The organism is Bradyrhizobium sp. AUGA SZCCT0160, assembly GCF_018130105.1.
GTDB lineage: Bacteria > Pseudomonadota > Alphaproteobacteria > Rhizobiales > Xanthobacteraceae > Bradyrhizobium.
In genome coordinates this window covers 1-53,325 of sequence record NZ_JAFCMD010000037.1, presented here as the reverse complement: position 1 = coordinate 53,325, position 53,325 = coordinate 1, and the positions used below count along the sequence as shown (strand labels likewise).

The window sequence follows — 53,325 nt, the reverse complement described above, 5'->3', positions numbered from 1 at the left end:
TGCACATGAGCATACAGGGCAGCGGAGAGCATCCGACATTCCCTGCGCAATGGCTTTACGGCTTATGACGCGCTCTCCCCGGTGAGACGGCCTCTATTGCCACCGTCACCCCTCGGAAGCGTTAGCTTCTTCAGAGCTTGACGCCGTTACGGGCGCCAGGACCACACGCTTTCGCCGTACGCCTCAGCCGCGACCGTCAATCGCAACGTCAGCGTCCACCGCAACCCGCCCCTCGTCGTGACGATGGCCAACGCCCCTTGTGTCCCGGGCGGTTGTTCCTGAGCAGCTCGTAGGATGGGTGGAGCGATAGCGATACCCATCAATTCCGGTTTGCGCTTGTGCGATGGGTTTCGCTTCGCTCTACCCATCCCACGCACTACGCTTACTGCGCTAACAGCCGCACGAAATCGATCACGCTGTACGCGGCCTCGCCAGAAAACGCGCGATGGCACGGCCGAGGTCGGCGCTGTCGAGGGGCTGCTCGAGCGAAGCCTTGGCCGCCGCGACCAACGGTTCGGGAGCGTTGTTCTGACCGGCTTTTTCGCAACAGAAATGCGCAAAGGCCGTGGTGAATTCGGGATGCGGCTGCACCGATAGCGTTACGCCGTTCGCATAGAGAAGGCCCGCGTGCGGCGTGAGCTGCGAATGGAATATGGTTGTTGCCCCCGTGGGTGGCGTGATGACCTGGTCCTGATGTGAGGCGGGAATTGCGATTCTATCGCCCTCGATCACGCCGTTGCCGGGCACGACGTCATAGACGTGACGCCCGATGCCCCAGCCCTTTTCCGATTTGCGCACCGTTCCGCCGAGCGCCTGCGCGATCAATTGATGGCCGAAGCAGATTCCGGCCATTGGAATTCTCGCCTCATATGCCGCGCGTACAAAGCGCTCGAGCGGTGCGATCCAGTCGAGATCGTCGTAGACGCCGGCTGGCGATCCCGTGAGCAGAATGGCTTCGAGGCCGGCGGGATCGGGCAACGCTTCGCCGTCAGCAAGCCGGACCGTCGCAAAGCTCGCCGAGGCATCCGCCTCGCCAAGCAGCCGTTCGAACATCTGGGGGAAGGAGCCGTGCCGCGCGCGATTGGCAGGCGAAATGACGCCGGTTTCGATGATCGTGATTTTCGGCATGAATGTTTTCCAGGGCACCAAAGCATAAAGGCACCACAACATGAAAGAGCCTCAGCTCCTTGGGGAAAGAGCTGAGGCCCGACGCGGCTTCTTGGGGTTCGCGGCCAGGATTTTGTCAGGGGGGCGATGTCCGGCAGCTTTTGAAAATGATGCCGAGATTTCGGGGTTTCCGCAACAGACATCGTGGAACGAACCCGCTTCTTTGGGGGTAGTCCGAATTGGCTTTCCCATCACATGCTTCAGCGCTTGACCAGGCAAAGATAAGGTTAATGCTTGGGGTGGGTTGCCACCGGATCCGCGCAACGCGCGGCCCGGTGATAAACTCCGCGTAACCCACCGCTGTTCGTATTCGCGTCGGCGGTGGGTTACGGCTTACGCCTTCTCTTTGCGAGCTATGGCGGACAAGTCACCTGACCCACCCCACGCAGCGACGCAGCCGCCGTCAGCCGACGACGACTTCGCTGATCTGCATGACCGGGGCGATGTCGGTATAGTTCTTGATGTCGCCCATGATCTCCTTGGCGTGAGGCCCGAAGCCGGCCTGGAACGACTCCACCGAGTCGGCGAAGATGTGACACATCCCGACATAGGTCGCGGGCGCACCGGGTGCGCCGCCGCCGATGCCCTTGTCCACCGTGTAGGATTTGCAGGCATCGCCCATGCGCGCCTTGACGAGCGGCATGTGTTTGTCGCGGTAATAATCGTGATCGAAGCGCGCCCCCGGCGTGTTCGGATACATAACGCTTACCTTGATCATGGCGTGCTCCTCGTTTGATATTCGCCGGTTGATTTCCGGCACGGAGCCAAACTGTGCGTCAGTTTTGCCGATCCCGCAACTCCGAAACACCGGGTTGCAGTTGCATTGGCCGCAAACTACCCCGGCGACACAAATTTGGAGTATTGTGCGAGCAGGTGGAGGAACAGCGATGCAATTGCGGGTTTTTGGGCGCACGGGAATGCAGCTCTCGGTGCTGGGCTTTGGGTGCGGCGCCGTCGGCGGCGTGATGGTGCGCGGCGATCCGGCCGATCAGGAGCGCGCCGTCGCGCGGGCGCTCGATGTCGGCGTGAATTATTTCGACACCGCGGTGCTGTACGGCGACGGCCAGTCGGAAAGGAACCTTGGCCGTGTCTTGCACAAGCTGAAGCCGGCCAACGCGATCGTCGGCACCAAGGTTCGAATAGCGCCCGATGCGTTCGGTCGCATTGCCGACGCCATTACCACGTCGCTCGAAGGCAGTCTGGCGCGACTGGGTCTTGAGCACGTCGACATCTTTCACCTGCACAATCCGATTACCGTTTCAGGCGGCGGATCGGCGCTGAGCGCGCGGCAGGTGCTGGACGAGGTGGTGCCGGCGTTCGAGCGGCTGCGTCAGCAGGGCAAGATTCGATATTTGGGGATTTCGGCGGTCGGCGACACCGCGGCGCTGCATCAGGTGGTCGATGCCGGCGTCTTCGACAGCGCGCAAATCGTCTACAACATGCTCAATCCATCCGCCGCCGAAGAACTGCCGAAAAATTATCCGGCGCAGGATTATGCGCGGCTGTTCGATCACACGCGCGCTGCCGGCGTTGGCGTCGTCGGCATCCGCGTGCTGGCCGGCGGCGCCCTCTCGGGCTCGGCCGCGCGTCACCCGATTGCAAGCCCGGCGCCCGAGCCGATCGGCTCAAGCATGAGCTATGACGCCGATATCGAGCGCGCCCGCCGTCTGATGCCGCTGGTGGAGGAGGGGTCTGCTTCCAGCCTGACCGAAGCTGCGACGCGGTTTGCGCTGTCGCATCCGGCGATGGGCACTATCCTGGTCGGCATGGCGACGCCGCAGGAGTTCGAGGGCGCATTCGCCGCGGTTGAGAAGGGGCCATTGCCGCAGGCGGCGCTCGAACGGCTGGCGACATTGCGGCAGGCGTTCTCCGGCGAGGCGCGGTGAATGGCGACGCGTAGGATGGGTAGAGCGCAAGCGAAACCCATCGCCTTTGTGCGTGGGTGCGATGGTGGGTTTCGCTTCGCTCTACCCACCCTACGCCACGCCGCTTGCTCACCGGCCCGGGCTGGAAATCAGCGGCGGTGCGGTTGAGCCGGCGGCAAGCGAACGTTGCACCATGACGGTGTCGGCCCAGCGGCCGTAGCGATAGGCGACGCCCGGCAGCAGGCCGGCGCGGGCAAAGCCGTACCTTTCGTGCAGCGCAAGCGACGCCGTATTGTCGGAATCGATATAGCCGATCATCTGCCGGAACCCGGCTGCGGCGCAGACGTCGATCAGCTCCTGCAACAACAGCCGTCCGACGCCGCGTCCCTGATGCTCGCGATGCACATAGATCGAATGCTTGACCGCGTAGCGATAGGCCGGCCGCTTGCGAAACAGCACGACGTAAGCGTAGCCAACCACCTCGCCGCCGCAAACAGCCACCAGGTGCGGCAGGCGCTGGCTGCGGAGGTTCTTGCGCCGGTCGCGCAGATCCTCGGGCTCCGGGGTGCCGCTGTCGTCGACGCTTTCCTCGACGCCGCGGCGGATATGATGCCGATAGATCGCCAGCATCGCCTCGACATCGCCGTCGCGCGAGGGTCGGACCAGCACCGGCGGCTGGTCGGTCACGGCCGGGTCTGTTGTTTCGACGGGCCGGTTCATTCGCAGACCACATAAGTATGCAGCCGGATGCGGCCGGACGGATCGACTTCCTTGTAGACGCCCTGAATCTCGACGTCGAAGCCGGGGAAGGTGTTGAAGCAGGTTTCGAACATTTTGAGGTAGTCGATCATCGGCTGCGCCCGTTCGGTCAATCGTTCGCCCGGCACGATGGTGGCGATGCCGGGGGGATAGACCACGAACGGCGTCGTGGCAATGCGGCCGGCGATGGCGTCGATCGGCAGGTAGTCGACGTCGTTGCGCACCAGATAGCGCGCGGCGTCGCGCGGCGACATTGCGATGTCGGGCAGATGCTCTGCGAGGAATTGCTTCGCCTGCAGCGCGCTGACGCCGGCTTCGCGGAAGAAGCCGTGCATGCCGGCGCAGAGATCGCGCAGGCGGACGCCGGCATAGCGCTTCGGCCGGCGCTGATGGAATTCCGGAATCACCTCTTCCAGCAGCGCGTTGTCGTCGTGCAGTTTCTTGAAGGCGACGAGGCCCGAGATCAAGGTGCCGGCCTTGCTGGCCTCGACGCCGGGGGTAAGCAGGAACAGCAGCGAATTGAGGTCGTTCTTTTCCGGCACGATGCGGTTCTCGCGCAAATATTGCGCGACGACGGGGGCGGGAATGCCGTGCTCGGCATAGCGGCCGGTGGCGTGGTCGAAGCCGGGTGTCAGAACCGTCAGCTTGTTTGGGTCGGTCATGGCAAAGCCCGCGGTCAGATCGGGAAAACCGTGCCAGCGGGCGTCCGGCGAAAGCTGCCAATAAACGGGGTCGGTGACCAGCATGTCGGTGGAGATGGTCTCCCAGGCCACATTGTGCACGGCGCCCGCGCGGGAGACGTCCGGGATTGCGACGCGGTCGGGCACGAACGGCTCGAAGAACCAGCGGCGTTCGGGCCGCGCCTCCTTTTCCTCGAATTCGCGGCGGACCGCGCGCATCTTCTTGCGCAGTTCGATGCCGAGCCGGATCGTGTCGTCCCACAGCACCTCGCCGGAGCGGCCCTTCATCATCTGCGCGCCGACATCGAGCGAGGCGAAGATCGGATAGAACGGCGAGGTCGAGGCGTGCTGCATAAAACTCTCGTTGAAGCGCCGATGCTCGATGCGGCGCTTCTGCCCGGTGATGTGGCGGTCCTTGATGTGGATCTGCGAGGCCTGCGAGAAACTCGCCAGCTGTTTGTGGGTCGACTGGGTCGCGATAATGCCCGGCGCGTCGGGACCGAGACCGGACAGCCCCATTGCGAAACGGCCGGCATAGAGCGGATGAAATTTCATGAAGCCGGCCCAGGCCTCGTCGAACAGGATGTAGTCGCAGAGGTGGCCGATGGCTTTGAGGATCATCTCGGCGCTGTGGATGGTGCCGTCGTAGGTGCACTGCTCGACCACGGCGACGCGGAACGGGCGCGGCTTGCGCCAGGCTTCCGGATCCTTGACCAGCGGATGGCTGCGGATGCGTTCGCGAAGCGCGGTTTCATCGATCGCGTCCCAGCGCATCGGGCCGATCAGGCCCCAGGCGTTGCGGACGGTGGGGATGTAGACCGGGATGCCGCCGGCCATCATCAGCGCGCCGTGATGCGCGGCCTTGTGGTTGTTGCGGTCGAACAGCACGAGATCGCCGTCGGTGACGAGCGCGCCCAGCACCACCTTGTTGGAGGTCGAGGTGCCGTTGAGCACGAAATAGGTCTTTTCGGCGCCGAAGATTTGCGCCGCTTCCTTTTGCGCCTTCAGCGCCGGGCCCTCATGAGTGAGGAGATCGCCGAGGTCGAGCACGGAATTGTCGAGGTCGTCACGAAAGACAGCTTCGCCGAGATGTTCGACGAACACCCGGCCGATCGGGCTGCGGCTGTAAAACACGCCGCCATTGTGGCCCGGGCAGGTCCATAGCTGGTTGCCCTCTTCGGCATAGTCGACCAGCGCGCCGAAGAACGGCGTCTTCAGGGTTTCGGCATATTGCTTCAGCCGGCTGATCAGGTTCTTGGCGATGAAGGGCGGCGTTTCCTCGGACAGGAAGACATAGCCGTCGATGAAATCCAGCACCTCGACCGGCAGGTCCTCGAACCGCTTGCGGCGGATCAGGAGGATGATCGGAAAATCGAGGCCGCGCCGGCGCATCAGATTGATCAGGGCCATGGTCTTGCCCTCGAGGCCCTTTTTACCCCAGTCGACCACCATGCAGCCGATCGCGGCATCGGTCTGAACCGCGATTTCCGCATCCTCCAGCCTGCGCGCCCGGACCACTTCGAAGCCGGAGCGCTCGATCTCGGTGATGATCTGATTGAAACGGAGGCCTTCGAGATCGTCGGTATCAAAGACGGGCGCGGCGAACAGAAAGGTGAAGCGTCGGAAATAGTCCATCGGGGTCCTCGAGTGTGTGTCCAGCAAGCTGTTGGCGCATTCGATGACATCTGGATGACGGATGGGTTCCGGCCGGCCTCCCAAAACTCTGCCGCTCGATCGAGGGGCTGCCCTTCAGCCCCGGTATCGCAACGCCTCCACCAGCACCGTAAACGCCGGCGACTGCTGGCGGCGGCTCGGGTAATAGAGGTGATAGCCCGGAAACGGCGCGCACCAGTCGTCGAGCACGCGGACCAGCCGCCCGTCGGCAAGGTGCGGCTTCACCTGGTCTTCGGGCAGATAGGCGAGGCCGTGCCCCGCCATGACCGCGTTCATGCGCAGCGCGATGTTGTTGAACACCAAGGGACCATCGACTCGCACCCTCAGTTCACGGCCGCGTTTCTCGAATTCCCAGGCGTAGATTCCGCCATAGGTCGGCAGGCGGATGTTGATGCAGTCGTGCGCAGTGAGATCCTGCGGTTTCTTCGGCACCGGCTTGCGTTCGAAATAAGCGGGTGCGCCGACCACCGCCATGCAGAAGTCCGGTCCGATCCGTACCGCGATCATGTCCTTGGCAACCTGCTCGCCGAGACGGACGCCGGCATCGTATCGCTCGGCGACGATATCGGTGAGGCCGTAGTCGATGATCAGTTCGACCTTGATGTCGGGATAATTCGGCAGCAGCGTCGTGAGCGCCGGCCAAAGAATGGCCTGCGCGGCATGTTCGCCGGCCGTGATCCGGATGGTGCCGGCGGGTTTTTCCCGCAATTCGGTCAACGCCGATAGTTCCGAGTCGATCTGCTCAAATTTTGGTCCGACGGTTCGGATCAGCCGCTCGCCGGCTTCGGTCGGCGCCACGCTGCGCGTGGTGCGGGTGAGCAAGCGCAAGCCGAGCCGTTCCTCCAGGCCACGAATGGTGTGACTGAGCGCCGATTGCGAAACCCCGAGCTGTGCTGCCGCCCGCGTAAAACTGCGTTCTCGCGCAACCGTGAGGAACGCCATGAGATCGTGCGTGTTTTTCCCGAGCATTATTGAGCCAGACTCATAAGTGTATGCGGATTAATAGGCCTAATCGAAACTCGCCGCACTCCCTAAATGCCCGAAGGCACGAGCTCGTTACCTGCCCGGGCGGGCGGCGCGCAACCCACGATCATGATCGGCGTTAGCAACCATGGATCATGGTCGGCGTTGGTGGGCGGGACGCAATCGAACGAAGCGGCAAAAGGATTTATGGCATGCGAAGCCCCGGTGATTTCAGATTCTCTCGGCGCGACCTGTTGATCGTCGGCGCCGCGTCTCTCACGGCGCCGGCCCTCGGGGTCACGACGTCGACCTTTGTGGCCAAGGCCGATGTCGCCCTGAAGCCTGCGGTTCCCGGAGCGCCCGTGATGTCCAAAGTTTCCTTCAACGTGAACGGCCAGGTGCGCGAGCTCGAGGTCGACACGCGGACCACGCTTCTCGATGCGTTGCGCGAGAATCTGCATTTCACCGGCACCAAGAAGGGCTGCGATCACGGCCAGTGCGGCGCGTGCACGGTGATCGTCGGCGGGCGCAGGATCAATTCATGCCTGACGCTGGCTGTGATGCACGAGGGCGAGAGCGTCACCACCATCGAGGGATTGGGTACGCCTGACAACATGCATCCGATGCAGGCGGCGTTCGTCAAGCATGACGGCTATCAATGCGGCTATTGCACGCCCGGGCAGATCTGCTCGGCGATCGCGGTGCTCGACGAGATCAAGGCCGGCATTCCCAGCCATGTCAGCGCCGACCTGACGGCGGCGCCGCAATTTTCGGCCCTCGAGCTGCGCGAGCGGATGAGCGGCAATATCTGCCGTTGCGCGGCCTATTCCAACATCGTCGATGCGGTCACTGAAGTTGCCGGGAGCAAGGCATGAAATCCTTTACCTATCAACGCGTCACCTCGCCCATCGCGGCCGCCGCCGCTGCCGTGCACACTCCCCACGCCAAGTTCATCGCCGGCGGCACCAATCTGCTCGATCTGATGAAGCTCGAAATCGAGACGCCGTCGCATCTGATCGACGTCAACCGCCTTGGGCTCGACAAGGTCGAGCCGACGCCGGACGGCGGCCTGCGCATCGGCGCGGTGGTGCGCAACACCGATCTTGCCGCCGACGAGCGGGTACGGCGCGATTACGGCGTGCTCTCGCGCGCGCTGCTCGCCGGCGCCTCGGGCCAGTTGCGTAACAGGGCAACGACCGCGGGCAATCTGCTGCAGCGGACGCGCTGTCCTTATTTCTACGACACCAACCAGCCCTGCAACAAACGCCAGCCCGGCAGCGGCTGTTCGGCGATCGGCGGGTTCAGCCGTCAGCACGCCGTGATCGGCGCCAGCGATTTCTGCATCGCGACGCACCCGAGCGACATGGCGGTTGCGATGCGCGCGCTCGACGCCACCGTGGAAACGGTGCGTCCTGACGGCGCCGTGCGAACCATCCCGATCGCGGACTTCCACCGGCTGCCCGGCGATACGCCGCAAATCGAAACCGCACTGGCGCCGGGTGAGCTGATCACCGCCGTGACGTTGCCGAAACCGGTCGGCGGCAAGCAGATCTATCGCAAGGTGCGCGACCGCGCGTCCTATGCGTTCGCGCTGGTTTCGGTCGCCGCCATCGTGCAGCGCGACGGCTCGGGGCACGTCGCGCTCGGCGGCGTCGCGCACAAGCCATGGCGCGTCGAGGCGGCGGAAGCCGCGCTGCCGCGCGGGGCGCGGGCCACCGTCGCGCAATTGCTCGGCGACGCCAAGCCGACCCGTGAGAACGCATTCAAGCTGACGCTGGCCGAGCGCACGCTCGCCGCGGTGCTGACAGAGGCGAGAGGCTGAGCCATGAAATTCGATTCCCCGGCCACATCAAATCCGATCGACCAGCTCAAGGTGATCGGCCAACCCGTCAGCCGTATCGACGGTCCACGCAAGACCACGGGAACCGCGACCTACGCCTATGAATGGCACGACGCGGCACCGAACCCGGCCTATGGCTACATCGTCGGTTCTGCGATCGCCAAGGGCCGCATCAAGTCGATTGATCTGACCGCGGCCAAGGCCGCGTCGGGTGTGCTCGCCATCGTCACGGCTGAGAATGCCGGCAAGCTCGAGAAGGGAAGTCTCAATACCGCTAAATTGCTGGGCGGGCCTGAGATTCAGCACTATCACCAGGCCATCGCGGTGGTGATTGCGGAAACGTTTGAGCAGGCGCGCGCGGCCGCGCAACTGGTCCGCGTCGATTATATCAGCGACAAGGGTGCGTTCGACCTCTCGAAATTGATGGAATCAGCCAAGCCTGAGAAAATCACGGGCGGTCCCGCCGACACCGCGGTCGGCAATTTCGCCCCGGCCTTCGCCGCGGCGCCGGTCCAGCTCGACGCCACCTACACCACGCCAGACGAAGCGCATGCGATGATGGAGCCGCATGCCTCGATGGCCGCCTGGGACGGCGACAGGCTGACGCTCTGGACTTCGAACCAGATGATCGCCTGGAACGTGGCTGACATCGCCAAGACGCTGAACATCCCGAAAGAAAAGGTTCGCCTGATTTCGCCGTATATCGGCGGTGGCTTCGGCGGCAAGCTGTTTCCGCGCGCTGACGCGCTGCTCGCTGCGCTTGGTGCACGCGCGGCCGGCCGGCCGGTCAAGGTGGCGCTGCAGCGTCCCCTGATGTTCAACAACACCACGCACCGTCCCGCGACGATCCAGCGCATCCGAATTGGCGCGACCAGGGAGGGCAAGATCACGGCGATCGGTCACGAGAGCTGGTCCGGCGATCTGCCCGGCGGCAAGGCCGACGGCGCAGTGAGCCAGACACGGCTGCTCTATGCCGGCGCCGATCGCATGACCACGACGCGGCTGGCGGTACTCGATCTGCCGGAAGGCAATGCGATGCGCGCGCCGGGCGAGGCCACGGGCATGATGGCGCTGGAGATCGCCATGGACGAGATGGCGGAGAAGCTCGGGCTCGATCCGGTCGAACTGCGCATTCTCAACGACACGCAGGTTGATCCGGAAAAGCCGGAGCGGCCGTTCTCGCAGCGCCGGCTCATCGAATGCCTGCGCACCGGCGCCGAGCGCTTCGGCTGGAGCAAGCGCAGCGCGCAACCGGGCAGGGTGCGCGACGGCCGCTGGCTGGTTGGCACCGGTGTCGCCGCGGCGTTCCGCAACAACTTGCTGACGAAATCGGCGGCGCGGGTCCGGCTCGACAACAGCGGCGTCGTCACGGTCGAGACCGACATGACCGATATCGGCACCGGCAGCTATACGATCATCGCGCAGACCGCCGCCGAGATGATGGGCGTTCCGATCGAGAAGGTGGCGGTGCATCTCGGCGATTCGAGCTTCCCGGTGTCGGCCGGGTCGGGCGGGCAATGGGGCGGCAACAATTCGACGGCCGGCGTCTATGCGGCCTGCATCAAGTTGCGCGAGGCCGTGGCGCAAAAGCTCGGCTTCAATTCCGCCGAAGCAGTATTTGCCGACGGCCAGGTCAAATCGGGCAATCGCAGCGTGCCGCTGGCGCAGGCCGCCGGTGGCGGCGCGCTCGCGGCCGAGGACGGCATCGAATATGATGGCGAGCTCGCCAAGAAGCATCAGCAATCGACCTTCGGCGCGCACTTCGTCGAGGTCGGCGTCGATACAGCGACTGCCGAGATTCGCGTGCGGCGCATGCTGGCGGTGTGCGCCGCCGGCCGCATCCTCAATCCGAAGACGGCGCGCAGCCAGGTAATCGGCGCGATGTCGATGGGAGTTGGTGCCGCGTTGATGGAAGAACTCGTGGTCGACAAGCGCCATGGCTTCTTTGTCAATCATGATCTCGCCGGCTATGAAGTGCCTGTTCATGCCGACATCCCGCACCAGGACGTGATTTTCCTCGACGAGACCGATCCGATGTCGTCGCCGATGAAGGCCAAGGGCATCGCCGAACTCGGCATTTGCGGCGTCGCCGCCGCCGTCGCCAACGCGATCTACAACGCGTCAGGCGTGCGGGTGCGTGACTATCCGATCACGCTCGACAAGCTGTTGCCGCGGCTGCCGGAAGTGGGATGAGCGTCAATCCCGCTCACAGCCTGCGATGATCACGCGCAGACATGTGCTTGCAGCCAGCAGTGGCGGCCTCGCCGTGCTGGCAGCGGGTGCTGCCGCCGCAACGACGGCAGCCACACCACGAAAGACCAGAACCATGGACATCAAACGAAGCGGCTCGCAGCCGTCCGGCAAGGGACCTCCAGATTATTTCACCGGTACCGTCCGCGTCGATCCGCTGTTCAAAGCGACCGAGCCGGCGCGCGCGGTTGGCGCCAGCGTCACCTTCGAGCCCGGCGCGCGCACCGCATGGCACACCCATCCGCTCGGACAGACCCTGATCGTCACGTCAGGTTTTGGCCTGGTGCAGCATTGGGGCGGGCGGATCGAGGAGATCCGGCCCGGCGACGTGGTCTGGTTTCCGCCCGGCGAGAAGCACTGGCACGGCGCGGGGCCCACGACAGCGATGACGCATCTGGCTATCCAGGAAGCGCTCGACGGCAAGACCGTCGACTGGATGGAAAAGGTCAGCGACGAACAGTACGCGCGATGATCTGCAGCTCCGACCGAGTTTTACCCGTGCGCCCTGTCCGTGGAACCGCGTGGAGTTCCCGCGGCCGCAACCTCTCCACCGTGCTGCCTTGCTTTGGTCAAACCGGAATGAGGTAAGGGGAACGACGTGTGGGGAATTCTGGGGGCTGGAAGTCGTCGATCTCACGCAAATCCGCCGGTCGCTCTTGGGGAAATCTTGGGCAGGGTCTTAGGCAAAGTCTTAAGACAGGCACTTGGGGCGCAGGCGACATTGGATCGAGTACGGAGCGCCGATGCAATCGATGCAGAAACCGAAGCCAACCGACGATCCGCACGATATCCTTGTGGTCGCACCCGATGCCATCAGGGTCGCAGCCGATGCCGTCAGGGTCGTACCCGATCCCGTCAAGGCGGCGCCCGCGGAGGAAGAGTTTTCCAGCCTGGCGCCGGATGCCGTGCGCGCGCCTTCGGGTCCGCAGCCTCACATCGAACCGGTCTTCCCGGCCGGAGTAGCAGTGCCGCCGGTCGACGCCACGTTTCGCGCAACCGCCGTCGATGAAATCACGTTTCGCGCCGCCGCCGTCGAAGATGCGCTGATCAAGAGCCGCCGCCGGCCGAGGTCGTCGATGGCGAGGCGCGCGATGCGTGCCGTCACGGCGTTGCTGCTGGCGGGCTGTATCGGCGGCGCCGCCATGGCCTGGCATTACCATGCCGAGGCGGCTCAACGGATAATCGCGGAATGGACGCCGCTGTTCGCACAAAAATCGTCGCAGGCGCCGGAAAAAACCGGGCTCACCGCGCAGCCGGTTCTGGCTGCCGCTGATGTCGATGCGTCGAATACTTCACCGGCTCAACCGGCGCCCCAGGCGCCAGCCGCAGCGCAAGCTGCTGCTGCGCCGGCTGCAGCGGAGGTTGCTGCGACAGCAGCGCCGGCCGCTGCAGCCCCGCCGGCCGCCGCCGCGCCTGATCAGTCGCAATCGCTCGACACGATGGCGCGCGATCTGGCCAGCGCAAGCCGGGAGATCGAACAGCTCAAGGCCAGCATCGAGCAGCTCAAGGCCAGCCAGCAGCAGCTCGTGGCGATGGTTGCGGAGAAATCTGCCGCGCAAAACGCGCCTTCCAAAAAACCGTCGCGGCCAGTCGCCGCGGTAGCGCCGGCGCGGACGCAGGCTCCGCCACCCGTGCCGCCACGGCCGGTCCGGCAGCAAGCCATGCCGTCGGCCGCCGCCGCGCCGTTGTCAGCGACTTCGGCACCTTACGTGCCGCGACAGCTTGAGGCGCAATCGCCAACCACCGCTGAAACGCTGAGCGATCCGGAGTTGGCGTCGGTGCCGCGGCCGCCGATGCCGCTGCGTTAGGACGGCTTCCGCAGCCTAAGCTCTGAGGTCTCGAAAGGCGTCGTCCAGCCGATCAAGCGCCTCGTTGAGAATCGGACGTGGCGTGGCAAAGTTGAAGCGCAGCCAGGTTTCACCGCCGGGCCCAAACTGCTCGCCGGGGCTGGCAAAAATGCGTGCCCGGTCCTTGACCCGCGCGGCCACGTCCGCAGCCGCCAATCCGGTTCCGGAGAAATCGACCCAGGCGAGATAGGTTGCATCGAGCCGCATCGAACGTGCGCCCGGCGCGGCATTTTCTATTCGTGCGGTGAGCGTATCGCGATTGCCGGCAAGATAGGGCAGCAGCGCATCGAGCCAGGCCTCGCCGGTTCGCCAGGCCGCCTCGGTCGCGATCATGCCGAAGGCGTTGTAGGAGGCGAGCCCGCTGGCCGCGATCCGCGCGTCGATCCGCTGCTTCAAAACCGGGTTCGACGTGACGCAGGCGCCGACATGGGCGCCGGCTAAATTGAAAGTCTTGGTCGCGGCGAGGCAGGTGATCAGGCGATCGGCGATCTCGGGTGCGGCTGACAGCGTCGGCGTGTGTTTGACGCCGCCCAGCAGCAGGTCGCAATGGATCTCGTCGGAAACCAGAATCAGATTGCGTTCGGCGCAGAAGGCGGCGAGGGCGCGGATTTCCTCTGATGACCAGACGGTGCCGCCCGGGTTATGCGGGCTGCAGAAGAAGACGATTTTGGTTTTCGGCGTGAGTTGTTTTCCCAGCGCATCGAGGTCCATCTCGTAACGGCCCTGGCGCTGCACCAGCTGCGCGTCGAGGATGCGTCGCTCATTGGCGAGAATGATCTTGCGGAAGGCATGATAGGCCGGTGGAAACACCACGACCTCATCACCCACTTCGGTGACGGCCTGCAGGATCAGACCGAGGCCCGAGACGACACCGGGCGTCGGGCTGACCCAGGCCGGGTCGATCGCGAGATCATGCCGGCGCGCCATCCATTCGGCGAGCGCTGCCGCCCAGCTGCCGGTGTCGGCATAATAGCCATGGACGCCGCGGGTAACGAGTGTGGACAGTGCTTCCGTGACGCCGGGAGGCGCCGCAAAATCCATGTCGGCGACCCACATCGGAATTCCGTCCGCTGCCGTGATCCCCGAATTCTTGGCCATCATGTCCCATTTCGACGCGTGCGTGCCGCGGCGATTAATAACGCGATCGAAATCAAACATCGGGACAGTGGCTCCTGCGTTGGTAGCTCTTGCGGCGCCTGATGCGCCTGGTTGGGTGGTGGGATGTGCTATGCCAGCAACACCGCATCTGCGCCGTTGACGGCGTCGGCGCTGTCGATGACGGTCTTCTCCAGCGAGGTGGCCTGCACCGAAATGTTTTCGGCAAAGAACCTCGCCAGCGTGACGTAGCGCTGCGGATCGCCGGCCTCGCCATTGCTCTTGGCGGCGAGCGCCTCGCCGGCCAGCATGCAGCCGCCGAGCGTCGAGCCGAACAGCCGCAAGTAGGGCGTCGCCCCCGCGAGCGCGTCGTTCGGCGCGGAGGCAACCTTCTCCAGCAACCATTTGCTGGAGCGTTCGAGCGAGCCGAGCGCGTCGCGCAATTTTGCCCCCGTGGTGCCGAAGGCCGGATCGTTCGATAGCTCGACCTGCTTGACGATGCCGGAGAGCTCGTCGATCAGGGCCCAGGCCGACGCGCCGCCATTGGCCGCGAGTTTGCGCGTCACGAGGTCGATCGACTGGATGCCGTTGGTGCCCTCATAGATCGAGGTGATGCGGGCGTCGCGATAATGCTGGGCCGCGCCGGTTTCCTCGATGAAGCCCATGCCGCCGTGAACCTGCACGCCGAGATAAGCCACCTCATTGCCGATATCGGTGGAGAAGGCTTTTGCAATCGGCGTCAGCAGCGCGCCGCGGGCAGCGGCATCGCTGCGCACCTTGGCATCCTTGGCGCGCACGGAGACATCGAGTGCGACCGCGGTGGCGTAGCAGATGGTGCGGGCGGCCGCCGTCATGCTGCGCATCTGCAGCAGCATGCGCTTGACGTCCGGGTGCACGATGATCGTGTCCATCCCGTCGCCCTTGGAGCCGACGGCGCGGCCCTGGCGGCGCTCCTGCGCATAGGCCAGCGCCTGCTGATAGGCGCGGTCGGCGATGCCGACGCCCTCGAGGCCGACGCCGAGGCGGGCCTGGTTCATCATCGTGAACATGCAGAGCATGCCGCGGTTTTCTTCGCCGATCAAATAGCCGATCGCGCCGCCCTTGTCGCCCATCGTCATGGTGCAGGTTGGCGAAGCATGCATGCCGAGCTTGTGCTCGACGCCGCTCGGATAGATGTCGTTCTGCGCGCCGAGCGAGCCGTCGGCATTGACGAGGAATTTTGGAATCAGAAAGAGCGAGATGCCCTTGGTGCCCGCGGGCGCATCGGGCAAACGGGCCAGCACGAAATGAACGATGTTATCGGTCATGTCGTGGTCGCCATAGGTGATGAAGATCTTCGTGCCCTTGATGCGATAGCTGCCGTCCGGGGCGCGCTCGGCGCGGGTGCGCAGCGCGCCGACGTCGGAGCCCGCTTGGGGTTCGGTCAGCTGCATGGTGCCGGTCCATTCACCCGACACCAGTTTTTCCAGGTAGATCTTTTTCAGCTCCTCGCTGCCATGGGCGTCGAGCGCCTCGATCGCCGACAGCGTCAGCAATGGGCAGAGGCCGAACGCGATGTTCGACGCGCTCCAGATTTCGGTGCAGGCGGCGTTGATCGCGAGCGGCAGGCCCTGGCCGCCGAACGCTTCCGGGCCCGACACCGCGTTCCATCCCGCCGCCGTCCAGCGCTGATAGGCGTCGGGCCAGCCGGGCGCGGTGGTCACCTTGTTGTCGGCGAGCTTGATGCCGTGTTCGTCGCCCACGGTGTTCAACGGCGCCAGCACGTCGGAAGCGAATTTGCCGGCTTCCTCCAGCACGGCCGCGGTAATATCGCCGTCGAAGTCGCCGTAATGGCCGGCCTCTACGGCGGCCTTGAGGCCGGCGCCATGGTTGAGGGCAAGCAGGATGTCGTTGATCGGCGCGCGGTAGGTCATGTTACTCGCCTCAGTCGGGAAAGCGGGGGGCCGTCTTCCCACGAAACCGGCCTTCTCTCAACTCTCCGATAGGCGGGAGGGCCGGTCTGGCGAGGCGGGCGGTTTGAGGCCATCGCGAGCCCCCGGGGCGTCCACATCAGACGAACCGTCAGGCCCATTATAAAGGGTCGTGTTTCCGGAGCCGATTTAGGCCCGAATTCGAAGCCTATCCTTTTGTTTGAGCGTGATCTTTCCGGAAAACGGGTGCCCACCCGGCATCCCGTGCGGGGGATGCCCTTTCGGATCATGCTCTAGCCGGTTGAAATGGCTCACCTCTCCCTATAGACCCACGTTGCCGGAGGGAGTCCGCAGCAGGTTTCCTGCCGTGTTCCCTGCCTGTTGGGGCGTAGCCAAGCGGTAAGGCAGCGGATTTTGATTCCGCCATTCGGAGGTTCGATCCCTCCCGCCCCAGCCAGCCAGTCCTGCGTTCGGTGACAGTTTGCAACCTGCGCCTCACAGGCCCGGAAATCCGGGCTTTTCGCGCGTTCGACTTAGTCTCCAGGCTCCCGGTTTCTCAATCTCCGGAGCGAAATAGCGGAAAGTCTCCGGCCGTTTCCCGAAAAACTCCGACTATCGGCGGAGACTGGTTCGATCACGACTGTCGCCCGACCATGGCACTCTGTCTGGGTCTGTTCTCCCGCCCTGACCGCGCAGAAAATGGGAATCTGCGCCCGGGACTGCGGAACGGAGACATGCGCAGAAGTATGTTAGAGCCGAATGTTCGCGACTACCAGGGCGCAAAAAACGTGATCAATACCGCCATCGGGCAGACGCTTGCCGCCGCGGCCGCTTCTGAGTTTTGGTGGCTTAACAATGGCGTGACCATTCTCGCAACTAAATGTTCTGTTGTTGGCAACACCGTCGTCATTGAAAAACCGGAAGTGGTGAATGGGCTTCAAACCTCTTATGAAATCTTCGAGTTTTTTAAGGCCCATCCGGATAAGACAGATACGCGGAATGTGCTGGTCCGCGTAATCGTCCCCCCAGATGAGCAGGTCCGCAGCAAAATTATTCGCGCAACAAACTCTCAAACGGCCATCAATGAGGTCCAGTTAAGAGCAACTGACCCAATTCATTTTGACATAGAAGAAAAATTCAGGCTTTACGGACTCTTTTACGAGCGCAGAAAAGGTGAGTATCGAGAACTCAAGAAACCCGTGGACCAGATAATCAGTATCCAACTACTGGCTCGTGCAGTCATTGCGTTGCTGTTGCAGCAACCGAATAACGCCTATGCGACTCCTGGCCGGGTTCTAAAAAGCGACTACGAACAAGTTTTCGATGAGAACCACAGCCGCGATATGTTTGTCGCCTGCATGACATTGCATCGACAGGTCGATAAATATCTCTCCGGGCGAGATGACCTGAAGAGCGTTAGATCAATCATCAAATATTATGTATCGATGACCGTGGCTTGCATGCTTTTGAAGAAGGCAGATGCCCCGACTGACAAGGAATTAGCCTCGCTTCTGCCTGCAGCCACAAAGACTATCGACGGGATGATTCTAGAGGAGTGCACGGATATTGTTTTTGCCGCATACCAAAAGCATGGAGGCACGGAAACTGCAGCCAAGGGACCGGAGATGCGCGCGACAATCTTGAAGGAATTAAAGGCAGACCTTGCTCCTAAGGGAGGGTTGGTGTGAGGTTCGCGGTCATTAGATGACGCCGCCGGCGGCGTCGACAATGGCGGGAAATCTGTCGGTCCAATCGTGGCCGTTCTTCGTGAAGCAGCGCACCCGCAGGCCGTCCACTGCGGACCTGCAGCCTGATCCCGTCCATTTTGATTTCATGGCACCAGCCGGGCCCGGACGGCGGCCTGTCGGCCTTCGTCGGGCGGCAAAATTCTATGAACCCCGACGGGCGCCGGGTGGCTTCTTTTCGAGTACGCGTTACCATGATGACGGTTAGGTAGGCCGCGATCCCACTGAGGCGAGTGGATTTTGGAAAAAAATTCGGTTCCCATATGCCCAAGTTCATAGCCTACGCCGTCGACCTTAGCGGGGTGGCGCTAGGGCGCTACGATCTCGCCGCAACCAACGTGGAAGCGGCTGAGCGGGAAGCCCGGCAGTGAAGACCATCCTACCATCGAAATTTGGTCTCACGACCATCGGCGGGTCGCGCGGCTCGTGAGGAAGTAGCGGCAATAACATGAAAGAGGCCGACAACTGAAGCGGCCAACAAAATACCCCGCTCGAACCGCGAGCGGGGCTTAAGTCGCCATGACGAGTTTCCAAAGCGCCACGACAGCCCACGGCTAACAGCCGTATATGACAGTTTAATTAAGCGGTCGCGCGTCGCGAGTCACCCAACCGAGGCGGTCTTATCTCGGAACAATCCTGTCTATAGGAGCTTGGCAATCTGGAGGTTGCCATGCCCCGCTACTTTTTCGACGTTGAGGACGGCCATCGGCTTTTTGACGCATCTGGCTTTGTTTGCGACGACGATACCGATGCAATCATCCGGGCGACGGTGCTCGCCATAGGCGTTTCGCTCGACAAGCCCGAAGATGATCCTGAGCGCCGCATCGCTATTATTAACGATGCGGGGCGCGAGATTGGCACCGTGCCAGTATATTCCAAGCCCTCATACGAAAACCCGGCCAGATAGTGGGCCCGAGTTCGCCCTTTGCATCTAGGGGCGGGCTCCGTCTCAATTTTGCTTGTGCCCAAAGAAACGGCCCCAGCACTGGGGAGAGCTGAGGCCGCCATGCTGACATCCGGTAGTCTCCAATGAATTCACCCCGGTAATTTCGTTTCAAATCCGGCCACGCCTTATGGCCCCTTCGCCTTTTGGGCAGCCAGCGCCTGCGCCAGCCTGCTCTCGAATTCGGCCCGCCTTTCGTCAAGCGGGCCATAGAAGATGTTATCCCTGACGAACAACCCTCGATTTATGTCCGGTTCCAGTTTATCGATATTGCAGTCTTTGAACATGCACTCGGTAAACGCCAGTTGCTCTGTTCCGTGGTCGATGAGGAGCGTGCAATTTACAAATTCGCAAGCATCAAACCGCGTAAAAATTATCTTGCCTCGAAAATCGAAATGCTCAGCACGAAAGTTTTGGCGGTAGATGACACGCTCTTCGGCTGGTCCGTCGGATGTCACTTCTTCGCCTGCGCTCCGCTGTTCGGCACAATCGCAAAACCTCTCTCAATGGCGGCTTTAAACACTGACTTGAGCCCGGGCTCCGCCATGACCTCGTCGGCTGCGCTGAAGGGTGTAATTTCCTGCCAGCGCGATCGTGGCCTTGCGTCTGGAAGTGCGGTCTCCGACATGGCGTAGGCAAGACGCAGTTCTTGGCCATCCGGCATTAGCTCGATGTATTTTCGAAGTCGGTTCACTTCTTCGCCTTCAGCCCTAGTGTTTCTTTTGGTAGCGATGCAGTCTGTTCACTCTGGCATCCCATCTAGTTCAACGAGATAAGCGAACAAAATCTCGTCGGACGCTTTCGCTTCTTTGGCGGCTTCCCGATACGTTGCCACCTCGCCTTCGTTAGCAATACGGCTGGTAAGCGTTGAAGCGGGCAAACAGAGGGGAACGCCGTTCGAAGTGAGCTCGGTAAGGTCGGACCGAAGCCACGCCTCTTTGCAAAGCTCGGCGGCTTCACGAGCATGACCCGCCGCGAACGTTAGCGTCGGTTTGCCATCCACCTCAATGGTGTAAATGAGCGGCGGCTTCGGCATTATTTCCCCTTCGCCTTCAGCCCGCCGGCAGGAAGAAGGATCCTGCCATCGCTGTCTTTCATTGTCAGGTTATTAGGGCTCTTCAGCTTCAGCGCGATCTCCGCAAGGCGGCGGATGGCCGTGGCCCTCGTGGGCAGATCCGATTGTTTGCGGCGCCATTCGTCGACTGCCGCAAGCATTTCATCTTGGCATCGGACGCCAATGGTCGTCCCGGTGCCCGTCGTGACTGGTCGTCCTCTTTTCTTTTTTGCGCTAGCGCTAATTGACTTTCCCATGATTTAACGCTAGCACAAAAAGCAAGCCGAGGGGAAGCTGAAGACTTCCGCCCCGGCTCTAACCCAGGCCATCAAGGAGAGAGATGTCGCTTAATGGCATCGATCGTATGGTGATCGAGATCGGGGCGAAGGCTGGTCTATTGCATGAGGCCTGCGCCCGCGTTTAAGCTTCCAGCGGCCCTCACGCGGGCCACTGCAAGATGCTCTTGACTTAGCCCCGCCGGGTGAAGGCGGGGCTTTTTCTTGGCGTTAGGAACGATCCTGCGCCGCAGGAATCGACTCTGCGCTCCCGGTAGATCCCTCAGCCCCCGACCGGGAGAAAACCCCCACTGGGTTGGCGGCCTTGGTGCAGCGTTGCGTAATGGTGCTGGGGCCGTTTGTCGGAACGACCCATCTTTAACCCAGCCCCCTAGTTTAAGTTTTCGTATACCAAGACTTGGGCTAAACGCACTCAAACGGGAGCGTTAACAATGCTTAATGCCATTTTGATCGCTGGCAGCGTCGTGGCCGCTATAGCGATCTTGTTCGTGTGTTTGTTTGTCCGCTTCGGGCAAAATTGGAATGGCAACTTAGGTGGCGGCTCAGCCAAGCGGAAACGCTAGGGGGCCGCCGGTTCAACGCCGGCGGGCGCCATTGCGACCTAGTGCAGCGGTTCGAATTGTGCGATCTTCCGCGGGCCGTCCCACAGCTCTACAGCATGGCTGTCAACAAGCAGCTTGGCGCGCTCTTTCGCGGCCTCGTCGTTGTCGCACAAGAGGTCAACGCGAAAGGTAACGTGGCCGTCCGGTTTGATCAGGTACGCTCTGTAAGCGTGCATGGAAGTCCGCCCTCTGTTCGTTTTGCAGCCACGCTAGCCCTGTTCAGATCGGCCGCAACGAAACTCGCGTGTTAAGCTTGATGTTCGCCGCAGAGGTTAATTCTGGAACACCGTGGAGTTCTGGCTGCAGGCAGAACGGGATCAGAGAGAGAGCAGAAACGACTGACCCACACTGCGGCGAACGTGACGACCATCAGAGAACGTGCCCGCGTGCTGCGCGAAGATCTCGAGGCCAAGGCCGAATAGCAACAAGCCAGCCGGTTGACGCCCGCAGGCTTTGCGATTGTTTAACCATCTACGATGATCATGAATGCAACCGCGGAACAGACCCTCAAAGCCCCCGCGAGAGTTGCGTAAGGAAATCCGCCGGGGGCAGTTACCGCGGGTTTTTCTTTGCCCGTTCAAACGGACCCTTATACGAGGCTGACAACGGCGAGGACTAATTCGGGGCCGAAATCGCTTGATGCCAGCGCGATCAAGGTTCCGGCACAGACGGCGAAAATGGCGGTCATTGTGAGAGCAATCATTTCGAAAATCCCCTGTTGTCAGTGGCGATGAGATTCCTCCGGCTTCGTTTCCGGACGACTGCGTGGGGGAGGGCAATCGGTTTCGTTCACCGAGACGTTATCTCCCTAGGAATTGTCGAAATGAGAGCATCATCGCCGGGTGAATTCGGTCTGCAAGAACTCTTGCACGGAAGCGGGCACTTCATCGAACTCGGCAACGCGTCGACGTAGCTCGTCGGCGACCTCCACGGTCACGTCGCGGGACCAACCCTCGGCGGTATTGAGGGCGACGATACGCGCCGGACAGCGATACTGACCGTCTATCAGGTCGCGGATAAGCGTTTCGTGGTTGGTAGCCTCTTCGGCGGTCTCGCGCCATGCGCGGCCAAGGCGTCCGCCAAAGTCGTCCAACACCAGGTAGATATCCTGGCCGGCTTCCGGCACCATCGAGGGCGACCGACGCATACACAGCTCCGCACGGGCGGGCTCCAGCCCTGGGAGTCAAAGATGACGGCGCAAAGAGCTGGAGCCGCGGTGACAGTACATAGACGCCACCCGATTCCTACGCTGTCAGGACCTATATCGTTCCTGGGAAATTTGTCGCGGTAACTAGCCAGCGACTTAGATGGGCGAGAGCGTCGAAACTGCCACCGGGATTGCCACCGGACGGGCGAGATTGGCCGGCCAATACAATCCCGGCGACGCCAGCCGGCGCATTGCGCTGGGGCGTTTGCGGGTTTTTTCGTTGGGTTGCACCCTCAAATAGAACATTAAATCATTCTGCTTAGATGATGATTTTACAACAAATTTAGAAATCAGACATTGGATGATGTGCCGCAACCGCCGTGCGGCCGAGTAGCCGGGCCCCGCTATTTCAACCTACCCCAGATAGTGGCGTGCCCGGCTACTTCGCGGCGGCATCACCGGAACGAACCGGCGCTGAAGGAATCGATTCTGCGCTCCCGGTATGCCCCTAACCTCCAACCGGGAGAAAACCCCCACTGGGTTGGCGGCCTTGGTGCAGCATAGCGTCCCCCGCGCGCCGGGGCCGTTTGCGCCGAGGGTGCGCGGGCGCGATGCTTCGCCAAGAGAAAAAGCCGCCTCGAAGGGCGGCTTAAGTTTAACTTTTGATGTCCATCCACGGGGGATGAGCTTCAATTGTTACCTCCGGTTCGTGACCGTTTTGTTACAGGCGCCCCCGCCTGACTGCTTAGTCTGATGTTCTCGACAGGCATCTGCATCGCAGCAGCCCGTTCTTTCCGTTCCTTCTTGGAAAACTCGCGCTCGCGTTGCTCGAAAGCCGCAAGCTCCTTTTGCGCCGCCTCAAGAAAGCGGTCCCGCGGTGTTATCGCCAACCGAGTGTGTCCCGTCATTACGCACCCCACTGATTGCCCAGCCCGTTCTACCCAAGTGCGGGAACCTGGAAAAGGTTCGTTACGATGACATTCGGCCACCTGGAACCCTCGCGCCGTGTACGTCAACTTCATCGTTCTGTCACGAAACAAGTGCGTTCATCGACCTGTTGTTGTGCATCCGCTTATTGGAGAGCGCGCATGAAATTCGAAGTAACGCCGCGGCCCAAACATCTTATCAGCGCCATTGCCATTGGCCTCGGCGGCATCGGGTTGCTCATTTTTTTGTCGGTGATCCGCTAAGCGGAGCTGGAGCTGCTATGCATCGGTCTTCAGCGAGTTTTGGGCGGATCTCGCCCGGGCCCGGACAATCCACAGACGATCTTTAATCGCGGAGGCCGAGCGTCTCATGGCCACTGCTATCGAAAGATATGATCTCCCGCTGTCTCGTAATTCAAGCAGCCTGCGATCATCTTCCTCTGTCCAAAGCCTGTTCCTATTTCCAACCATCGCAAGTTTTACGGCGCGCAGGGGGGCGAAACGACATGGGTTAATTCAAGACGCTGGGCGCCGTTCCAAACGGGAGGCAAGCCTCGGAACGAATTTCCAGGTCGGGGTCTTGCCTTGCATGGGTCTGTATTTTTTTGACATCCAAATAGGGGGCGCGCCCCGGTCTGTTGATGAGGAAGGCGAGAGCTTTCCCAACCTCGATGCCGCTCGTGTGGAAGCCGGCCTGGCACTTTGCAACTTAGGGCGGGATTTGATGCACACTGGGCAGACGGTATCGGAGATCACGATTTGGGTCAGAGACGAGCTAGGCGAGGTAATGCATGCCAGGCTGGAATTCCAAATAAGCCGACTGAATTGACCCAATTCAGGGCGCTGGGGCGATTGGCACTTTACAGAGATCGTTTCCTTCGTCGTCCACTACGACAAGGCAACGAGGCGTTTCGCCGACTTCAAAAGCCATCGCATGCGCAATTTGATGCGCCTTGGCGATCGCATCATCGTTGTCTTTGCAGTGGAGGCCACGAGGGTCAGGAATTCGATGTCCATTCGCTAATTCAAAATGATAGTGCGGCATTGAGAACGAATGCCCCAGTATCATGTTCGTTCCCCCTGGGGGCTCGTCCTGTGCCGATGGTGCGAAGGTGGGTTATTACAGCACAAAGGCGCGCGTAAGCACGGTGACGAGCAGGGCGGTGCTGAAGATTGCGACGCCAAGACAGATGCGTGCTGCGGTTGAATACGAATCGAGCCTCTGTATTTCGATCACGGCGCATTCCCTTCCGGTGATGCCGGGTAAACGGAATGCGGCGGCCGGGGTTCCTATGCACTTTTGAAGGGTATTCGCGAACGCTGAAGTACGCATACGGATTAGACAGGCGAGGGCATCGAAAACGCGAATCGGGATCGGCGTCGGACCCAGAACAAATCACGAAGATGCCATGCTGTTTCCGTGCTGCTCGGAACCCTTGGTAGCCATCCGTAAGGGCTTGATTTTGCTAGTATCGGCTCGCAACACGTAGCAGCACGGATTTCGCTCAAAGAACAAACCGGAATTGCCAAAAGTCCCTGTCCCGCAAGGACTTTTACTGGCGATCCCAGCAGGATTCGAACCTGCAACCCACGGAGTAGAAATCCGTTACTCGGCCCAAGGCGGAGTCGGTCAAATCGCGTCCCGGATGTTCCATAACATTCGATAGCCGAATTTCAGCCGATCGACCGATGCTGCTCATGCCAGGATAGGGGCAAAGTTTTTGGGATCTGCTTCAGCTCGATGGTTGCTTCGCCCTCCAAAGCTGCCTTTGTCAGGTCGGGCGGCAGAAATGCCAGCCTCAGTTCTTGGCGGATAACCTTCGGGTGGAGATTGGCTTCTGCAGCGAGCGCTTCGATGGTTGGCTGACGTTCGCTGGAAAGTTCGGCGAGCCATACGTGGGACCGGACGATCGACTTGATGAGCTTTTCATCAATCTTGATGGTCGGCGGAGTATTCACTTCTGTTGAACCCTTCGGTTTTGGAGTCCAGGGAATATCGATCGAGCGCTGTTTTCCACCCATCGGATTGAGCGCCAACCGGATCCGATTGCTGGACACGGTTATAGTTTCGACCTGATCGAGCTGCAGCTTTTCGCCGAGCGCGGTCTCGACCAAGCCCTCGATCTCAGGCGCCGAGATTCGTGTGACGGAGCCGGCCGCGTGACTGCGCCCGCGTAGCGCGGTGCTGACATAGAAGCGATAGCGGACACCGTTCTTGCTCGAAAAGCTTGGCCCCATCCGGTTACCTTTATCGTCAAAGAGCTTGCTCTGGAGCAGCGCACCGCTCTCAGAAAACTTGACCTTGCGTTTCACGGTATTGGATTTCAGCAATTCCTGCACACGCTCGAAAGTCGGCGGGTCCAGAATTGCGTCGTGCTCTCCTTTGAACCACTTTCCCCCGTGATGGGTTTCTCCAATGTAGATTCTGTTCTTCAGGAAGTAAGCGAGTGGGCCATAAGTGAAGGGTATGCCGCCTTGATATTTCGCGACCTTAGTGCTGCGGCGTTTAGTGACAATCTTTCGGCGATCGAGTTCGGCTACCAACTTGCTGAACGATCCCAGCTCCAGATAGAGCCTGAAGATCGTCCGAACGGTCTCCGCCTCCGATTTGTCGATAACCAGCTTTTTGTCTTTAGTGGCGTATCCCAGCGGCACCGTGCCGCCGGTCCATTTCCCCTTGCGCCGGCTGGCAGCCACCTTGTCCCTGACCCGCTCAGCTGACAGCTCCCGCTCGAACTGGGCGAACGACAGCAGCACGTTCAATGTAAGCCTACCCATGGACGTGGTCGTATTGAACTGCTGGGTGACAGCCACGAACGAGACCGATTTGGCGTCAAAGGCATCGACCAGCTTTGCAAAGTCGGCGAGGGAGCGAGTGAGGCGGTCGATCTTGTAGACCACGATCACATCGACCTTGCCGGCTTCAATATCGGCAAGAAGCCTTTTCAGGGCAGGGCGGTCGAGGTTGCCCCCAGAGAATGCTGGGTCATTGTACTGCTGGGGCAGAGCCTTCCAGCCCTGAAATGCCTGGCTCTTGATGTAAGCCTCGCAGGCTTCGCGCTGAGCATCCAGCGAGTTGAATTCCTGCTCAAGGCCGTGTTCGGTGGATTTCCGGGTGTAGATGGCGCAGCGAAGGACCTTGGCGTCATTTGCCATCGGGAGTTTCCTGTCGCGCTGAGCGGAGCCCGAAGAAGCGCGGGCCGTTCCATTTCGTGCCGGTGATGGCAAAAGCGATTTCGGAAAGGCTGGTGTAGGTCTTACCGGCATGGACAAAGCCGTCAGCCATCACGGTGACTCGATACGTCTGGCGGTTCCAGGTTCTCACCAGTTCTGACCCCGGCTTGATCCGTTGGGGTAGCTCCAGCCGACCATTGGGCCTTGCGGAGGCGGTTTTCACCATGTGGGCAAGAAACCGCCGGGTGGGGAGGGGAAGGTCGCCGTAGGTGTTCACCTGAATCGTGTGAGCAATGCTGCGGCGGAGCAAGTCGGGACCGAACGCTTTGGGCGGTTCAGTTCGGAACAGCTCGCGGTAGCGTTTTCTCAGGTTGACTATCGGCATCACCGTCAGCCGACCCAGCTCAGCCTCAACAGCTGGGTCGGCTCCATTTGCACCATTGTTGGATTTCATGAGGACGTACCCGATCGGATGATCCGATATATCCTCGCGCCGTCTATCTTCTCGGAGGTGAGGTTGAGCTTCAGCTTCTTCTTGATCACCCCGGCAAAAAACCCGCGGACTGAATGCTGCTGCCAATCCGTTGCCTTCATAACCGCTGCAATGGTCGCACCGGTTTGCCGCCGTAGCAATGCCAGGACGACTTCTTGCTTCGATGCGACACCAGTTGATTTGGTTGATGTTGCTTTCGATGAACTCTTCTTCGATTTAATCGGCTGCGACGTCGAGCCCGCACGAAATTTTCGCGCGATGCTTTGGGATCCTAATTTTGATTTTTTGATAGTCATTTTGACGCTTCCTTATGTTAGCCGGCAACACACGGTGCTGCCACTGACACAAGCCCGCGAATTGCCATAGCGGGCTGGAAGCGAAGAGCGCTGCAACCGATTCCGATTTGGGCGCCTGGAGCAGGAAGCTCATTGCCGAGTGACGCTCTACGGGCAGCCAAAGTCCAGCGAGTTCTGCGCAATGTTGTTGCTTATCTGAGTCGTTAGGCGGCACGAAAACTTGAACTAATGCCTAATATCCACATGTCCGCGAACAGCGGGCCAAACAAATATTGAATCGAAAAATGCGCAAATCTCCTTTTCAAAGATTTCAAGATTCGATATTCCCTCATGTTAGGGGAGTCCTTTGCGTTCAGTGAGTCCTCCGCGAGATGGAGCCGCCTATTTGGTGGCCACCGCAGTCCTCGCAACAGGCGTTTTCATCAGTTTCCTTCATCGTGCGCGGTTGGGCGGACCTCGGCAATGCCGTCGTCTCTGCACGGCCTAAGCGCGGTTGAGTACTTTTTCGACTTCTTAGTCGATAAAGAAACGTGTTCGAAAGGAACAAGTCATGAAGGACTCGGGCGTCAATTCAGTAACCCCCGGCAATACAAGGCTCACTAAGAGCAATCTTCGACCCATCGAAATTCAAGTTCAATACCGAGCTGTGACCGAACTCATATTGGACCAGAACAACCCTAGGCAGCATTCGCCAAAACAGGTCAATCAAATTGCAGATAGCATTCGCGAGTTTGGCTTTCTCATACCCATTGTTGTGGATGCAACTGGCAATGTGGTGACAGGCCACGGCCGCGTTCTCGCAGCGAAGTACCTCGGTATGACTGAGGTGCCGCTCATTGAGGTTCGTCATCTTTCTGCGGCTCAGCTAAAGGCATTGCGCATTGCTGACAACAAGCTCGCGTTGAACGCTCACTGGGATGAGCGCTTGTTAGCCGAAAATTTCCTGGCGCTGAAGGATATCGATCTCGACTTTGATCTTTCAATTACGGGTTTCTGCCTTCCCGAGATCGACTTGGTTATTCAGGACTTCAATTCAATCGCTATGTCCGAGGCGGATGGACTACAAGATGCGACCACAGGGGTCGCCATCTGCCGTGTTGGGGACCTCTGGCGCATCGGTAAACATCTGGTTTTCTGCGGCGACGCCACATCTGAAGTTTCGTTTGAACGTGTTATGCGCGGTGAACGAGCTAATGTTATATTCGTGGATCCCCCGTACAACATCAAGATCGATGGACCTGTTTCAGGTAAAGGTAAAACTCGGCATCGCGAGTTTGCTCAGGCTTCTGGTGAACTCAGCAGCTCGGAATTTACTGATTTCCTGCAGCGTGCGTGCACTCTGCTGGAGCGGCATAGCGTGGACGGCGCCATTCACTATATTTGTATGGGTTGGTATGGCGCGGCAGAATTACTTGCAGCCGGAAAACGAATCTACTCAGACCTAAAGAATATTTGCGTTTGGGCTAAAAACACCGCTGGTCTCGGATCGCTTTACCGCTCACAGCACGAATTCATTTTCGTTTTCAAGGCTGGTACCGCGCCTCACGTCAACAATGTTGCGCTCGGTAAACATGGCCGGCACCGTTCTAGTCTGGAACTACGATAGCGCCAACACCCAAGCGCGCCGAGGCGATGATCTTTTGGCGCTGCATCCAACTGCCAAGCCAGTTCATCTAGTGATGGATGCAATCCTCGACTGTTCCAACCGCGGCGATATCGTACTGGATTCATTCCTCGGGAGCGGGACTGCCCTCTTAGCAGCGGAGCGTACCGGTCGTGTCTGCCGTGGCATCGAACTCGATCCACTTTACGTCGATACTGCAATACGGCGGTGGCAAAATCTGACTGGACTGTCGGCCCACCGCGTCTTGGACAACAAGGCGTTTCAACAACTGGAGCTCGAGGCGATTGAGGATTAAGACCTAACCAATTCAACTAACGACATTAGGACCCTCTAGTTCAATAAGCCATCCCGTGAGGGACTTGGGATTGAAAGGACCGCCATGACTAAGAAAGAAGGAAAAGACTACGAGATCGGATACGGCCGCCCACCTCGGCGTAGCCAATTTTCGAAGGGCAAATCTGGAAACCCGAAGGGGCGTCCCAAGGGCACGCGATCGTTGCTCGACCGCTTTGCGAAAGCTCTAGATGAGCGAGTGACAATCAACGAAAATGGATCTCGACGAACCATTCCAAAGTCCGAGGCGGTAATGAAACAACTTGTAAACAAGGCAGCGAGTGGCGACTTCAGATCGATTAAACTAATTTTCGAAATGGGTGGACCACTTAGCGAGCGCGGACGCCAAGCGGACTTGGAAGCGAAGTATCAACAGGATTCGGACGCCGGGGAGGAGCTGAATAGGAAATTGGATCTAATGCGTGAAAGATTGCTGGCGGGGCTGCCACTGTTTCCCGAGGACGATATGGAGGGTCCGGAGAAGTGACGCGGATTCGCGTAATGAGCGGTTATGGAATGCGAGGCGCAGAGCCGACAGTAAGCTATGCGTGATCGAGCGGGGTCGGAGTGCGGCCACTGGCCGACTTATTCCGTAACACCTAATACGCGAACCCGCGCCCTCTCAAAAATGCTTGGCCGCCAAGAGGGTGAGCAGAACGGCGCCCGAGGTCGCACCGACCGTGATCATGTTGATCAGGTTTCGCGTGGCCATCAATATCATTGGTGAGACACGGGCCGACGTTTGAATGACTTGTTCCCGTTACGCTTTGACTTCGGTGGCGTCTTCTTCGCTCGCATTGCATTCCCCGAAAAATGGCGGGTCAGGCGCGTTTAGCGGCCTGACCCTGACGCTTTCCCTATCGAAGTTTGCCCTCGATCTGCGAGCCAACATGACATGGGCTCGGCCGTGAAGCTCAACGGGACTGGTAAACCAAAGCTGACCAGCGCTGTTGGTTTATGAATTCGCCACGCTGGGCACCCGTGTTGAATCGGGGCTTGCCGCAGTCAACGCATCCGGGTTCGAACGGCTAGACCTTGCCCTTCTTTACGACCTGATATCCGTTTGCCGCCAGGTCCTGAAGGATTGCCTTGGCAATATGGACGCTTTGGTCTGGCGCTATCCATTCATAGTCCAGGTTCGGACCGCCGTCGCCTTCGGGATACTTGATGAAAGCCGTGTGGATCGCATTGGTGATGAGTATTTCAACCGCCTGGGTCCGACATCTGGTGCCTCCAATATTCGGCAATACTAACCCTAATTGCGGTCAATATCGCCCGGATTTCGTAAGGGCGGACAAACGCAATTTCGTCATCTTGCCTGCCATCGACGGCGTCGCCTCCACACGGAGAGGGAGCCTAACGATGGCAGCCAATGCCCTTGTAGTCCGAAACGTCCAACTGCCACGGTCGCAAAGCGGCCTTCGTGCTGCACAATACGTTCGCATGTCGACCGACAGGCAGCGATACTCGATCCAGAATCAGGCGGCTGTCATTGGGGCATACGCGCATGCTCACAATCTGGCGATTGTTCGGACGTATCCCGACGAAGGTGAGAGCGGACTTCAGCTCAAGAACAGACCTGGTCTAAAGCAGCTGCTCGACGATGTTAGCAGCGGCCGCGCCGACTTCGCGCACATCCTTGTCTACGATGTAAGCCGATGGGGACGATTTCAGGACGTCGATGAGAGCGCTCACTACGAGTATGTCTGCAAGAAAGCGGGCATCAAAGTCGCGTACTGCGCCGAGCAGTTCGACAATGATGGCAGCATGCTCTCAAGCATCGTCAAGAACCTTAAGAGGGTGATGGCGGCAGAGTATAGCCGCGAGCTATCCGTAAAAGTTCACGCTGGTGCGTCCCGGTTTGTGCGAATGGGGTTCAGGTCTGGCGGGTCGACCGGCTATGCTCTCCGAGAGAATTGGTAGATGAGAAGCTGCAGTCAAAGGGGATACTGAACGACGGCGATCGCAAGTATCTTATCACCGACCATGTCAGGCTCAGACCCGGCACAGCCGACGAGGTCGCGGTGGTGAAGTGGATTTTCCAACAGTTCCTTGAGTTGAAGTCCGAAACGGCAATTGCGCGAGAGCTCAATCTGAAAGCCATACCCACTAATTCGAAAGTGCCATGGAATCGCGCTCTAATCGGGAGGATTCTTAGGAACGAAAACTACATCGGAAATCTCATCTATAATCGCCAATCGTGTAAGCTGCGAGAAAAGAAAGTAAACAACCCGCGCGACCTTTGGATCAGGAGCGAGGGCTGTCTTGAACCAATCGGTTAGCCAGACATGTTCTTCAAGGCGCAGAACGCAATCTTGGACCGTCGCGTTGACATTTCGGAGCCAGAGATGCTGACGCGCCTGCGTCGAACGCTGCTGAAACGAGGGCGGCTTAGTCCCGCGATCATCAACGGAACCGTGGGCCTTCCCTGCGCTAAAACCTACATGGATCATTTCGGCAGCCTGCGCGAGGCCTACGGCCTGATCGGCTATACTTCCAAGCGCGACTGCAACCACATTGATTCCCGCCAGCGTTGGCTGGACCTATTTGCCGGCCTTGCCGCTCAGCTAGCTGATGCGTTCCGAAAGGCATCCGTTAGCTTCATTTCCGATGGCGGCCCGAATTGCCTGCTCGCGAACAAGGAGGGCGTGTCCTTTTTCTTGGCTCGGTGGCGTGGGGGAGAGCGGGAAACATTTTCACCTCATTGGTCTCTCAAGCGCCGAGTTGGCACGCCAGAGGGGTGGATCATCGCCGTCAGATTGGGAGAGCGCAATGAAGCTGTGCTCGACTATCTTTTACTTCGAACCGCGGACGTGACGGGATCGTTGATGAGATTTACGGAAAGGGCCCGCCTGCGTCATGGGCCGGAGAGTTTCGAAACCTTCGATGCGCTAGTGAAAACACTCATCCGGCGTGTAACCAAGCCAGGCCGTGCTTCGCCAGCCAGGCCAGCGCAACGGAAAAAGCCACTGAAATCAACCCGGGCCAAAGGAAAGACCGACCGCGCGCGGCATTGAGGGAGCGCAAATACAGATAAGCCCCGATGAACGTCCCGTAGTTCCTTTTGAAGCTGCCGTTTAGTTTGGATATTTCGACTAATTCAGAAGACCTATCGAGATTCTCGGACATCGCTGGCTCCGTATGCGACTGCTGGACCAGCGCTTCATAAACCAGTGATTTGCCCGACGGGGCAAGCAGAATGTTCGGATTTCCGGAATTTATTTAACTCAAGCCGTCCATACTGCTGCTGAAGCCTCTGCGGCGCCCGGCGCAAGCTCTAAATTCGCCCCGCGGGCGTCACAACGCGCAAGCAGATACGATCACTAGCGGATTTTCGTGCAGCGCTGAAGAGTCGATTCGGCTTCGCCTAGGAACCTTGCCGACCAGCGTTGCGCGCTGGACCACGTAAAGTGCGAGTGATCCCATGTGTACAGGTCATCGATTTGGGGCAACATAACTTTCGCATCTAGAGCGCTCGCCAAGTCGGTTACGAAGGCCTCGGCATCTATAATCGAATTGGGGATAGCGGTTAAGATCACGCAACCTGGCAGAACCCGTGTGACTTCGATCAATCGGCGAGCTTTAACTAAGTCTTCTGGCTTCGGCAATTCTTCGACCTGGCGGCGCGCGAGATCGACCGCGAGATGTCCATACTCATCGGACGTGTACAGGTCGCGCCAAATCCAGGCTCCATTGGTATTGTCTCGATAGATAGCAAGATGCTTCAAGTTGCATAAAGAACGAAAGCGGCAAATCTGCCATCGTATCAAGCTGAAGAGCTTCTTCTCCAACGAGTTAGTCAAAGCTAGAATTTGCCCTATCGCCGTCGGAATATCTGTTGTCTTGGTAAGCAGTTCACCAGCAAAACGGGTTGTGTTGCCGCGGAAGAACGGATCTGCGTTTATAACTATAGCGTCCGGCTTAAGCTGATACTTCTCGATCAACGCGAGTGCAAAATCGAATCGCTCGTCATATCCAAACCCCATCACGTAGTAGGGGACATGACGTGCTCGGAAATAGCTATTCACTTCGTCAGTTGAAAAGGCAACTTGGGTGAGACTGCTGCCGAGGAACAGCACTTTAGCTCGCTTTAGATTCGCAATGGCTTCGCTCTCAAGTCCGAAATAGAAGCCGCCATGCTCGTAGTCACCGTACTGCGTGGAACCACAATAGGCCATAAAAGTGCCGGGCGCCCTGTGTTGAGCGCATCCTAAGGCGTCGAACGACCATGCCATAAATCTTGTTGTTACACCTGCAGCGATAGCAACAAGAAGAACGAATGCTATGTAGATGAACTCCGGACTTCGCTTCATAGTCAAAATCTAAAGTACAAAAAGACAGTAGGCTTTGTTAGAACGCCGGCGACGGCGGCGCCCAATATACATCCGGTCGTGAGCGCCCAGAGCGCCGGGCCGCCATGCAACTAAGAAGCGGGACGCTGATCATCGCGAGGATGCCGGAGCTGGGCCAGATCAGCAACAAGGCTGCCCTGCCTTGCTCGGCGCGGCGCCTTACGATGACGATAGCGGCGGCCGGTGCGGCGAGCGCCACATCAAGGGCGGCCGCCGCAAGGGTCCGCAATCTCTTCTACATGGCTTGTCTCGGGGCCGCGACCCAGCACAACCCCGTGAAAGACTTCTATCGCCGCCTGATCGCCAAAGGCAAGGAGCCGAAGGTCGCGCTCGTGGCCTGTATGCGTAAGCTCATCGTCATCCTCAACACCATGATCGCGAGACGTCAAAAATGGGATGCGAATCTTCATGTGCCAGGCTGACGAGCCGACCGCGCTCAACCTATGGCAGAGCGCCTGCAAAGCCAACAGACCGGTGAGCGGATGGGGTCAAGGCCGCAAGCCGCCGAAGGCGGTGGCGCGCAGCGCCAGCCTTGAGGCCAGCCGATCACAGGTCTACGTCAAAAACACAGTTGCTCCCCGTCCTCCCTAGAGAGACCGCAAAGCAGCTGGCTCGAAGGACAACGGCCATATTGCGAGCCGTTCAACCTTCGAGGCTCCCTACGCTCGACCTGCAACGGAAACGGCGAAGCCGGACGTCGTTCGTACCGTCGCGTGCTGAAACTCAGAGCTAGCGCGGACTGGCGCCAGTCTCCGAACCTCGGCCGCCACTCGTACCAGCGCCCGAACCCGTCGTTGTCTGGCCGGGTTGGCCGGGCGGATGCGCGGAAGCACCCGGCTTTTCCTGCTGCCCCACAAATCCGGATTCTCCGGAGTCGCGGGTCTTGATGCCTTTGTCCGCTTCCTCCTGCAGCTGTTTGTCAGATTGCATCTGCGGCTGGCCAGGCGCCGGCGACTGCTGAGCCAGTGCCGGTACGGCGATGGCGGTTCCAAAAGCGACGGTGATGGCGAGAATTGAGGTTCGCATGAGCTATCCTCCTATGGTTTTCCCCTCCGCACAACGCGCGAGATTGAGTTGGTTTCCTGGGAGAATTGTGAACATCTCGCTGAAGCGCGTCAAAGTCCTGCACCTGCGGCGGCAACGTCCCAGCTCGTCTTTGGTGCCTCCCATGACTGCAGCTTTCAGGCGGCGAGGGCTTGCCGATCTCGCGCAGTGCCTGAAACGCGGCATGCAATTTGCTGCCATTGCGTCAGATAGTATCCAGTGGCCTTCGGAGAAAAGATAAAGCCGCATGTGACAAAATTTGTCCGCTGCCTCTTTTGGCCGAGTTCAGTTTGACATACCTTCACACACTACGTTCGCCCGAAAGCATCAGTGCAGAACGCGAGACGAAAATGTCATCGCCTTCAGATCAGACGCGGCGCACCATTATCCTGACCGCCCTCGCCACCGCGGTGCACGCGGCTGCGCCAGCACCGGTCGCTGCCGAGGAGGAGCGGCCTGGCAGCGACCTGCGACCGCAAAAAGCCGACGTCCTGGTCTTCGCCGAAGGGGATAATGCGGGCGAAGTGATCAAGCCGCAGGATCTAAAGCCCGGCGGACCGTTCGTGCGCGCCTGGCCAAAGGATCCCAAAACCTCGGTGATCCGCAAGGGCTCGCGGCTTAATGAGGTGGTGGTCATAAAGCTTGATCCGGCCGAACTTGATGACGACACGCGCGCGCGGGCGGCTGACGGGATCGTTGCGTATTCGGTGATTTGTTCCCACGCCGGGTGCCCCATCACGGCTTGGGGGAAGGCAGCGCAGGGCGACAAGGACGTCCTTAAATGCGTTTGTCATAATTCCGAGTTCGACCCCCGGAAAAGCGCGCAAGTCGTGTTCGGACCGGCGCCGCGGCGCCTTGCGGCACTTCCCTTGGCGGCGGCCGACGGTTCGCTCACCGTCGCTGGAACATTCATTGGAAAGGCAGGAGTACAGCAAGGAGGATGAACGTGACGGCCGCCCGCATCGGATGCCGCACATCTATAAAAAAGGAAGAAATCAAACAGGGAGGTAGCGTCTATGAGCATGAAGCAATGGCTATTGTCGAGCTTTGTCGCGTCCACGTGCCTGTTTTCAATCGCTGCCGGTGCCGGCCCGATTGAGAAATACACCCCAGTGACAGCCGACCGCCTGAAGAACCCGGAACCCGGCAATTGGATGCTCTATCGCCGAACCTACGACGGCCAGGGATACAGCCCGCTCGATCAGATCAACACCTCGAACGTGAAAGACCTGGTACCGGCGTGGACCTTTTCGACCGGCGTGCTTGAAGGTCACGAGGCTCCGCCGATCGTAAACAATGGCGTGATGTTCGTCGCGACCCCACAGGGCCAGGTGATCGCCCTCAACGCAAAGACCGGCGATGAGTACTGGCGTTACAAACGTCAGCTCCCCGACGATCTCTTCCAATTGCACCCGACCAACCGCGGGGTGGGATTGTGGCAAGACAGGCTGTACCTGGCTACAACGGATGACCATGTGGTCGCGCTCGATGCCAAAACGGGCAAAGTCCTCTGGGATACCAAAGTCCAGGACTACAAAAAGGGTCAGTACCTGACCCTGATGCCGCTGATTGTCGACGGAAAGGTTATTGTCGGTGCCGCCGGCGGTGAATTCGGCGTACGGGGCTACGTCGTCGCCTATGATGCCAATGACGGCAAAGAATTGTGGCGGACCTTCACCATTCCCGGCCCAGGTGAGCCCGGCCATGATACCTGGAGCGGCGACGACTGGAAAACCGGCGGCGGCTCTGCGTGGATGACAGGCAACTACGATCCCGACACCAGGACCATCTACTGGGGCGTGGGCAACGCCGCACCTTGGCCGGGAGACACTCACCCCGGCGACAATCTCTACACAACCTCGGTGCTAGCACTCGACCCCGATAGCGGTAAAATCAAAACCTATTTCCAGTACCATCAGAACGATTCCTGGGATTGGGACGAAGTGGAGGCGCCAATACTGGTCGACCTGCAGAGGGATGGTCGCATCTTTAAGAGCCTAATCCATCCGGGACGCAACGCGATCTTCTGGATACTCGAGCGCAAGCCGGACAGCATCAAGTATGTGGCCGGTTGGCCCTATGTCTATACCGACGTCTGGAAGGGCATTGAGCCCGAGACGGGCAGGCCGATTGTCGATCCGGCCCACAAGCCGGTTATTGGCAAGCGGGTTGAGTTCTGTCCGTCGTTATGGGGCGGCAAGGATTGGCCGTCGGCGGCCTATAGTCCGAAGACCCGCTTTGTCTATGTGCCCGCCAACGAGAATTTCTGCGGCGGCTTTACCGGCGAGAAGGTACCGTTGGTTCCCGGTCAGCTTTGGCTCGGGACCAAGCCCGAAGATATCGGTCTGAAGGTTCGCGCCGGCGCTACTCATTTTGGCGAGCTGCAGGCGTGGGATCCGGCCACGGGAAAGAAGGTCTGGTCGCATATTTTCCCCAGATCGCATCTGTTTGGTTCGGTGACGGCCACCGCTGGCGACCTCGTCTTTGTCGGAGGTACCAACGATCGGATGTTCCACGCCTTTCATTCAAAGACAGGCGAACTGCTATGGCAGCAGAAGACCAATTCCGGCATCGTGGGTATGCCGGTGGCCTACGAAGTCGACGGCACTCAGTATATCGCCATCCAATCTGGGTGGGGTGTAGACGCCCAGCGCATCCAGGATGCCCTGACGACCAACAACATCGGTATCGAGAACAACGTCCCGCAAGGCGGCGTCGTCTGGGTATTTGCCCTCAAGAAGTAACAGCCAAAGGTAATTGCGCGAAGACGGCAACGAAGTGGCAAGAAAAAGCGGCGGACGAAAGTCCGCCGCTTTCAATTTGGCTTATTTGCTTATTTGCCCTTGGTATCGACCTTCTGCTTTTCGTCCTCGTTCATTTTCTTTACCACGGGATCGCGACTGGCTTCGCCGGTGGTCTGGGTTGTCGTGGCCGGCGGGCTTTCATTTGGCATCGAGGTTTGCCGCGGCGGTGTCGTTGCCGGCCGCGTTGCCGTTGCGCTCGGCGGCGATGTCGTTTGAGCGGTCGCCGCCTGTGCATTCAATAGAAGCACGCTCGACAGTAGCGACACCGCGAGCGCCGTTGGATTGGGTTTCATCGATCTGACTCCTCTCGGCCACGGAAAACGGCCCGTGCGGCCTAACGTTCCCCTTACGCCTCCAATTGCTTGCCGATCGGCAGTGCGCGGATGCGCTTGCCGGTCGCGGCGAAGATCGCGTTGATCAGCGCGGGCGCAAAGGGCGGCACGCCCGGCTCGCCAACGCCGCTGGGCGGCGTGTCGGGGCCGGCAGGCACGATGTAGACGTTCGTTACGGCAGGAGATTCGTCGATCCGGAGCAATGGGCAATCGTCGAAATTGCCCTGTTGCACCTTGCCATCCTTGAAGGTAACCGCGCCATGTTTGGCGAGGCTCAGGCCCATGATCGCGGCACCCTCGATCTGCGACTGTATGCGCTCCGGATTGACGAAAGTGCCGCAATCGATCGCGGTATCGACTCGGGGGATGGTGAGCTTGCCCTTGTCGTCAACGGCTACCTCGACGATCGTCGCGATATAGCTGACGAAGCTGCGGTGCGCGGCAATGCCTAGCCCGTGTCCCTTGGGGACGGACCGCCCCCAGCCGCCCTTGTCTGCGACCAGCTCGACGACCTTGCGAAGACGGGCGGTGTCGATCGGATAGCTGTCATAGGGCTCGCCATAGTTCCAGAGGTCTTTCACCGAGTCGAGTTTGAGGATCCGCGGGGAGCCGATCAGTTGCAGCAGCATGTCCTTTTGATCGCGGTTGGTGGCATGGGCGATTTCAGCGACCATGGACTGCACCGCGAAGGCGCGCGGGATATTCGACACGGCTCGGAACCAGCCGATGCGGGTATGCGCGGCCGCTTCTGGATTTTCGCACTGGACGTTGGCGATCTCGAAGGGCATGTCGACCAGCCCCATGCCGAGTTCAAACGGCGCCTGATGCCGCGCACCGGCGGCAAATGTCGAGGCGATGCTCGGCGCGACGCTGCGATGCCGCCACGCCGTCACCTTGCCGCTCTTGTCGAGGCCGGCCTCGATGCGTTCCACCGAGACGGTGTGCAGGAAGCCGTTGCGAATATCGTCTTCGCGCGTCCATTGCACCTTTACGGGGGCGCCGAGCTCCTTTGAAAGCAGGGCCGCTTCGAGGGCGAAATCGCACTTCGACTTGCGCCCGAAGCCGCCGCCGAGCAGGGTGACGTTGACGGTGACATTCTCCTGGGGAATGCCAAGCGTTTTGGCGACGTCCTCGCGCGTTCCGCCCGCGCTTTGCACCGGCCCCCAGATCTCTGCCCTGTCGCCCTTGACGTCCGCGACTGCAACCGGCGGCTCCATGGCGACATGGGCGAGATGCGGCAGATAGTACTCACCCACGATCACTTTGTCGGCGCCCTTCAAGGCGGCTTCCACGTCACCCTCCTTGCGTACCAACAAGCCGGGCTTCCGTGCGGCTTCCTCGAGTTGGGTCCGATAGGTGACCGAGTCGTATTTTCCGTTGGCGCCGTCGTCCCAGACGATCTTCAAGGCGTCGCGGCCCTTGATCGCCGCGCCGGTATTGCGCGCGATCACCGCGACCCCGCCGAGCGGCTGGAATTTTGAAGGCCACGGCCAGCCCTTAACTTCCATGACTTTCTCGACGCCGGAAACCTTCATCGCCTCGGCCCCGTCAAACGACACGACCTTGCCACCGGTCACTGGCGGGCGGGCAATGACGGCGTATTTCATGCCGGGCAGGCGAACGTCGCCGCCGTAACGCGCGGTGCCCACCGTGATGTCGCGGAGATCGACCATGCTGATCTGGCCCTTGCCCAGATAGCGGAAATCCTTCGGATCTTTCAGCCTCAGGCCTTCGACACTCGGCACCGACTCCTTGGCGGCATCGGCCGCCAGGTCGCCAAAGCCAATGCGGCGTCCGCTCGCGCTGTGGACGACCTCGTGATTGACCGCCTTCACTTCGGTGGCCGGCACGCCCCAGCGTTTTGCCGCGGCGGCTTCGAGCATCGTGCGGGCCGAGGCGCCGATCTGGCGCATCGGCATCAGGTAGTGCCGCGTGCTCCGCGATCCGTCGGTATCCTGGTTGCCGAATTTGACCTCGTCGCCAAGCGCCTGCTGGATGCGAACGCGCGACCAGTCGGCTTCCATCTCTTCGGCAACGATCATCGGCAGGCTGGTGCGGACGCCGGTTCCCATCTCGGCGCGGTGTGCGACGATTGTGACAATGCCGTCCGGTGCGATCGAGACGAACACGCGCGGGTTCACCACGGTACCGTGCGGCATCTTGTCCGCGCCGGTCTGATACGCGGCAAAGCCGGGGCGTGACATCACGGGTGCGGCGAGCACGAAGCCGCCGGCTAGCCCGAGGCCTTTGAGGACGCTACGGCGTGAAACGTTGTCGACCTTGATGTATCGCTCAAAGCCACGGAGCTTTTTGGGATTTGTGATGATGTTCATGATCACACCCCCGTCGAAGCGAGATGGACTGCGTTTTCGATGCGTTGATAGCAGCCGCAACGGCAGATATTGCCCGCCAGCGCTTCGCGTATCTGATCGTGGTTCGGTCTTGGATTTTCGATGAGGAGTGCTGCGGCCTGCATGATTTGGCCGGTCTGGCAAAAGCCGCATTGCGGGACATTAAGCTGACGCCAGGCTTTCTGGACCGCGTGATCGCCAGTCGGATGAAGGCCCTCGATGGTCGTAACCTCCCGGCCGGCCACGTCAGAAACCGAGGTGATGCAGGCGCGAACGGCCTGCTTGTCGACGATAACAGTGCATGAGCCGCACAGAGCCTGGCCGCAGCCGTATTTCGTGCCCGTCAAGCCGGCTTCATCGCGGAGAAACCAGAGTAATGGAAGATCCGGGTCGCCGTCCCAGTTCTGTTCCTGACCATTGATCTTCAATTTGATCATGATGTCCCTCGCTCTTCATAAGCTGCTGGTGTCGTGAGCGAGAACCTGTTTCCCAGAGATCCCTGCATGATCTCAAGCAAACTGACCTCGCTGAGAAACTGCAGACTGCACCGTAAGGTCTGTTTGAATGTCTGCCTCGCGGGCCCACCCTTCTTTTTGACTATTGCTTTATTCAAGGGAGTTTCAGGAAGCTACAACAAAGCTGGGCGAATAGAATTCACAATGCCTTGTTTGCTTTTGCAGGAGCTGGGCCCTCCTCGAAGCGCGGGCTTTTTTTGGTCAGGAGCCCTTACGCAGCAGCCCAGCCGCAGATCATTGGCCTCAGCGGTATAGTCCCAGTGCTGTGGGAGGACTGGGAGGACCAAATCAAACGTTAGGAGGTGACATGCCGGGCACACGCTGATCGACTTCCGCTCTTGGGCACCTTTGAGACGTGCCGACCGACGCTGAGAACGTCCGCTAATCGGGGTGGACCGGAAGCCTCCGTCAGATAGTCAGAACGACGCGAATGACTCTGGCTGTGTGAAAACGCCGCTGCTTTGCTATGATTCTCTCGTGATTCTGCGGGGGAAGCTGATGCGGCGCTTCGTTGAGCAGGCGGATCGTGGGCAATGGACGCTATTGCCCGAATGCCTTGATGATTTCATTGACGAGAGCAACCCTGTTCGCGTGATCGACGTGTTTGTCGATACGCTCGATTTGGCTGAGATGAGCTTTGAGGGAGTGGAACCTGCGGCGACTGGTCGGCCATCGTACCACCCCTCGGTTCTCCTCAAGCTTTATATCTACGGCTATCTGAACCGGGTGCAGTCGAGCCGGCGGCTCGAACGCGAGGCCGGCCGCAATGTCGAAGTCATGTGGCTGCTGGGTCGGCTCGCACCTGATCACAAGACGATTGCCGACTTCCGCATAAGACAATGGCCTGGCGCTGCGCAGGGTATGTGCGCGCTTCGTCGAACTCTGCCGCGAGATGGGCCTCCTCGCGATGGCGAGTGTTGCCATCGATGGCAGCAAGTTCAAGGCCGTGAACAATCGGGACAAGAACTTCACGCGGGCGAAGGTGGAACGGCGGCGTGCCGGAACTGACAAGCCGAGGGAAATAGGGCGAGCAGAATTGGGTCAGGCTTCCGTAGACCCGCCAGTACAAGTTCGAGCTAGCGCTGGACACTCCCGGAGGGTGTGGCAAAAAATAAGGGCCGCGCCATTTGTTAGAGGCGCGGGCGAATCCGTACTTCCCGCACAGCGGAACCTTCCGGCAAGTAAGGCGTTACCCGCGGGGGCAAACCGTCGGACGGCCCGGCCTTGCCTTGCCCACTTCGGGCCAATGGGCTGCCGCAGGGGGGACCGGGAATGTCGCGCTATCCATCGTACACCACGACCGTGATCGGAGCGCATAGTGTTCCGCGATGGTATGAGCCGCTCGACCGAATGGTTAGCGCCGGCCAATTGACCGCAGCCGATTTTGCCGACGCGCAGCAGCGAGCAACTCAGGCTGCGATCCTAGAGCAGGAAGTCGCGGGTATCGACATCGTGACGGGCGGCGAAATGCACCGCCGTACTCACAACCGGCATTCCCCTCCGAATGCGATGCTTAACCATTTTTGGCACATGATCCCTTCCTTCCAGGGGGAAACCAAGCCAAAGCCCATCACGCCACATGACCCGCACGTTTTTCATCCGGCGGCTATTTGCCGTGGTCCAATTATCGACTCCGTTGACCTTGGCCTCGTTGCAGAATTTAACAATGTAGCGGCCTTCGCCAGAAAGCCGGTGAAGATCACCATGACAGGTCCTCACCTTCTCGCGGCAGTGGCTTACGACGAGTACTATGGTGACACTCAAAGGATGATGGCGGATTTCGGTAAACTCTTGCATCAGAATTTCAGAAAGCTAGCCGCTGCGGGGTGCAAGCATATCCAGATCGATGAGCCATACTTTACGGCTTCTAGCGAAGGGGAAGTCGGCGCCGCGGTCGAAGCCATCAACATGGCTATCGAGGGTTTGCCCGACGACGTGCACGTGATGGTTCACATATGTCAGGGCAACTACGCGGTTGGCCCTGACTATGACGGCCAGATTGGACATCGTTATTTTGATACGGGACGTTACAAGGCCGATCTCATTTGCAAGATCGCCTGCGACGGCTACCTGATCGAACACGACATGACACCGCATTTCGAGCACTGCCTTGGCGACAAGCAACTTGGCGTCGGCGCCGTGGATGTGCAAAGCCCGAATATTGAAACCGGTGAACTCGTTGCAGCACGCATCAAGGCTTACGATTGGCTCGCTCCGGAACAAACGCTGATCACCAGTTCCTGCGGATTTAATCATTTACCTAGACATGTCGCATTCGGCAAATTGCGGGCGATGAGCGAGGCCAAAATTATCCTGTCCGGCGAGTAAAATGATAGAACGTTCGGTGGTAGTAAAAAACGACAGTGAGAACGAGTTTGAACATCGTGCCCGCGCCTTAGAAGACCGCCTCCGGTTTGCGGAAGCCGCTAGTGGAATTGCGACTTTTGATCTCGATCTTCAATCGGGAAACTGGAACTGGAGCCCGCAAGCGGCACTGCTCTTCGGCCTCGACGACGCCACCTTGCACGATTGGGAGCAAACGGTTTTCGCTGACGACTTGCCGAAAGTTCACGTGGCTGCTCAGGCAGCGCCTGAAACGGGCAGTTTTTATGTTGAATTTCGGATACGCCATAAAGACAAGGGCCTGAAGTGGATAGCGGCGCGTGGGCAGGCGACATCGGACAGTGCGCCGCGACTGCGCGGAGCGCTGTTCGAGATCACGGAACGCAAGGCATTAGAAGCCCGTCTATTGGCAATGAACGAAACCCTTGAAGCAAGGGTCGCCGAGGCACGGCTGGAAACGCGCGCTCTTGAGGTTTTAAACAAGGTTGGCGTCACTGTTGCGGCGGAGCACGATCTCGAACGCCTGGTTCAAGCAGTAACCGATGCAGGCGTAGAGCTGAGCCATGCCGAGTTCGGTGCGTTTTTCTACAACGTCCTGAGGGAGGACGGCGAATCGTACACACTTTATACGCTATCCGGTGCTCCACGTGCGGCCTTCGAAAAATTTCCGATGCCGCGCAACACTGGAATATTTGAGCCGACGTTCCGGGGCCGGCCGACGGTGCGGTCTGACGATATTCTGGCAGATCCACGGTACGGCAAAAACCCGCCTTACCATGGCATGCCCGCTGAACATCCTCCGGTGCGAAGCTATGTAGCATCGCCTGTCGTCTCTCGTTCTGGAGACGTTTTGGGAGGATTATTCTTCGGACACTCGCAGCCTGGTGTTTTCACCTTAGGGAGCGAGCGCATCATCGAGTCGTTGGCAGCACAGGCGGCAGTCGCGATTGATAATTCCCGGCTTCACCGGGCGAACCAGCAAGAGATCGCTGCGCGCAAGCGGGTCGAAGCCGATCTTCAGGAGCTAAATGAAGAATTGGAACGACGAGCTGAGGGGCGCGCGCGGGAGTTGGCCCTAAGTTTGACGAAGCTGGAAGATACCGAGCGTCGTTTCGAGCACCTTGTGCAGGGTGTGACGGATTACGCGATCTACATGCTCGACGTTAACGGAAACATCATCAACTGGAATCCCGGAGCGGAGCGGATCAAAGGTTATACGCGGAGCGAAATTATAGGTAGGCACCTTTCTACCTTTTACACGCCCGAAGACCTGAGCCGCGAGGTTCCTACTTTTGCGCTTCGGACCGCGCTCGAAACCGGAAAATACGAAGCCGAAGGGTGGCGCCTGCGCAAGGACGGGTCACGCTTCTGGGCGAGCGTAGTCATCAACGCAATCTTTGGGCCGGACGGCAGGCATATCGGATTTGCGAAAGTCACACGTGACCTGACGGAGCGGCGTGCCGCAGACGAGCGGGCGCGGCAGGCGCAGAAGATGGAAGCTATCGGTCATCTGACCGGCGGCGTTGCCCATGATTTCAATAATCTTCTGATGGTGATTATCGGCAATCTCGAAACGATGCAGCGAAAACTCGGCGAGTCACGGCCAGACGTCGCGCGCTTGCAACGCTCCATGGAAAGCGCAATGCGGGGCGCGCGGCGGGCGGAATCTCTCACTCAACGCCTGCTTGCCTTTTCCCGTCAACAGCCGCTGGATCCAAAGCCGGTTGACCTTGGCCGCATGATTCCCGGGATGTCCGATTTGCTTCGCCGTACGCTTGGCGAACATGTTGTGGTGGAGACTGTCCTGAGCGGTGGGATGTGGCAGGCTCTTGCCGACCAGAACCAGCTCGAACTTGCCGTCCTCAATCTGGCTGTGAATGCGCGCGATGCGATGCCGAATGGGGGCAAGTTGACCATCGAAACAGCAAATGTTTATCTAGACGAAAAATACGCCGCGTCCCAGATTGAAGTCGTACCGGGGCAGTATGTGATGCTCGCCATCACAGATACCGGATCAGGCATGACCGCGGAAGTAAAGGCAAAGGCTTTTGACCCCTTCTTCACCACCAAGGACGTAGGACATGGAACGGGTCTGGGCCTTTCCCAAGTATACGGTTTCATCAAACAGTCGCGTGGCCACATCAAACTTTATAGCGAGTTGGGTGAAGGCACGACGATAAAACTCTATTTGCCCCGCGCGTACGCGGTCTCGCAAGAGGCCGAAGATACCACGGAGAAGTTACTCGCGCGCGGAGCCAAAAACGAAGTTGTTCTGGTCGTCGAAGATGATCCCGATGTGCGGGCATATAGCACCGATACGTTGATGGAATTGGGGTACGACGTCCTCTCTGCTGAGCATGGTGCGGGTGGTCTGCGCATCCTCGAAAGCCATCCTGAGATTCAGGTTCTCTTTACGGATGTCGGGCTGCCCGGTGGCATGAACGGCCGTCAACTGGCCGAAGAAGCACGCAGGCTCAGGCCTGATTTGAAGGTTTTGTTTACGACAGGATATGCCCGGAACGCCATTGTCCACGATGGGCGGCTTGACGCGGGGGTCGACCTTATTACGAAACCGTTTAGCCAAGCTGCGCTTGCTGAGAAGCTGAGGGATGTCCTGGACCACAAAAGAGAGCTTGGGCGCATTCTGCTTGTCGAAGATGAACCACTTATACAGATGCTTGCGGTTGAGTATCTTGAGAGCAACGGGTTCAATGTCCATGTCGCAGGCTCAGCGTCAGAAGCCATGAACGCGCTTGGAAAAATTCCGGGAGGCATTGATGCCGTGGTCGTCGATATGGGGCTTCCCGACCGGCGCGGCGATGCATTGATCAAAGACATCAGAGCACTTCATCCCTTGATGCCCATCGTAATCGCTACCGGCGCGAGCGCGCCGGAACTAGCTCAACTCGAAGGGCAAGGAAGGATCGCCGCCGTTACCAAACCTTACAGTGAGGGGAACCTTGTGGATGCTCTTGCGTCAGTAAACATTCATTCCAAACCGAAAAGCTGATCCATGCAGCAATTAAAACCGCGAACAAATCACTAGAGAGCGGGGCTTGGCGCTGGATCGGCGCAAGCGTGGGGTCAGTCCTAATTTGCGCCGCTGGCGTCGGCTTTTGTCTCGGCCCTCGCTGCAGGGTCCTCAAAAACGGGCGGCGTTGAGCGTGGCGATAGCGCGGCTGCCCGCCTCTCGAGGGCTTGCGAGGCGGGAAACATTCTCGAAACGGCACAAAGGAAACTCGCCGCTTTCTAACGGCGCGAACGCGAGTTTTTCCAACAAGAGGGCTGCTGAGTGCAATACCATACGTTCGCGACAGCGATGTCAGGAACTTAGCATCGGTAGCCGAGTGGGCCGCCTGCCTTGCTCTAAAATTCAGGCGGCCCCGCCGACCATATTAATTGTCCTGCCCCACGGCAGAGGCCATAGCCAGCCAACATGATATGAGCAGTCTTATTTTAAAGTTTTGTGACGGAACCTGCGAGGTTTTGGACTTCGTGGCTGCCGAGGACGTGCCTTCCGAAGGTTGTGACGGGTTACGGGCTTGTGCCCGGTGTGGCATCGACGTTGGAGCGTGGGATCGTGTGCTGCATCTCATGGACGGCAGCACGGTCTACGGAGGTCTGACAGCCTATAACGCCCGGGATACTTCGCCAGTCGCGTGAGTAGTCCAAGCTTCGCGCACAAGCATCTGATGTCTCACGCAGGGGAAAGTGGTAGTTCGAGCCCGCGGAGGGCGGAACACCCCTGAGATGGATTTACACATTCCAGGCCAAGAACAGGCTTACCAAGTTTCTCCTGGCTCTGTTCTTGAACACCCAGTGGAAGGGTTACATGAATGTCTGCTTGGGCAAACGTGGTCAAGCCCTTCTCCAACTGCTGACCGCCCACCCTGTCGACGTGCGCTTTGCCGCGCGTTCGCCTTTTTATCGACTCGGTCGCATTTGTTCTCGGGCGGAGGTTTAGCGCTTATGCTAATCGATGAAGGCGGCAAGCTCCTCGGGCGTCCCCGAGGGGAAGGCCTGCTTGAGAAAATCCAGAAAAGCGGATACGCGAGCGCTTAACAGTCGGCGCGACGGGTAGAGCGTCCAAATGGCGATTTCGGGTCCGTCGACATCACCCCAGCGGACAAGCTTGCCGGCGGTCAGGTCGTGACTCACCAGCGACACGGGGAGGCGCGCAGCGCCTACGCCTGCGCGGACGGCATCGCGGACCATGACGATGCCCGTGAGGCGAAGAACCGGATCGATCGTGATCCGCGACTTTCCGCGTGGCGCGACCACTTCCCAGGCGGAGCTCAGATCGCTCGCGCCGCGCACCACGGCCGGAACGGCGAAACCTGCCTTTGGACGGGTCAGGGCAGGGCTCGCCACGACCACAAGCCGGTCGCGCAAGAAGATCCGTCCGACGAGGCTTTCATCCGGATCCGGATTGACCCTTATAACCAGGTCATAGCCTTCCTCAATCATGTCGACCGCGCGGTCTTCCGTCGTGACCTCGAGCCGGACCTCCGGATATTTCAGCGCGAACGCTGCAGCCAACTTACCCATCGCGGTCTGCGAGAAGAGCAGAGGCGCGCTGATCCGCAACCTCCCTTTTGGCTTTTCTCCGCCTGATGCGATCGCCGCCGCCGTCTCGCCGAGCTCGGCGAGCAAAGCTCCGGTCCGCTCATAGAGGGCCCGACCTTCCTGGGTGAGTTTCAGTGCGCGCCCTCCTCGCTCGAACAGGCGCAGATCGAGGCTGCTTTCTAGTTCGGACACCCGGCGGGAGAGCGTCGCTTTCGGACGTCCAGTAGCGCGGGCGGCCCGTCCAAATCCTCCGTGACGGGCAACCAGGTTGAAATCGGCGAGTGCGAGCAAATCCATGTGTTCCACCAATGAGACGGTCTGTCCCAATATAGCGTCTATCGGCGCAAGTGTGGATCACTAATTTGCGAATGTGTCTTCTAACCGAACCGGAGTGATCCCATGACCATCCTCGTTACCGGCGCAACCGGCAATGTCGGCCGCCAAGTCGTCGAACAACTCGTCAAGCGTGGTGCCGACGTCCGCGCTCTCGTCCGCGACCCGTCCAAGGCCAACTTCCCGGCGAGCGTCAATGTCTTGAAGGGCGACCTGCTGGACGTCGACTCTCTTCGGAGCGCGTTCTCAGGGGCCTCGACCCTGTTTCTGCTCAATGCCGTGGTGGCGGAAGAATTCACCCAGGCATTGACTGCGCTCAACCTCGCCCGCGAAGCCGGCGTCGATCGGATTGTCTACCTCTCGGTGATCCACAGCGACCTCTACGTGAACGTGCCGCACTTCGCGGGCAAGTTCGGCGTCGAGCGCATGATCGAGCAGATGGGCTTCAAGGCCACCATCCTGCGCCCCGCCTACTTCATGAACAACGAACTCACGATCAAGGACGTCGTGACCGGATACGGCATCTACCCGATGCCGATCGGCAGCAAGGGGCTCGCGATGATTGACGCCCGCGACATCGGCGAGATCGCGGCCATCGAACTCATCCGCCGGGAGAAGTCCGCCACGCCACTTCCGCTCGAACGGTTCAATCTCGTTGGTCCCGACACGCTGACGGGCACGAGCGCCGCCGCCATCTGGTCGGAGGTGCTGGGGCGTACGATTACCTATTCCGGCGACGACACCGCGGGGTTCGAGAAGAACCTCCGGCAGTTCATGCCGAGCTGGATGGCTTTCGACATGCGGGTGATGAGCGAGCGATTCCTCACCGAAGGAATGGTTCCCGGAGCCGGCGACGTCGAGCGTCTGACCAAGCTCTTGGGCCGTCCCCTGCGGTCCTATCGCGACTTCGTTTCCGAAATCACAGCCTCTGCCTGACGGCAGCGGCAAGACCCAATCACGAAACCAAGGAACACGACCATGATCTATTCGACCGCCACCGTCCCGGTGAATCCGGAAGGCGCTTCACCGCTAACCCGCGCGCAGGCGTGGAAGGGCCTGGTTCTCAAAGCCCGCGACGCGCGGCTATTTCTTCCACCCAACCTCTGCACCCGTTGCGAGGTCGCGGAGGAGGGCGCGACGCACATCGTACGTGAAGCCACGATCGCAGGTGACGATCTGCGCGAGATCATCGCCTTCGAGCTGGAGAAAAGGTCACCTTCTTCCAGGCCACAGGCCCGCGCGAAGGTGCCATCATCAACAAGCTTTTCGAGGACGATGCCGGCGCGCTGCAACTGCGGTTCTATTGCTGCATCGGGCTCCGCGGCAAGAAGCGCTTCGGCCCCGAAGAGCAGGCCCAGCAGGCGCAGTTTGACAGCGAGACGGGCTACAAAGCCGCCCTGCTGTCCACGCTTAGGCGGACCCGCGAGCTAATCGCGGAGGGCAAGCTTTGAATCAACCGGAACCAAAACTGCGGGACGGTGCCTTTACGTCCCGCTATTCAGGGAGGCATCTATGAATCCCACGAACAATGGCGCCAAGAGCGCGCAATCGAAGATACTGGTTCTTGGTGGCACCGGCGGTACCGGCCGTCTAATCGTCGGCCAGGCGCTGGAGCGCGGGCAGCCGGAATCGGGGCCGGCGATAGCGCCGAGCACGGCGGTTTCTTCTTTGACAAAGTAATCCGCTTCTCCTGAAGAAAGTGCACGCAGACAAGAACCGTCAGGGAAGCGATCGTCTCAAACCAGCGGACTTGACTGGATCCTCGTCGTCCCTCTGTCCTGAACGATAGGGCGACCTGGCATTGAACAACTAGTTTTGCATTCAAACCTCGCTCCGGAGCGCCTCGGGCAATACTTAAGCAGGGGCCGTCTCGGCGGGAGAAATCTGGCGGCGCACCCCCATCTTGCCCGCCTTCCAAGGCTGCACGGCGATCGTGCCGACCCGCATGTCACTATAGAAAGCATGCCAACCTTGTCCTTGTTGGCATTTGGCACCTTGCGGACCTCACGCGATGTCCAACTTGAGTCCGGAAGTGCGCACCAAAGCGGACGTCGGGCCCGACCATTCTGAATTTGTGCGTCACGCCTTAATCTCGTGCCTTCTCTAAGGCCCCGGCATAAAACCTTAACTTTGGCGACCCGCGCCAACATACCGCCGTCTCCTCGGCGCAACACCCCTTGTGTTTCATTCGAGGGAAGATAATTTTGGACTCGTAATACGATCCGCTCGATGCAAGATGGAGAAGGCTGGGCGGACTCATTCAGTAAGCAATTAATTTTGAGCCCGGCGCGGCCCGCAGAGCGCGAATGCTCTGCGGGGTGTTTTCTGTGATCAACCTCGATCCCTTCTCTAAACTCGTGGATTGGCGGCACTTTTCGAACCTTCTCCACCGGGCCGATATCATCCGTCCTCGGCGAAGCCCGGTTGCGCTCAGGAACTCTGTTTTTGACCTGTAGCGGACAAGAGCAGCACCGCTGACCCATCGCGGCGAGCCTGCGCCGACGCTAACGTGTCGCAGCTACAGACATTGCTGTCGCCTTGCGGAAAGGACGGAAACGTCTGAAAATTCGGGCCTCTATGGATCCTGTTCCCGCGACCCGTTGAATTCTGGCAGATTTTTTCTCTCCGCCCGATTTTGGAGCCCACCATGGCGACATTCACCCGATCGCAAAGCCTGCTGGTTTCCGTAAGTCTTGCCGCACTGGGCGGCACAGCACTCGCGACGCTGCTGGCCGGGGGCGGTCTTATTCTCGCGGACGCCCGCGCAACCGCCGTGGATGCATCGCTGCCGCTCACCGACGCCGATACTCCGTTCTGCGGCCCGCCGACGGCAACCGTCCGGCCGAACATGATGTTTCGCCTAGTGCAGACGGAAGTGCCGCGCGCCGAGATGAGCGCAGCCAGCCCCGCGCCGGCATTCGCGGACACCGAGCCGCCGCTGTGGACCGACATCGGCTCCACCACCTGGAAGATCACCACCGCGAACGAGCGCGCGCAGGCTTATTTCGATCAGGGCCTGCGTCTCGCCTATGCCTTCAATCACGATGAGGCGCGACGCGCGTTTCGCACGGCGCAAAACCTCGACCCTGACTGCGCCATGTGTTTCTGGGGCGAGGCGCTGGTGCTCGGTCCCAACATCAATCTCCCGATGCCGGAGGACGCGGTCGCGCCAGCCTATGCCGCCGCCCAGAAAGCGAAGGCGCTGGCCGGGAAAGCGAGCCCGCGTGAGCAGGCGCTGATCGGCGCCATCGCGGTGCGCTACGGCAGCGATCCCAAGGCCGCTCGCGCGCCACTCGACGCGGCCTACGCGGCCGAAATGGCGAAGGCAGCAAAACAGTTTCCCGAAGACGACGAGATTGCCACGCTCTATGCCGAGGCGGTGATGGATCTCAGCCCCTGGGACTATTGGAAGCCGGGCGGCCGCGACGCCAAGCCACAAAGCGTGCCGATCGTGCCGACGCTGGAGCGCGTGCTGGCGCGTAATCCCAATCATGCCGGCGCCATTCACCTTTATATTCATGCCGTCGAGGCGTCGGACAGGCCCAAGCGCGCCGAGCCGTATGCCGACAAGTTGCGCGGCGCGGTTCCCGGTGCAGGCCATCTCGTGCACATGCCGAGCCACATCTATTATCGGGTCGGCCGCTATCTTGACGCGCTGGAAGACAACAAGACCGCGGTCAAGGTCGACGAAAAATATCTGACCGAGACCAACGCGCCGATGGGCGTCTACAGGCTCGGCTATTATCCGCACAACGTGCACTTCGTGATGGCGTCGGCGCAGATGGCCGGCGACGGCCCGACCGTGATTGCGGCTGCGGAGAAGCTCGGTCAGCTCATTCCCAGCGAGGCAGCCAAGGGCATTGCGATGGTGCAGCCGGTCAAGGCGGCGCCTTACTTCGCGCACGCGCAGTTCAGCACGCCGGAGACCATTTTGGCGCTGCCGGATCCCGGCGATGCGATTCCCTATGTCAAGGCGATGTGGCTCTACGTGCGCGGCGTCGCGCTGGTGGCGAACCGTGACTTCGCGGGCGCCACTGCCGCAGCGAGCGCCATCGAGACGATCGAGCGCACCGCGGACTTCAAGCTGCTGAAGGATTCGGGCGTCCCGGCGCAGGAGGTGCTCCGCATCGCGCGCACGGTGATCCTCGCCCGCGTAGCGCAGGCCAAGGGCGACTATCGTACCGCCATCATCCGGTTCGAACGGGCGGCGGCATTGCAGGACGCCTTGGCCTACACCGAGCCGCCCTATTGGTATTATCCGATCCGGCAGTCGCTTGCCGCCGCCCTGCTGCAGGCCGGCCGTTACGCCGAGGCGGAGCGGCAATTCCAGCGCGCGCTCAGCCGGGCGCCCGCCAATGGCTGGTCGTATTACGGGCTCGCGGAACTGCACAAGGCACGCGGTGATGGCTCCGCAGCCCGCAAGGCGGAGGCCGACCTTGCCAGAACCTGGATCGGCGACCGCAAGCTGTTGCAGGTTTCAAATCTCTGAAGCGCGCCGATGAGGGATCGAATGCGGTCGCGACTTCCGGACCTGGAACATTGAATCCAGTTCGCTGGCGCGGAGCGGGAAATGGAACGAAGCGACACTGGGCAATGAAAGATTGTTTCGCCGAAGTGGGCATATCCACTTGCAGTTGTTGCGAGCACGGCAGGCGGGATTGCGAATGAACTCGAACTGCTCCTCGAGGTGTGGCCCCTCTGCAAACGGCCGGCCCGCACAGCGACGGCGGTGAGCCGGTCCACGCCGGTTACGGATATCTCTGGTGGACAAGGCCGACACGCGACGGGTCGCCGGCCTACTTTGCTTCCGGTTCGCACGGCCAGCTCATCTTGAACTTTCCGGACCGCAACCTCCTGATGGCGCTGGCATCCCGCTCCCCCTTCCCGGAGGGGCCGCGAAGTTTATCAACAAGGTTGTGTTACCCGCAGAGGCGGCGCGGCCGACGGGAGCAGCGTGTGTCGGGCACCTGGATCAGTGACGGGAGCGTGCAGCCGCTCAAGATCGTGCCCTTTGGCGGTTGCGGTTGGCACTTTTCAGACATGGCCGTTGTGACAGACGATGTCCGCTTGCAAGTACAGATCGGACTTCGGGGCAGCTGGTTGCTAACTTCCGAAAATGACCCTGGCTGTGTGAAAACGTCGCTGCTTTGCTATGATTCTCTCGTGATTCTGCGGGGGAAGCTGATGCGGCGCTTCGTTGAGCAGGCGGATCGTGGGCAATGGACGCTATTGCCGGAATGCGATGATTTCATTGACGAGAGCAACCCTGTTCGCGTGATCGACGTGTTTGTCGATACCCTCGATTTGGCTGAGATGAACTTCGAAGGGGTGGAACCGGCAGCGACCGGGCGACCGTCGTACCATCCCTCGGTTCTCCTGAAGCTGTACATCTACGGCTATCTAAACGCAGTCGAGCCGGCGGCTCGAGCGCGAGGCCGGCCGCAATGTCGAAGTCATGTGGCTATTGGGCCGGCTCGCTCCTGATCACAAGACGATCGCGGACTTCCGCAAAGACAATGGCCTGAAAGGTATGTGCTCGCTTCGTCGAACTCTGCCGTGAGATGGGCCTTCTCGTGACGGCGAGCGTCGCCATCGATGGCAGCAAGTTCAAGGCCGTGAACAACCGGGACAAGAACTTCACACGGGCGAAAGTGGAGCGGCGGCGCGCCCAGCTGGAGGAGAGCGTCGCGCGGTATTTGAGCCAACTTGATACCGCCGATCGACAGGAACCGACGGAGGCACTGGCCGCGAAGGTAACAAGGCTTACCGAGAAACTGACGAAACTGAAGGCGGAAATGGGCAAGCTTGCCGTTTACGAGAAGCAGATGCTCGCTTCGCCCGACCAGCAAATCTCGCTGACCGATCCCGACAGCCGTTCGATGGCGACGAGCGGGCGTGGGTCCGGCGTCGTCGGCTACAACGTGTAGGTCGCCGTGGATACCGAGCATCATCTGATTGTGACGCATGAGGTAACGAACAGCGGCTCAGATCGGGCTCAACTG

Annotated in this window: 46 protein-coding genes, 1 tRNA gene and 3 pseudogenes; 29 read left to right on the top strand and 21 right to left on the bottom strand. The window is 60.0% G+C overall.

The features are described 5' to 3' along the window. Positions 1 to 411: 411 nt before the first annotated feature. Complete coding sequence (locus JQ558_RS35320; RefSeq protein WP_212296579.1) at positions 412 to 1,128, bottom strand: type 1 glutamine amidotransferase; 717 nt, start codon at positions 1,126 to 1,128, stop codon at positions 412 to 414. Between the two features lie 442 nt (positions 1,129 to 1,570). Continuing rightward, a complete protein-coding gene (locus JQ558_RS35315; protein ID WP_212276692.1) occupies positions 1,571 to 1,885 on the bottom strand; it encodes an EthD family reductase in 315 nt (104 codons plus the stop codon). A 169-nt stretch (positions 1,886 to 2,054) separates the two neighbouring features. Between JQ558_RS35315 and JQ558_RS35310 the strand changes: the two genes are divergently transcribed. Beyond that, positions 2,055 to 3,053 (top strand): aldo/keto reductase, encoded by a 999-nt coding sequence (locus tag JQ558_RS35310; protein WP_212296578.1) that lies wholly within the window; start codon positions 2,055 to 2,057, stop codon positions 3,051 to 3,053. A 108-nt stretch (positions 3,054 to 3,161) separates the two neighbouring features. Here the strand turns inward: JQ558_RS35310 and JQ558_RS35305 are convergent, their stop codons facing one another. The 3 genes from JQ558_RS35305 to JQ558_RS35295 form a co-directional block, all read right to left on the bottom strand. Further along, positions 3,162 to 3,752: a GNAT family N-acetyltransferase gene (locus JQ558_RS35305; RefSeq protein WP_212296577.1), complete on the bottom strand. Its 591-nt coding sequence runs from the start codon at positions 3,750 to 3,752 to the stop codon at positions 3,162 to 3,164. Continuing rightward, on the bottom strand, positions 3,749 to 6,106 hold the full coding sequence (locus JQ558_RS35300; RefSeq protein ID WP_212296576.1) for an Orn/Lys/Arg decarboxylase N-terminal domain-containing protein: 2,358 nt from the start codon (positions 6,104 to 6,106) through the stop codon (positions 3,749 to 3,751). Before JQ558_RS35300 ends, JQ558_RS35305 begins: the two co-directional genes overlap by 4 nt. Before the next feature lie 114 nt (positions 6,107 to 6,220). Then, entirely contained in the window at positions 6,221 to 7,114 is an 894-nt protein-coding gene (locus JQ558_RS35295; RefSeq protein WP_212296575.1) for a LysR family transcriptional regulator, read from the bottom strand. Between the two features lie 206 nt (positions 7,115 to 7,320). Here JQ558_RS35295 and paoA point away from each other — a divergent pair, with 206 nt between their 5' ends. The 5 genes from paoA (at position 7,321) to JQ558_RS35270 (ending at position 13,006) form a co-directional block, all read left to right on the top strand. Continuing rightward, complete coding sequence (paoA, locus tag JQ558_RS35290) at positions 7,321 to 7,983, top strand: aldehyde dehydrogenase iron-sulfur subunit PaoA (protein WP_212296574.1); 663 nt, start codon at positions 7,321 to 7,323, stop codon at positions 7,981 to 7,983. After that, positions 7,980 to 8,930 carry a xanthine dehydrogenase family protein subunit M gene (locus tag JQ558_RS35285; RefSeq protein ID WP_212296573.1) on the top strand — a complete coding sequence of 317 codons (951 nt, stop codon included), beginning with the start codon at positions 7,980 to 7,982 and terminating at the stop codon, positions 8,928 to 8,930. Before paoA ends, JQ558_RS35285 begins: the two co-directional genes overlap by 4 nt. A gap of 3 nt (positions 8,931 to 8,933) precedes the next feature. Further along, positions 8,934 to 11,141, top strand: a complete 2,208-nt coding sequence (paoC, locus tag JQ558_RS35280; protein ID WP_212296572.1) for an aldehyde oxidoreductase molybdenum-binding subunit PaoC — start codon at positions 8,934 to 8,936, stop codon at positions 11,139 to 11,141. Between the two features lie 133 nt (positions 11,142 to 11,274). Next, positions 11,275 to 11,670, top strand: coding sequence for a cupin domain-containing protein (locus tag JQ558_RS35275; RefSeq protein WP_212276729.1), 396 nt, complete (start codon positions 11,275 to 11,277; stop codon positions 11,668 to 11,670). A 271-nt stretch (positions 11,671 to 11,941) separates the two neighbouring features. Further along, positions 11,942 to 13,006 carry a hypothetical protein gene (locus tag JQ558_RS35270; protein ID WP_212296571.1) on the top strand — a complete coding sequence of 355 codons (1,065 nt, stop codon included), beginning with the start codon at positions 11,942 to 11,944 and terminating at the stop codon, positions 13,004 to 13,006. A 15-nt stretch (positions 13,007 to 13,021) separates the two neighbouring features. On the opposite strand, the gene JQ558_RS35265 is transcribed toward JQ558_RS35270, so the two are convergent. Next, entirely contained in the window at positions 13,022 to 14,203 is a 1,182-nt protein-coding gene (locus JQ558_RS35265) for a MalY/PatB family protein (protein ID WP_212296570.1), read from the bottom strand. A gap of 68 nt (positions 14,204 to 14,271) precedes the next feature. Further along, a complete protein-coding gene (locus tag JQ558_RS35260) occupies positions 14,272 to 16,053 on the bottom strand; it encodes an acyl-CoA dehydrogenase (RefSeq protein WP_212296569.1) in 1,782 nt (593 codons plus the stop codon). A 379-nt stretch (positions 16,054 to 16,432) separates the two neighbouring features. Between JQ558_RS35260 and JQ558_RS35255 the strand changes: the two genes are divergently transcribed. The 4 genes from JQ558_RS35255 (at position 16,433) to JQ558_RS35240 (ending at position 19,373) form a co-directional block, all read left to right on the top strand. Further along, positions 16,433 to 16,507 (top strand) — tRNA-Gln (locus JQ558_RS35255). A 277-nt stretch (positions 16,508 to 16,784) separates the two neighbouring features. Then, a complete protein-coding gene (locus tag JQ558_RS35250; RefSeq protein ID WP_212296568.1) occupies positions 16,785 to 17,738 on the top strand; it encodes an AIPR family protein in 954 nt (317 codons plus the stop codon). A gap of 727 nt (positions 17,739 to 18,465) precedes the next feature. Then, positions 18,466 to 18,702, top strand: a complete 237-nt coding sequence (locus tag JQ558_RS35245; RefSeq protein WP_212276704.1) for a DUF6894 family protein — start codon at positions 18,466 to 18,468, stop codon at positions 18,700 to 18,702. A gap of 182 nt (positions 18,703 to 18,884) precedes the next feature. Continuing rightward, entirely contained in the window at positions 18,885 to 19,373 is a 489-nt protein-coding gene (locus JQ558_RS35240; RefSeq protein ID WP_212276705.1) for a hypothetical protein, read from the top strand. A gap of 107 nt (positions 19,374 to 19,480) precedes the next feature. On the opposite strand, the gene JQ558_RS35235 is transcribed toward JQ558_RS35240, so the two are convergent. The 4 genes from JQ558_RS35235 to JQ558_RS35220 form a co-directional block, all read right to left on the bottom strand. After that, positions 19,481 to 19,774 (bottom strand): hypothetical protein, encoded by a 294-nt coding sequence (locus JQ558_RS35235; protein WP_212276706.1) that lies wholly within the window; start codon positions 19,772 to 19,774, stop codon positions 19,481 to 19,483. Further along, a complete protein-coding gene (locus JQ558_RS35230) occupies positions 19,774 to 19,953 on the bottom strand; it encodes a hypothetical protein (protein ID WP_212276707.1) in 180 nt (59 codons plus the stop codon). The genes JQ558_RS35235 and JQ558_RS35230 overlap by 1 nt, the downstream gene beginning before the upstream one ends. A gap of 736 nt (positions 19,954 to 20,689) precedes the next feature. Further along, positions 20,690 to 20,866: a hypothetical protein gene (locus JQ558_RS35225; protein WP_212276708.1), complete on the bottom strand. Its 177-nt coding sequence runs from the start codon at positions 20,864 to 20,866 to the stop codon at positions 20,690 to 20,692. A 656-nt stretch (positions 20,867 to 21,522) separates the two neighbouring features. Continuing rightward, a complete protein-coding gene (locus tag JQ558_RS35220; RefSeq protein WP_212276709.1) occupies positions 21,523 to 21,837 on the bottom strand; it encodes a hypothetical protein in 315 nt (104 codons plus the stop codon). Positions 21,838 to 23,133: 1,296 nt separating this feature from the next. Here JQ558_RS35220 and JQ558_RS38465 point away from each other — a divergent pair. Next, the gene (locus tag JQ558_RS38465; protein WP_409410622.1) at positions 23,134 to 23,592 is read left to right on the top strand and encodes a DUF6894 family protein; all 459 of its coding nucleotides are present in this window, start codon (positions 23,134 to 23,136) and stop codon (positions 23,590 to 23,592) included. A gap of 6 nt (positions 23,593 to 23,598) precedes the next feature. On the opposite strand, the gene JQ558_RS35215 is transcribed toward JQ558_RS38465, so the two are convergent. The 4 genes from JQ558_RS35215 to JQ558_RS35200 form a co-directional block, all read right to left on the bottom strand. Next, positions 23,599 to 23,832, bottom strand: a complete 234-nt coding sequence (locus tag JQ558_RS35215) for a DUF6894 family protein (RefSeq protein ID WP_212296567.1) — start codon at positions 23,830 to 23,832, stop codon at positions 23,599 to 23,601. Between the two features lie 605 nt (positions 23,833 to 24,437). Beyond that, entirely contained in the window at positions 24,438 to 25,919 is a 1,482-nt protein-coding gene (locus JQ558_RS35210; protein WP_212037192.1) for a recombinase family protein, read from the bottom strand. Beyond that, entirely contained in the window at positions 25,909 to 26,391 is a 483-nt protein-coding gene (locus JQ558_RS35205; protein WP_212276711.1) for a DUF2924 domain-containing protein, read from the bottom strand. Before JQ558_RS35205 ends, JQ558_RS35210 begins: the two co-directional genes overlap by 11 nt. Next, a complete protein-coding gene (locus JQ558_RS35200) occupies positions 26,388 to 26,726 on the bottom strand; it encodes a DUF3489 domain-containing protein (RefSeq protein ID WP_212276712.1) in 339 nt (112 codons plus the stop codon). The genes JQ558_RS35205 and JQ558_RS35200 overlap by 4 nt, the downstream gene beginning before the upstream one ends. A 550-nt stretch (positions 26,727 to 27,276) precedes the next feature. On the opposite strand from JQ558_RS35200, the gene JQ558_RS35195 reads away from it, so the two are divergent. The 7 genes from JQ558_RS35195 to JQ558_RS37710 all read left to right on the top strand — a co-directional run bounded on the left by JQ558_RS35195 (position 27,277) and on the right by JQ558_RS37710 (position 31,700). Continuing rightward, positions 27,277 to 28,332 (top strand): ParB N-terminal domain-containing protein, encoded by a 1,056-nt coding sequence (locus JQ558_RS35195; protein WP_212296566.1) that lies wholly within the window; start codon positions 27,277 to 27,279, stop codon positions 28,330 to 28,332. Then, a complete protein-coding gene (locus JQ558_RS38030; RefSeq protein WP_212296565.1) occupies positions 28,298 to 28,645 on the top strand; it encodes a DNA methyltransferase in 348 nt (115 codons plus the stop codon). Before JQ558_RS35195 ends, JQ558_RS38030 begins: the two co-directional genes overlap by 35 nt. Positions 28,646 to 28,729: 84 nt before the next feature. Then, positions 28,730 to 29,170: a DUF5681 domain-containing protein gene (locus JQ558_RS35185; RefSeq protein ID WP_212039111.1), complete on the top strand. Its 441-nt coding sequence runs from the start codon at positions 28,730 to 28,732 to the stop codon at positions 29,168 to 29,170. A gap of 463 nt (positions 29,171 to 29,633) precedes the next feature. Further along, positions 29,634 to 29,936 carry a hypothetical protein gene (locus JQ558_RS35180; protein WP_212276714.1) on the top strand — a complete coding sequence of 101 codons (303 nt, stop codon included), beginning with the start codon at positions 29,634 to 29,636 and terminating at the stop codon, positions 29,934 to 29,936. A gap of 109 nt (positions 29,937 to 30,045) precedes the next feature. Then, the gene (locus tag JQ558_RS37720; RefSeq protein ID WP_249128697.1) at positions 30,046 to 30,606 is read left to right on the top strand and encodes a recombinase family protein; all 561 of its coding nucleotides are present in this window, start codon (positions 30,046 to 30,048) and stop codon (positions 30,604 to 30,606) included. A gap of 101 nt (positions 30,607 to 30,707) precedes the next feature. Further along, a complete protein-coding gene (locus JQ558_RS37715; protein ID WP_312015068.1) occupies positions 30,708 to 30,965 on the top strand; it encodes a recombinase family protein in 258 nt (85 codons plus the stop codon). A gap of 6 nt (positions 30,966 to 30,971) precedes the next feature. Further along, a complete protein-coding gene (locus JQ558_RS37710) occupies positions 30,972 to 31,700 on the top strand; it encodes a hypothetical protein (protein ID WP_249128699.1) in 729 nt (242 codons plus the stop codon). Positions 31,701 to 32,006: 306 nt separating this feature from the next. Here JQ558_RS37710 and JQ558_RS35170 read toward each other — a convergent pair whose 3' ends face one another. Further along, a complete protein-coding gene (locus JQ558_RS35170) occupies positions 32,007 to 32,996 on the bottom strand; it encodes a hypothetical protein (protein ID WP_212276715.1) in 990 nt (329 codons plus the stop codon). Between the two features lie 104 nt (positions 32,997 to 33,100). On the opposite strand from JQ558_RS35170, the gene JQ558_RS35165 reads away from it, so the two are divergent. Continuing rightward, the gene (locus JQ558_RS35165) at positions 33,101 to 33,457 is read left to right on the top strand and encodes a hypothetical protein (protein WP_249128701.1); all 357 of its coding nucleotides are present in this window, start codon (positions 33,101 to 33,103) and stop codon (positions 33,455 to 33,457) included. A 307-nt stretch (positions 33,458 to 33,764) separates the two neighbouring features. Here JQ558_RS35165 and JQ558_RS35160 read toward each other — a convergent pair whose 3' ends face one another. Beyond that, a complete protein-coding gene (locus tag JQ558_RS35160) occupies positions 33,765 to 34,061 on the bottom strand; it encodes a hypothetical protein (RefSeq protein ID WP_212296564.1) in 297 nt (98 codons plus the stop codon). A 368-nt stretch (positions 34,062 to 34,429) separates the two neighbouring features. Between JQ558_RS35160 and JQ558_RS35155 the strand changes: the two genes are divergently transcribed. Both JQ558_RS35155 and JQ558_RS35150 read left to right on the top strand, forming a co-directional pair. Then, positions 34,430 to 35,023 carry a Rieske 2Fe-2S domain-containing protein gene (locus JQ558_RS35155; protein ID WP_212276717.1) on the top strand — a complete coding sequence of 198 codons (594 nt, stop codon included), beginning with the start codon at positions 34,430 to 34,432 and terminating at the stop codon, positions 35,021 to 35,023. Positions 35,024 to 35,095: 72 nt separating this feature from the next. Next, positions 35,096 to 36,823: a methanol/ethanol family PQQ-dependent dehydrogenase gene (locus JQ558_RS35150; protein ID WP_212276718.1), complete on the top strand. Its 1,728-nt coding sequence runs from the start codon at positions 35,096 to 35,098 to the stop codon at positions 36,821 to 36,823. Positions 36,824 to 36,912: 89 nt separating this feature from the next. On the opposite strand, the gene JQ558_RS35145 is transcribed toward JQ558_RS35150, so the two are convergent. The 3 genes from JQ558_RS35145 to JQ558_RS35135 are packed head-to-tail and all read right to left on the bottom strand — an operon-like array spanning position 36,913 to position 40,003. Further along, positions 36,913 to 37,176 (bottom strand): hypothetical protein, encoded by a 264-nt coding sequence (locus JQ558_RS35145; RefSeq protein WP_212296563.1) that lies wholly within the window; start codon positions 37,174 to 37,176, stop codon positions 36,913 to 36,915. A 53-nt stretch (positions 37,177 to 37,229) separates the two neighbouring features. Beyond that, complete coding sequence (locus tag JQ558_RS35140) at positions 37,230 to 39,548, bottom strand: xanthine dehydrogenase family protein molybdopterin-binding subunit (protein WP_212276720.1); 2,319 nt, start codon at positions 39,546 to 39,548, stop codon at positions 37,230 to 37,232. 2 nt (positions 39,549 to 39,550) lie between these two features. Beyond that, positions 39,551 to 40,003, bottom strand: coding sequence for a (2Fe-2S)-binding protein (locus JQ558_RS35135; protein ID WP_212276721.1), 453 nt, complete (start codon positions 40,001 to 40,003; stop codon positions 39,551 to 39,553). 576 nt (positions 40,004 to 40,579) lie between these two features. Here JQ558_RS35135 and JQ558_RS35130 point away from each other — a divergent pair. The 3 genes and pseudogenes from JQ558_RS35130 to JQ558_RS35120 form a co-directional block, all read left to right on the top strand. Continuing rightward, positions 40,580 to 41,075, top strand: a pseudogene (locus JQ558_RS35130) (transposase); the annotation flags it as partial. 278 nt (positions 41,076 to 41,353) lie between these two features. Continuing rightward, positions 41,354 to 42,409, top strand: a complete 1,056-nt coding sequence (locus tag JQ558_RS35125; protein ID WP_212273406.1) for a hypothetical protein — start codon at positions 41,354 to 41,356, stop codon at positions 42,407 to 42,409. Position 42,410: 1 nt separating this feature from the next. After that, positions 42,411 to 45,434: a response regulator gene (locus tag JQ558_RS35120; protein WP_212273407.1), complete on the top strand. Its 3,024-nt coding sequence runs from the start codon at positions 42,411 to 42,413 to the stop codon at positions 45,432 to 45,434. 962 nt (positions 45,435 to 46,396) lie between these two features. On the opposite strand, the gene JQ558_RS35115 is transcribed toward JQ558_RS35120, so the two are convergent. Further along, entirely contained in the window at positions 46,397 to 47,287 is an 891-nt protein-coding gene (locus tag JQ558_RS35115) for a LysR family transcriptional regulator (protein WP_212273408.1), read from the bottom strand. Positions 47,288 to 47,389: 102 nt separating this feature from the next. Between JQ558_RS35115 and JQ558_RS35110 the strand changes: the two genes are divergently transcribed. From JQ558_RS35110 to JQ558_RS37695, 5 genes and pseudogenes are all read left to right on the top strand, one after another. Then, a complete protein-coding gene (locus tag JQ558_RS35110; RefSeq protein WP_212273409.1) occupies positions 47,390 to 48,259 on the top strand; it encodes an SDR family oxidoreductase in 870 nt (289 codons plus the stop codon). 42 nt (positions 48,260 to 48,301) lie between these two features. Beyond that, positions 48,302 to 48,774, top strand: a pseudogene (locus JQ558_RS35105) (AtaL-like protein). Between the two features lie 61 nt (positions 48,775 to 48,835). Next, complete coding sequence (locus tag JQ558_RS35100) at positions 48,836 to 49,003, top strand: hypothetical protein (protein ID WP_212296562.1); 168 nt, start codon at positions 48,836 to 48,838, stop codon at positions 49,001 to 49,003. A 967-nt stretch (positions 49,004 to 49,970) separates the two neighbouring features. Next, positions 49,971 to 51,812, top strand: a complete 1,842-nt coding sequence (locus tag JQ558_RS35095) for a M48 family metallopeptidase (RefSeq protein ID WP_212296561.1) — start codon at positions 49,971 to 49,973, stop codon at positions 51,810 to 51,812. Between the two features lie 695 nt (positions 51,813 to 52,507). Continuing rightward, positions 52,508 to 53,325, top strand: a pseudogene (locus tag JQ558_RS37695) (transposase); the annotation flags it as partial.

Bases quoted from the DNA above. Each gene is read 5' to 3' on its own strand.
- JQ558_RS35265 (WP_212296570.1), bottom strand. From the start codon at position 14,203: ATGTTTGATTTCGATCGCGTTATTAATCGCCGCGGCACGCACGCGTCG.
- JQ558_RS35230 (WP_212276707.1), bottom strand. From the start codon at position 19,953: ATGCTTGCGGCAGTCGACGAATGGCGCCGCAAACAATCGGATCTGCCC.
- JQ558_RS35170 (WP_212276715.1), bottom strand. From the start codon at position 32,996: ATGAAGCGAAGTCCGGAGTTCATCTACATAGCATTCGTTCTTCTTGTT.
- JQ558_RS35220 (WP_212276709.1), bottom strand. From the start codon at position 21,837: ATGCGTCGGTCGCCCTCGATGGTGCCGGAAGCCGGCCAGGATATCTAC.
- paoC (WP_212296572.1), top strand. From the start codon at position 8,934: ATGAAATTCGATTCCCCGGCCACATCAAATCCGATCGACCAGCTCAAG.
- JQ558_RS35235 (WP_212276706.1), bottom strand. From the start codon at position 19,774: ATGCCGAAGCCGCCGCTCATTTACACCATTGAGGTGGATGGCAAACCG.
- JQ558_RS35270 (WP_212296571.1), top strand. From the start codon at position 11,942: ATGCAATCGATGCAGAAACCGAAGCCAACCGACGATCCGCACGATATC.
- JQ558_RS35125 (WP_212273406.1), top strand. From the start codon at position 41,354: ATGTCGCGCTATCCATCGTACACCACGACCGTGATCGGAGCGCATAGT.
- JQ558_RS35275 (WP_212276729.1), top strand. From the start codon at position 11,275: ATGGACATCAAACGAAGCGGCTCGCAGCCGTCCGGCAAGGGACCTCCA.
- JQ558_RS35225 (WP_212276708.1), bottom strand. From the start codon at position 20,866: ATGCACGCTTACAGAGCGTACCTGATCAAACCGGACGGCCACGTTACC.
- JQ558_RS35165 (WP_249128701.1), top strand. From the start codon at position 33,101: ATGCAACTAAGAAGCGGGACGCTGATCATCGCGAGGATGCCGGAGCTG.
- JQ558_RS35245 (WP_212276704.1), top strand. From the start codon at position 18,466: ATGCCCCGCTACTTTTTCGACGTTGAGGACGGCCATCGGCTTTTTGAC.
- JQ558_RS35315 (WP_212276692.1), bottom strand. From the start codon at position 1,885: ATGATCAAGGTAAGCGTTATGTATCCGAACACGCCGGGGGCGCGCTTC.
- JQ558_RS35100 (WP_212296562.1), top strand. From the start codon at position 48,836: ATGAATCCCACGAACAATGGCGCCAAGAGCGCGCAATCGAAGATACTG.
- JQ558_RS35115 (WP_212273408.1), bottom strand. From the start codon at position 47,287: ATGGATTTGCTCGCACTCGCCGATTTCAACCTGGTTGCCCGTCACGGA.
- JQ558_RS37720 (WP_249128697.1), top strand. From the start codon at position 30,046: ATGGCAGCCAATGCCCTTGTAGTCCGAAACGTCCAACTGCCACGGTCG.
- JQ558_RS35095 (WP_212296561.1), top strand. From the start codon at position 49,971: ATGGCGACATTCACCCGATCGCAAAGCCTGCTGGTTTCCGTAAGTCTT.
- JQ558_RS35310 (WP_212296578.1), top strand. From the start codon at position 2,055: ATGCAATTGCGGGTTTTTGGGCGCACGGGAATGCAGCTCTCGGTGCTG.
- JQ558_RS35300 (WP_212296576.1), bottom strand. From the start codon at position 6,106: ATGGACTATTTCCGACGCTTCACCTTTCTGTTCGCCGCGCCCGTCTTT.
- JQ558_RS35320 (WP_212296579.1), bottom strand. From the start codon at position 1,128: ATGCCGAAAATCACGATCATCGAAACCGGCGTCATTTCGCCTGCCAAT.
- JQ558_RS38465 (WP_409410622.1), top strand. From the start codon at position 23,134: ATGGCCACTGCTATCGAAAGATATGATCTCCCGCTGTCTCGTAATTCA.
- JQ558_RS35285 (WP_212296573.1), top strand. From the start codon at position 7,980: ATGAAATCCTTTACCTATCAACGCGTCACCTCGCCCATCGCGGCCGCC.
- JQ558_RS35250 (WP_212296568.1), top strand. From the start codon at position 16,785: ATGCGCAGAAGTATGTTAGAGCCGAATGTTCGCGACTACCAGGGCGCA.
- paoA (WP_212296574.1), top strand. From the start codon at position 7,321: ATGCGAAGCCCCGGTGATTTCAGATTCTCTCGGCGCGACCTGTTGATC.
- JQ558_RS35260 (WP_212296569.1), bottom strand. From the start codon at position 16,053: ATGACCTACCGCGCGCCGATCAACGACATCCTGCTTGCCCTCAACCAT.
- JQ558_RS35135 (WP_212276721.1), bottom strand. From the start codon at position 40,003: ATGATCAAATTGAAGATCAATGGTCAGGAACAGAACTGGGACGGCGAC.
- JQ558_RS35215 (WP_212296567.1), bottom strand. From the start codon at position 23,832: ATGATACTGGGGCATTCGTTCTCAATGCCGCACTATCATTTTGAATTA.
- JQ558_RS35110 (WP_212273409.1), top strand. From the start codon at position 47,390: ATGACCATCCTCGTTACCGGCGCAACCGGCAATGTCGGCCGCCAAGTC.
- JQ558_RS35200 (WP_212276712.1), bottom strand. From the start codon at position 26,726: ATGACTATCAAAAAATCAAAATTAGGATCCCAAAGCATCGCGCGAAAA.
- JQ558_RS35160 (WP_212296564.1), bottom strand. From the start codon at position 34,061: ATGCGAACCTCAATTCTCGCCATCACCGTCGCTTTTGGAACCGCCATC.
- JQ558_RS37710 (WP_249128699.1), top strand. From the start codon at position 30,972: ATGTTCTTCAAGGCGCAGAACGCAATCTTGGACCGTCGCGTTGACATT.
- JQ558_RS35185 (WP_212039111.1), top strand. From the start codon at position 28,730: ATGACTAAGAAAGAAGGAAAAGACTACGAGATCGGATACGGCCGCCCA.
- JQ558_RS35195 (WP_212296566.1), top strand. From the start codon at position 27,277: ATGAAGGACTCGGGCGTCAATTCAGTAACCCCCGGCAATACAAGGCTC.
- JQ558_RS35120 (WP_212273407.1), top strand. From the start codon at position 42,411: ATGATAGAACGTTCGGTGGTAGTAAAAAACGACAGTGAGAACGAGTTT.
- JQ558_RS35210 (WP_212037192.1), bottom strand. From the start codon at position 25,919: ATGGCAAATGACGCCAAGGTCCTTCGCTGCGCCATCTACACCCGGAAA.
- JQ558_RS35150 (WP_212276718.1), top strand. From the start codon at position 35,096: ATGAGCATGAAGCAATGGCTATTGTCGAGCTTTGTCGCGTCCACGTGC.
- JQ558_RS35305 (WP_212296577.1), bottom strand. From the start codon at position 3,752: ATGAACCGGCCCGTCGAAACAACAGACCCGGCCGTGACCGACCAGCCG.
- JQ558_RS35140 (WP_212276720.1), bottom strand. From the start codon at position 39,548: ATGAACATCATCACAAATCCCAAAAAGCTCCGTGGCTTTGAGCGATAC.
- JQ558_RS35145 (WP_212296563.1), bottom strand. From the start codon at position 37,176: ATGAAACCCAATCCAACGGCGCTCGCGGTGTCGCTACTGTCGAGCGTG.
- JQ558_RS35155 (WP_212276717.1), top strand. From the start codon at position 34,430: ATGTCATCGCCTTCAGATCAGACGCGGCGCACCATTATCCTGACCGCC.
- JQ558_RS38030 (WP_212296565.1), top strand. From the start codon at position 28,298: ATGGCCGGCACCGTTCTAGTCTGGAACTACGATAGCGCCAACACCCAA.
- JQ558_RS35295 (WP_212296575.1), bottom strand. From the start codon at position 7,114: ATGCTCGGGAAAAACACGCACGATCTCATGGCGTTCCTCACGGTTGCG.
- JQ558_RS35205 (WP_212276711.1), bottom strand. From the start codon at position 26,391: ATGAAATCCAACAATGGTGCAAATGGAGCCGACCCAGCTGTTGAGGCT.